The following is a 57,671-nucleotide window of genomic DNA, read 5'->3' as shown; positions in this document are numbered from 1 at the left end:
ATATAATGGCTAATATAAAAATGATAGAAAAGTTAAAGGCAAATTTATTATGCATAATAGGAGAGTTCTATCATTTACTTACTAAGGGAAGTAATGTAGCTCAGGATGCAATTCTAAATTGCATATCGGGTGCTATACTTGTATTATATGTATTAGCTCAAAAACTAGGTTATTCATGCCAAGATGTAGATGATGACATGAAGAAAAAGTTACAAGTTGGTATAGCAGAAGGTCATGAATATGAAAAAGATGGTAAGAGTTTAAGTAAACTTCAATTATATTTAAAGGAGCACCATTAATCTTATGATATGGAATGATTTAATTAAAAAAAGGCTTAAAACTATTATGGCTATAATTACACCACTGATGTTTGTAGGAGCTTGTATAGGATTTTATTATATAAAAAGTACTATTTTAGGAACCATATTACTTCTTATATTTATTATATTCAATATAAGTGAGTATATGATTAAGGGAAAAAATGAAGATCATATCGAAGAAATAAAGGAAAATATAAATAGAGATATAAGTAGTAATATACTAAATTTGATATTTCCAGTTGCTTTAATAAAAGAATCAGGAGAAATTTTTTGGTGTAATAAAGAATTTGAAAAGTTTATACCAAATGAGGATCCTATAGGATTAAATGTAGTAAGCATAGCAAGAGGATTAAATTTATCTAGACTACTAACCTGTGATAAAGATTTACATCAAAAAATAAAAATAGTAGATTATTTATATAAGGTTTATGCAAGTAAAATAGAAAATTATGATATAAATGAAGATTTATATATAGTTTATTTTAACGATATAAGCAATTTGAAAAATATAGATAATACTAAAGAGAGTATAATGCTTATAGAGGTGGATAATCTTTCAGAATCCTTAGAAACTACAATAGATAGCGATAGACCTATGTTAGTTGCAGAAATTGAAAAAACAATAAACCTATATGCACAAAGACTTAAAGCTATGATAACAAAATATGATTCTAATAAATATGTACTCTCAGTACAAGATAAGTACATAGATGAAGAAATAAATAATAAGTTTAGTATATTAGATGAGATATCTAATATTGATAGAGGAAATAAATTTGAAGTTACTTTAAGTATAGGAATTGGAAGAGGGGGCACTTGTCCTCTTGAAAATAATAATTTTGCAGTAACAGCAAAAGAGCTAGCCTTAGGTAGAGGTGGAGACCAAGTTGTTATTAAGAGTAATGAGAAAATAAAATTCTTTGGTGGTAATACAAGGGAAATAGAAAAAAGAACTAGAGTAAGAGCAAGAGTTATAGCACATGCATTAAAAGAATTAATATATGAAAGTAGCAATGTTTTTATTATAGGACATAAAAACCCTGATATGGATTGTTTTGGGTCATCAGTCGGTCTATCTTCTGTTGTAAAACAACTAGGTAAACCATGTAATATTATATTAGGTAATGAAACAACAGCAATCGATTATTTTATATCTAAATTAAAGAAAGATTCAAAATATGATAAATTGTTTATTTCACCAGAGGAAGCTTATGAACAAATTAATGAAAAGACACTTCTAATAATAGTTGATGTCCATAATAAGGGTTATATGCTAGATTTAGATATAGTAGAGAAGGCTCAAAGGAAAATAATAGTAGATCATCATAGAAGAAGTCCGGACATAGTAGAAGGTTCAATATTAAATTATATAGAAGTATATGCATCTTCTACATCTGAGATGGCAACAGAATTAATTCAATATATGGTTCAAAAGCCTAATTTATCAAGATTAGAAGCAGAAGGGTTACTAGCTGGAATATTTATGGATACAAAAGGTTTTTCAACTAAAGCTGGTGTCAGAACATTTGATGCTGCATCATTCTTAAGAGGATTGGGAGCAGATACAATTGAAGTTAAAAAGATGTTTATGGATGATCTTGATGATTACTTAATAATAGCAGATACTATAAGGTCAGCAGAAGTAACTAATGGATTAGCCATTGCAGTTGCACCTAAAAGAATGAAAAAGGGATTTATGGCAGCTAGGGCAGCAGATGAGCTTTTAAATATATCGGGCATAAATGTATGCTTTGTATTAGCAGAAATAAATGGAGATATAATTATAAGTGGAAGATCTATTGGAGAGGCCAATGTACAGGTAATATTAGAATCTATGGGTGGCGGTGGTCATATGAATATGGCAGGAGCGCAATTAAACAATATATCAATAGATAATGCTATAAAAATACTTAAAAAATCAATAGAAAAACATTTAAAGGTGGGTGAATAACATGAAAGTAATTTTATTACAAGATGTTAAAAAGTTAGGAAAAAAAGGCGATGTTTTAGAGATATCAGATGGATATGCAAGAAATTTCTTATTTCCAAGGAAATTAGCAGAAGAAGCAAATAATAATAATATGCACATATTAAATACTAAAAAGGAAAATGAAAGAAAGAAAAAGTTAGCTGAGATAGAAGCCGCACAAAAGTTAGCTTCAGAGTTAAAAGGAAAAGAAGTTAAAATTGAAGCTAAAAGTGGTGAAAGTGGAAGATTATTTGGAGCAATAACAAGTAAAGATGTAGCAGAATTAATAAATAAGCAATTTAATTTATCAATAGATAAGAAAAAAATAGTTATGGATACAATAAAGGTTGCAGGTGGTTATGATATAGAAATAAAACTATATCCAGAAGTATCAACTAAGATGAAGTTAATAATTGTACCGCAATCATAAGGAGGACTAAGTTTGAAGACTTATGACGAAACAAATATAGAAAGTATATTAGATAGTGAATTATCTTTAGATGCACAAGTAAATGTTATAAATCAAATATTAAAGAATGTATTAGATGAGGGTGCAGTAAGAGCAAGAACGGTTAGGTTTAAGCTTCAAAAGTATGCAAATTCTCCTAATATATGTGAAAGAGTATATGCTCTTAATGTAATAGCTTCAGATGGAAAAGGAATAAAGGCTGTTCCAAGTGAGAGTGAATTAAGAGGTGTATTAGAAGATACAATTTATTATATATCAGAAAATATAGCGAGAAAGTATGTTCAAAACAAGGTTGAAACCCAAGTTGAAAAGGCACTTCAAGAAAGACAAGACAAATTTATGGATGATATTAAATTATCTATAATAAAAAAACAAAAGGGGCCTGAAAGTGCTAAAACTACTAAGAAGCTAGAAAGATTAGAAGAGTTAGATTCAAAGAAGATTAATAAAAACGTAATGAGTCTTTTAAGACCAGAAAACTTTGAAGAAATAGTTGGGCAGGAAAGAGCTATAAAATCTCTAATATCAAAAATGTCATCACCATATCCACAACATATAATTTTATATGGACCACCTGGAGTTGGTAAGACTTCAGCAGCTAGATTAGCGTTAGAAGAAGCTAAAAAGTTAAATTTTACACCATTTGATAATGATTCAGAATTTGTTGAAGTTGATGGAACTACATTAAGATGGGATCCAAGAGAAATAACGAACCCATTATTAGGATCGGTTCATGACCCTATATATCAAGGTAGTAAAAAAGATTTAGCTGAGATTGGTGTTCCTGAGCCAAAAACAGGATTAGTAACAGAAGCTCATGGAGGAGTTCTATTTATAGATGAAATTGGTGAGTTAGACGAAATACTTCAAAATAAACTATTAAAAGTTTTAGAAGATAAAAGAGTTGAATATTCATCATCTTACTATGATCCAGATGATGAAAATACACCTCAATATATAAAATATCTTTTTGAAAAAGGAGCACCAGCCGATTTTGTTCTAATTGGTGCAACTACAAGGGAACCTGGTAAAATAAATCCAGCACTAAGATCAAGATGTACTGAGGTTTACTTTGAACCATTGTCAGCGAAAGATATTAAAGGCATAATAGAAAACGCAGCTAAGAAATTAAATGTTGAATTAGAAGATGGAATAGCTGAGTTTATTAGTAGATATACTATAGAAGGAAGAAAAGCAGTTAATATATTAGCTGATGCATATGGCTATTCATTATATAATTCAAAAGAAAATAAAAATAATACAATTACACTTAAAGATGTAGAAGAGGTTATTTCTATAGGAAGATATGTACCGTATGAAATAATAGAGGATATAGATAAATCTGAAATAGGCCATACGTATGGATTAGGAGTTAGTGGCTTTATAGGATCAACATTAGAAATAGAATCAGTTGTATTTGAATCTAAAAAGCCAGGAATGGGTACTGTGAAGTTTAATGATACAGCGGGATCTATGGCAAAGGATTCAGTTTTCAATGCTGCATCAGTTATTAGAAGAATAACTGATAAGGATATAAAAGATTACGATATACATGTAAATGTTGTTGGTGGTGGTAGAATAGACGGACCATCAGCTGGTGCTGCTATTACTATTTCAATAATAAGTGCATTATTAGAAAGACCTATAAGACAGGATATAGCAATAACAGGAGAAATATCTTTGAAAGGAAATATAAAGCCGGTAGGTGGAATATTTGAAAAGATATATGGAGCAAGAAGAAAAGGTATAAAACTAGTAGTAATTCCTAAGGCTAATGAAAAGGAAATACCATTAGAATTAAATGATATAGAAGTTAAAGCTATAAGTAATATAGAAGAATTAATGGATATAGTATTTGAAAAATAAACTAATTAATTAAGCTTCCTTTATTGGAAGCTTAATTTTATTTTATATAATCTAAAAGTTTGATATAATATATTATTATGAAGAGGAAGGAGGTTACATATGGAAGCACCAATAATGAGAAGTTTACCTCAAAGTTTAGAGGCAGAGCAATCAGTAATAGGATCTATGATAATAGATAAAAGTGCTATTGCAAAATCATTAGAAAAATTAAATGAAGATGACTTCTATAGAGATGGGCATAAGGTTATATTTAAAGCTATTAGAGAAATGTTTTCGCAAGATATGGCTGTTGACCTAGTAACCTTATTAGAATACTTAAAATCAACGGATAAGTTAGATAAGGCCGGCGGAGTTACATACATATCAGAAATAAGTTCATCTGTAATTACTACAGCAAATCTCGAAGCCTATATAAAAATAGTAGCAGACAAATCATTACTAAGAAAACTAATAAAATCATCTACAGCAATTATAGAAGAAAGCTATAACAAACAAGATAAAGTAGATGATGTGCTAGATTCTGCTCAAAAAAAGATTTTTGATTTAGCAGAAAAGCAAGGATCAAATGATTATGAACCTCTATCAAATGTATTAGAAAGAGGATTCTTAGAGATTGAAAGGCTATTTAATAATAAAGGATCTATAACTGGAGTTGGATCAGGAATAAGAGACTTAGATGCTAAAACATCAGGTTTTCAGAAGGGGGATATGGTTCTTATTGCAGCTAGACCTTCTATGGGGAAAACTACATTTTCACTAAATATAGCTGAAAATGCTGCATTAAGGGAAGGAAAAAGTGTAGTTGTATTTTCTCTGGAAATGTCTAAGGAGCAGTTAGCTTACAAATTGCTTTGTTCAGAGGCTAATGTAGATATGCTAAAGCTTAGAACAGGTAATTTAGATGATGAGGATTGGGAGAGAATAGCTAGAGCAACAGGACCTTTATCTAAAGCAAAGATATACATTGATGATACTGCAGGTCTAAGTGTAATGGAAATGAGATCTAAGTGTAGAAAAATAAAAATGGAACATGGCATAGATATGATACTTATAGACTATCTACAGCTTATGAGCGGTAGTTCAGGAAGTGAAAGTAGGCAACAAGAAGTTTCAGAAATATCTAGGTCTATAAAAGCATTAGCTAAAGAGATGGAATGTCCTGTAATAGCCCTATCACAGTTATCACGTGCTCCTGAACAAAGAGCTGACCATAGACCGATGCTTTCGGATTTAAGAGAATCAGGGTCAATAGAGCAGGATGCTGACGTTGTTATGTTCTTATATAGAGATGAATACTATAATAAAGAAACAGAAGAAAAAAATATAGGAGAATGTATTATAGCAAAACAGAGAAATGGTCCAGTAGGAACTGTTAAGATGGCATGGATAGGTGCTCATAGTAAGTTTGCTAATTTAGAGTTAGTTTATAAAGACTAAATAAAGCTATGCAAATGCATAGCTTTATTTTATAAATTTAATTTTAAATTTTTGGAATTTTAAAGTAAATTAAATTAGCGCAAACGATGTTTTTAATTTTGTCTATATCTACATTTTTCAAATAGAATACTCTTTTTAAATTTACTTTATTATTTTTATTTTTTAAGGAGAGATTTAATATAAGAAAATTATTTACATATTTTATTAAAATTTCTTCCTTAGTTAAATCTCTAAGATAAATATAGATATCATAAAACTTATCTTTATTGACTAATTTAATAATAGGTTTTACATTTTCCTCTAAAGGATTAAAGTTTAATAAGTTATCTATTTTACTTTCTAGATCAATAAGCAATAAATTATCTTTCATAACTAATCCCTCCTTACAAATAGTTTGTAACTATAATATAAAGCTATTCTATGAGTATAATGGGGGATTTTATAAATAATAATTAATTAAGAAAATTATTAACAATGATTTTAATAAGAAGGTGAATATATTGAATAAAAAAATAGGATTTATAGGCTGCGGAAACATGGGAAAAGCAATGCTTAAAGGGCTTTTAAGTTCAAACGAGATAAGCAGTAAAGATATAATTATTTCAACAAGAAGTGAAGAATCTAGGGATAAAATATTAAAGGAGTTTGAAGTAAAATGTACCCTTAGTAATATAGAAGTAGCAAAAGAGTCAGAAATATTATTTTTAGCTGTAAAGCCAAATATGTATAAGCAAGTCATAGAAGAAATTAAAAACTTTCTAAAGGATGATGTTATCATAATATCTATAGCAGCAGGAATAAGTATATCAGATATAGAAAATTTCTTAGATAAGGATTATAAAATTGTAAAAACTATGCCAAATACTCCAGCATTAGTAGGTGAAGGAATGTCTGCTATATGTCCAAATTCAAATTTAAGAAAAGAAGAACTTAAATATATATGCAATCTTTATGGAAATTTTGGGGAATATGAAATTTTAGAAGAAAAATATTTTGATGCATTTACAGCTTTATGCGGATCTTCGCCAGCCTATATATTTATGTTTATAGAAGCTATGGCTGATGCTGCTGTAAAGCTTGGGATACCAAGAAATAAGGCATATAAAATGGCTGAACAAAGTATATTAGGATCAGCAAAATTAGCATTAGAAACAGGAAAACATCCAGGTGAACTTAAGGATATGGTTTGCTCACCAGGAGGAACAACTATAGAAGCTGTAGCGGAATTAGAGAAAAGTGGATTTAGAAGTTCAGTAATAAAAGCTATGGAAGTATGTGCTGAAAAATATAACAATATGTGAGTTAAAGGGAGTAATTAGAATTACTCCCTTTAATTATAAAAAATTATATTTCGGAAAATTTATTTTTGTAGAATAATTAAATTCATTTTAATAGAAACTAAAGATTGATAGACAATTATACAAATATTAACACGAATTATATAAATAAAATACAATAAAATATTCGCAAAATGGTTGAAACTTTATTTTTACTTTGCTAATATGGTAGGTGGAAATTAATATTAATTAATTTATAAATAAAGGACTTATAGTCTTTTTATAAGGAGGCAATATAAATGTCAGCATTTGTTGTTCTAGGAGCTCAATGGGGAGATGAAGGTAAAGGTAAAATGACTGATTACTTAGCAGAAGAAGCAGAGGTAATAGTTAGGTTTCAAGGTGGAAATAATGCGGGGCACACTGTTGAAGTTGGAGAAAAGCAATATAAACTTCATTTAATCCCTTCAGGAATATTATATGATAATAAATTAAATATTATAGGAAATGGTGTTGTAGTAGATCCAAAAGCTTTATTTACAGAAATAGATTATTTAGAAGGTGAGGGAGTTAAAGTTACTCCAGAAAAGCTTATAATAAGTGATAGAGCACATGTTATAATGCCATATCACAAAGTTTTAGATAAATTAAAGGAAAAAGCAAGAGGACAAAATGATATAGGAACAACTGGTAAAGGTATAGGACCTTGTTATACAGATAAGTTTGAAAGATGTGGAATAAGAATTTGTGATCTTATAAATGAAAATATATTAAAAGAAAAATTAAAAGAAAATATAGAAATGAAGAATGAATACATAACGAAGGTTTTAGGTGGAGACGCTTTAAATTATGATGAGATTCTTTCAGAATATTTAGAGCTAGCAGAAAGACTAAGACCTTATGTACAAGACACATCTGTTAGATTATATGATGAAATAAAAGAAGATAAAACAGTACTATTTGAAGGAGCGCAAGGAATGCTTCTAGATATAGATTATGGTACATATCCATATGTAACATCATCAAATACTACTGCTTGTGGAGTTGCTAGTGGTTCAGGAATTGGGCCTACTATGGTAACAAATGCAGTTGGTATTGCAAAAGCATATACTACAAGAGTTGGTAAGGGACCATTCCCAACAGAATTAGATAATGAAATAGGGGAATGGATAAGAGAAAAAGGACATGAATATGGTGTCACTACAGGTAGATCAAGAAGATGTGGATGGTTAGATGCTGTTATATTAAAGACTACAATAAGAGTATCAGGGTTAACTTCTTTATGTGTAACTAAGATAGACACTTTAGCTGGATTAGAAAAACTAAAAATATGTGTTGGATATAAGTTTAATGATAAGGTTATAGACTATTTTCCAGCAAGCTTAGAAGATTTAGCTAAATGTGAACCAATCTATGAAGAGTTTGAAGGTTGGGGCGATGAAGTGGCTGAGGCTAGAAGTTATGAAGAGTTACCAGAAAATGCGAAGAAGTATTTATCTAGAATAGAGGAACTTACTAAGACTAAAATATCTATAGTTGGTGTAGGTCCAAGAAGAGATCAAACTATAAGAGTAACAAAAGAATTATAATATAGAAGAGATTACTATAAATTTTTTGTAGTAATCTCTTTATTTATACTTCAATAAAAGATAGCAAATAATTTGAAATAAACTATTAAGTATAATAAAATATAATGTATAAAAAAATATATTTATTTAAAATAATGTAAATAATTTTAGTCTAAGTTAATATATTAATATGGACTTATAAAAATATAAAAGAGGTGAAATGGTGGAAGAGAAAAGAAGTTATTTATCAGTTTCTGAAATACTATCAAAAGCTTTTGATATATCTAAAAATAATATTCTAGAAATTTTAAAAGTAATTGGAATATTTATTTTTCCTACAACAGTAATACTTATTGGAACAATAGTGGCTATTGCTGTATCAAGCTTTCTTAAAATATCTTATTTATATTCTTATTCATATTTTGATAGGGATATTCCTTTTATTGGGGGAGGAACTATTTTAATAATATTAATTTTAACTATTATAGCTAGCTTAATAATATTTTATGCGAATGGAGTTATTATTAAAATTTTAGATGATGCAAATAAAGGAAAAGAAGTAAGCTGGAGAAGTGCTAATATATATGTTTGGCAAAGAAAGTGGAGTGTAATAGGATTAAATATATTACTATATTTGATGATTTTTGTAGCAATGATAAGCTTGATTTTAGTTACAGTATTGTTAGCCTTTTTAACTATAGGTATTGGATTAATTATATTAATTCCATTATTTATTGCTATATTAGTTATAATGATACCAATTGTATATTTGTTTAATTCTATGCTAATAGTAAGGGATCTAACAATTACTGAAGCTATAGGAGAAACTTTCAGCTTATTTAAAAAGGGATACTTCTGGACAACTATAGGAAAATTGGCAGCAATATCAGGAATAACAATTGGAGTTGGAATAGTTTTAACAATTGTTAATATTATACCTATTTTAGGAATAATATTAGCCCTTATAGGTCAAATTTTAATTCAAGCATATACAATGGCATACTTAAATATATTAGTATGGGATAGAAATGAAGAGGTAGAGATTCTTATAGATCCTATATTATAAACAAAGGTTTTGAGAATTAAATAAACTTAAATAAACTCTGTAGAATTACAGAGTTTTAAATTTAAAATTAGGAGGAACAAAGTGGGGAAAACTTATAGTAAAGAATATGAATTACATTATTATGATGTAGATAGTAATTTAAAATGTTCTATAACAACAATATTAAATATCTTATCTGATATAGGTACGAAACAGTCAGAAGAATTAGGATCAGGAATGGCAGGACTATTAGAAAGTAATATGACTTGGGTATTTTATAATTATAATGTAAAAGTTAATAGATATCCTATGTATGGAGAAAAACTTCTAGTTAAAACGGAGCCAGTTGGATTTAAAAAGTTTTATGCTATAAGAAAGTATGAAATAAAAGATGAAAGTGGAAATTTAGTAGTAGAGGCTAATGCTATATTTTTACTTATTAATTTGGAAAAAAGAAGAACTATGAGAATACCTTCAGAACAATATGAAGTATATGGATTAAAGGGAGACATAGAAGGAGAAGTTAAAATACCTAAGTTAGAAAAGCTTAAAGATGTAATGTATGAAATAAATTTTAGCGTCAGATATACAGACATAGACTTTAATAAACATGTAAATAATACAAAGTATGTAGAGTGGGCTATAGAATCTTTGCCAGAAGATATAGTTAAAAACTATAAGTTAGAAGAAATTAAAGTTACTTTTGAAAAGGAATGTAAATATGGAGAAGAAATTAAGTCATTATCAAGTTTTACAAAGGAAGAGGATGATTCTTTAACTACTATACATAGGATAGAAACCTTAGATAATAAAGAATTAACTAAGTTAATAGCTCATTGGAGAAAATATTAAAAAGGTTAATAAACAGAAAAAATTCTGTTTATTAACCTTTAATTTTATATTAGGAATTTGCAATTGTTTTTGCAACAAAGCATCCTGAGCTCCAAGCCCATTGAAGATTAAAACCTCCGCAATCACCATCTACATCTAGGATTTCACCACAAAAATATAGATTTTCAACTAATATAGATTCTAATGTTTTAGAATTAACATCTTTAGTATCTACTCCACCTATAGTAACTTGAGCTTGATTAAATCCATTAGTATCGGTGCATTTAAACTTCCAATATTTCAATAAATTAATAAGCCTTTTTTTCTCATCCCAAGCTAAATCATAGCAAGGGGAATGTAAATTTAATATATTTGCTTCCTTTAAAAGCGCAGGAATTAATTTTTTATTAACGATTCCAATAAGAGCATCTATAATTGGCCTATGAGAGAACATAGCAAAGTGGCCTTCTATGAAATCCTCAACTTCACTAAGTGATTGATTAGGCATCATATCAACAACTATTTCAACTTTTTTTGTTTTTAGTAATGCCTTTGAAGCATGCCCTGAAAGTTGCAAAATTGGAGGTCCTGATATACCATAATCGGTAAATAGTATTTCTCCAAACTCTTTTCTTACAGGGTTACCATCAACTAGTAATAGTGCATATCCATCAAATTTTACTCCTGTTATTGATTTTAGATAAGGGTTATCTAATTTTAGTTGAACTATCCCAGGAATAGTTTTAATTATAGAGTGGCCAAGAGATTTAGCTAAATTATATCCAGAGCCATCAGAACCAGTTTTAATTGCAGATTTTCCTCCACAGGCTAAAATTAATTTATTACATGTGAATAACTTATTCTCTTCGTTGCTTGTGGATAATTTAAACATTTTCTTCTTGTGGATATCTTTTACTTTGCAGTTTGTGTATAAGGGAATATTCCTATCTTCTAACGCTAATTTTAATATATCTACAACTGATGAAGCTTGTAGTGACTTAGGATACACCTTACCATTTTGTAATTCTATTATTGGAAGACCTAATGATAAAAAGAAATTTTCTGTATCATTTATATTAAAATTAGATAATACATTAGAAAAAAATCCTGTATTTTCACTATGATAAGAAAGGAAAGGGAAAGAAATAGTTCTATTAGATATATTACATCTTCCATTTCCAGTAGTAAGAATTTTTTTGCCTATCCTATCAGTTCCTTCAACTATGGCGACGTCTAAGCCAAAATCTTTAGCTGTAATTGCAGCGACTAATCCAGAAGCACCACCACCAACTATAATTAAATCATGATGTATCATAATTAAAATCTCCTTAAAATAATATAATAAATATAATTTTATCATAGTAATATAACTTATCAAATATGGGATACTAAATTAGAAGGGTAGAATGTATATAAATACTTTAAATATAAGCAGTATATTTTTATTAATATAAAAGTGTCTAAAAAATCAAAATAAGCTAACAAAAGTCTTAAATTACTAGTATGAAAATATAGATAATCAAAGTATTTTAAAAATAAAAAAAAAAGTTGTTAAAAAGTGTTGACACTATATTAAAATTTAGGTATTATAGTTTATGTGCTCGCCGAGCGAATAGCGAGTAACAATAAGCTAAAAACAAACATGGCTCCTTGGTCAAGCGGTCAAGACACCACCCTTTCACGGTGGTAACAGGGGTTCGATTCCCCTAGGAGTCACCATTTATGGAAGCATAGCTCAGCTGGGAGAGCATCTGCCTTACAAGCAGAGGGTCACAGGTTCGATCCCTGTTGTTTCCACCATAATCTGGCTCAGTAGCTCAGTTGGTTAGAGTGCCGGCCTGTCACGCCGGAGGTCGAGGGTTCGAGCCCCTTCTGAGTCGCCACTTTAAAGTGACACAAAATAAATATGGCTCCTTGGTCAAGCGGTCAAGACACCACCCTTTCACGGTGGTAACAGGGGTTCGATTCCCCTAGGAGTCACCATTCATGGAAGCATAGCTCAGCTGGGAGAGCATCTGCCTTACAAGCAGAGGGTCACAGGTTCGATCCCTGTTGTTTCCACCATAATCTGGCTCAGTAGCTCAGTTGGTTAGAGTGCCGGCCTGTCACGCCGGAGGTCGAGGGTTCGAGCCCCTTCTGAGTCGCCACTTTAAAGTGATAAATATATAATAAATGCTGGCATGGCTCAACGGTAGAGCAGCTGACTTGTAATCAGCAGGTTGTAGGTTCGATTCCTATTGCCAGCTCCATTATATGGCTCCTTGGTCAAGCGGTCAAGACACCACCCTTTCACGGTGGTAACAGGGGTTCGATTCCCCTAGGAGTCACCATTCATGGAAGCATAGCTCAGCTGGGAGAGCATCTGCCTTACAAGCAGAGGGTCACAGGTTCGATCCCTGTTGTTTCCACCATAAATTTTGGCTCAGTAGCTCAGTTGGTTAGAGTGCCGGCCTGTCACGCCGGAGGTCGAGGGTTCGAGCCCCTTCTGAGTCGCCACTTTAAGTGATAAGAAATATATAATATGTGCTGGCATGGCTCAACGGTAGAGCAGCTGACTTGTAATCAGCAGGTTGTAGGTTCGATTCCTATTGCCAGCTCCAGAAGCTTTGGAATATTTTCCAAAGCTTTTTGTTTTGCAAAAAAATATTTTTGTAAGATAAATAAAAAATAAAAGAAGATGGGAATAGTAAATTCCTATCTTCTTTTTAAATTTAATTGAATTCTTATGTCTTCAGCGTAAAACTTATATAACTTAAAATTACCAAGTAATCTAGAAGAAATTCTTTCCGTATATGTTTTTCTAATATCAAATAGAGTTAAATTTGTTGATATTAGCATTTTCTTCTTCTTTAATAATTTTTTATTTAATAGATTAAAAAATTCAGTAGCTGAAAAATCAGTTATTTGCTCTGCACCTAAGTCATCTATAATTAATAAATCACAGTTAATTAAAAAATTTTCTAATTCCATATTACCATTAAATCGTATATCCCTTAGGTTTTTAATTAACTCATCTATAGTCCTGTAAACAACTAAATATCCTTCATCAAGAAGCTCCTTAGCTACACAGCAGCTTAAAAAAGTTTTTCCAGTTCCAGAATCACCATAAAATAGTATATTATCATTAGTATTATTAAAATTATGAATAAAATCTCCTTTTAAATATTGAATAATATTTTCAATATTTTTTCTAGGTGTAAATTTATCATCACTTATTTTATGATTAGAAAATAAAGAAATATCAAGAGCATTAAAGTTAATTTCTTTTAAGGTATCTTCTAAATCAGAGTCTTTATAGTATAATTCTATTAACTTTTTCTTATAACAAGAGCACTTGTTAATTCCAATATACCCTTCATCTTTACATTTTGGACATCTATAATAAAGACTTAAATATTCTTGACTATATCCTCTAGAGACTAAAGCTTCACATTTTTTAAATCTTAAATCTGTTATTTCTTCTTTAATTTTCTTTAAAGAATTCTCATCTAAGCCCTTTAATATAGACAAAGATAAATTTAAAGACTTCTTTTGAATTAAATTATCTAGCTGTAAAATCTCAGGATATTTTTCTTCTATTTCTTTTCGTCTATTATTTAAATTTTTTTGTTCCTCAATCTTTATATTTTCATATATTGAAGTTAAATCTTTTTCATATCCTTTAATCATCATTATCCCATCCTAACAGTTTCTTTTCTAAAGAATCATAATCATAGTCACGGCCTTTAAAATTATCAAATCTTAATTTAGGCTTGTTAAAATTATTTGAATTAGAATTAGCATAATTTTTCTTTGAAGATAGATTCTTATAAGAGACCTCTTTTTCTTCGATCTGCTTTAGGCTTCTTAAGTTATCTTTGTTCCAACTTGATAATATTCCATCTATATATTTAAAATCCGCTCTATTTAGCCTTTGAAAACAAATATCACAAGCTTTTTTTATTATATCTAATGAAAAACCATAATTTGTAGTCCATTTTTCTAACATATCTTCCTGAGGCTTCATTATATCTGTATTTCTAATTCCTAAAAATTTAAGTATTTCTCTGTAGGTTCCCCATTTATCTTCTGTTTTTCTTATATAATTTTGTGCATCATCAATAGTTTTTATTTTCATTTCGTTCCATGCTAGTGCTACTTTTTCTATATATCTATGGTTAGTTTTACCCTTAGAAACACAAAATTCAATTATTAGAAGGATTAATTCAGAAGAAAAATTAAAATCTTTTTTCCATCCTATATAAGTTGTAAACTCGCTAGGGGATAGAGGTCTACCCAGTAGTCTTTCTATATCCTTCAACATACCATTATTAGTTTCATCTGAAAGTTCTGCTAATAAGTTAATTTCACTTTTATCAACATTATTATCAGAAGATAGATCTATAAATTCTATATCAAAGTTTCCCATTTTATCAATTGGGATTAGCCTTATAACACCTTCATCATTCCAATAATTAAGTGCATTTATTATATCAGACTCTAATAGATTTAATGATGTAGCTAATATTGACGCATTAACTCCAATTTCACCAGTAAAATTATATTTAAGCATTAAAAGATATACTTTAATAAATTCTCCTCGAGCTTTAGGCATATATTTTTCAATAAATATATTACTTATAGGAGTAAATTTTAAAGGCTTTGATTTAAGCATGAAAGTGCTCATAATTACAACCACCTTTCTAACAGTAATATTGCAATAACATAATTATAACAAAGAGGAGTAATAGGCTCAACAAAACTATAGAATATATAAAAAGAATATTATTTCTAAAACTGGGAAAACTAATAGATGTGTTGCTTAACATTATTAAAATGAAAGGAGATTTTATGGATATAAAAGGAGACTCGATAAAGGTAGCTAAAAAGGCTACATTATCAATATTTGTTATAGGGCTTATTTTAAATATTAGTTTTACTAAGGTAAAGGCTCAAACAGATGAAAGCTTCAGCAATATAAATCTGAACAAGCAAACATATTCTATATCAAATAAAGTATCAAGTGGAAATAATATACTTGATAATCTAATTGTGGCTTTAACAGGAAGAATAAACGGATATGAAGTAAGGTTAGATGATAAGATTATAGGATATACTTCAATAGAGAATGATATTAGTAATATAACAAATTTAGTTTTGGAAAAATATATAAGCGAAAAGAAGATTAAAGGAAGTTCAATAGTATCTTTTCAAATAAATGGAGATATAAAACTACAAGAAAATAAATTTGATGTAGCTTTATTACAAACAAATGAAGAACTGACTAGTGCTATATATGATTTATCAAAAGAAAATTCAAGTAACTTAAAGCTAAGTATAAAATATGTAAATGAAGATAATATAAAAATACAACCTAACACAATAATAATACCAAGTGATTCTATGTATTTAGGAGAAACAAAGGTTGAAGATGGAGAAGTAGGTCTGAAAAAGCAAGTAAAAGAAGTTACATATGAAAATGATAAACTTATAAGCACTAAAATAGTTAAGGAGGAAAAGATAAAAGAAGCAATAAGCAAAAAAGTTTATAGAGGAACTAAAAATCCATATAATTATGGAATCGCTTTTTTAAAAAGTCCAACTAGAGGAGGAGATATGACATCCGGATATGGCGAGAGATGGAACTCTTTCCATAAAGGAATAGATATTGCAGGGAACACAGGAGATGATGTTTTAGTTGCAATGGATGGGGAAGTTATATATGCTCAATATAATGATGGTGGCTATGGTAATTTAATAATGGTTAAGCACGAAGATAATATGATTACATATTATGGACACTTAGATGGATTTTATGTTAAGGTAGGAGATAAAGTTAAAAAGGGAGCTGTAATTGGAGCAATAGGAAACACTGGATTTAGCACTGGACCGCATTTACATTTTGAACTTAGAGTAAATAATGAACCAGTAGATCCAACTAATTATATAGTTCAATAAAATATATATTAAAGAGATATAAAATGAAAGGTGCTTTTATTAGTACCTTTCATTTTATTATAGAGTTAATATTTATTTTACCATCGCCTTGACAGTTTCTAGGAATATCTAGTAACTCACATGATACCTTTAAAAGAGATGATATATCTTTGGGGGTTAAATCCGGATTGCTTTCATAAATTAAAGCACATACGCCTGATACATAAGCTGCAGCTAGAGAAGTACCACTAAAGGTTTTATATGAACTATCTAGCTTTGAAGGATATAACTTAATTCCATCTCTTTCAGAAATATAACTGGTATTAGAGTTTAAAGAAACTATATCAACGCAGGCAGCACATAAATTAGGTTTTGAGTCCTTTTTTAATGTACCAACTGATGAATAAGTATAAGGTTTAATTTTTGATGTAGAGTCATAACCTGAAACGGTTATACAATCATTGCATAAAGCAATTCCTGTAATTGACCCTTCTAAATTTTTATTACTACCACTTGGGACTATACAAGTTATGTTTTTACTATTTGCTGATGATACCATTAAATTGAAACACTTTTGGAAAAATACATTATAATGTAATAATTCAAATGGTAAACATAAGATTTTTATATTATGCTTTTCATTTTCTTCAATAATCATCTCTATTGCATTAAGTACATCAGATATAAACCCCTTTCCACTTTTATCAAAGGCTTTATAGCAATGAATATTACATTCAGGAGCAATTCCACTATACATTCCATTGGATTTTCCTCCGCTTCCAGCAATTATTCCGGCGGTACAAGTTCCATGTCCATTATCATCATAAGGATATTTTAATCCATTTATTAAATCTATAAATGTAATTATTCTATTATAAGGAGTAATTAAATCAGGATGGGGATAAACGCCAGTATCTATAATTGCAACACTAACATTTTTACCTTTAACTTTGGTTTTACTAGATATTCTAATTTTATTTGCAGTACTAACGCTCATACCACATAAAGAGAAGTATTCGTCAAAGCAAATATAATCAACCTCTGGATATTCTAGTAATCTTTGAATACCATTAGAATTTAGTCTGGCACATATTAATTGACAATGCTTTATATTACTTATAAATTCACCTTTATAAGAGGGAATTTTTTTTATTAAGCTATCATGAAATTTTTTATATTTAATAAGTACTCTATAATTATTATAGGGTTTTGATAACATACAATTTTTTAAGTTTGAATCTAATTTTTTATTAAGTGAAAACATACTATACTCCTAAAATTGATCACAATATATAGTATATTAAAAGTATGATTTTTGTTAATAGTATAATTTCCTAAAGAGTAAAAAAGAAGAGAGCTTACACTCTCCACTTAAATATAATAATTCCTAATATCATTATAGCTATTCCAATAAACTCTCTAAGATGAAAAGATATTTTTTCAACACCAAATAAACCAAAAGCATCAACAGCTCCAGCAGAAGCAAGTTGTGCAACTAAAATTATAGCAATACCACATGTAGCACCCATTGCGCCAATACTTCTCATAACAGTAAAAATAATTATTACGCCAAGGACTCCACCTAGTAAATAGATTTTATTTACATCTTTTACATTCTTGAAACTTCCTTTGCCAAAAAACATTACAATAATTAATGTTACAATAAGTGCGGTTCCTTGTACTATAACGTTTGTTTCCCAGGTTCCAACTTTTTCTTCTAATTTAGTATTAAAAACACCTTGAAGTGTCATAGATATCCCCGAGATTATTGCATATAAAATTGCTAACATATAAAATCACCTCTAGGATAGTATTACACTTATTATAAAGAAATATTAAAAAACCTCCTAGAAATCTAGAAGGTTTTTTATTATCTACTAATAAATGATTCTTTAATTTTAGATTCTGAATAGCCTAAAGTAATTCCTAGACTTATAAAATCTTCAATAAGAGTCATGTAATGATCATCAGAAGGTGATATTATTAAGTCATTTAAATCTATAAAAAGATTTAAAAATTGATCACTTAAGCAATAATCATTTGGCTTTATAACAACTTCCTTAATATGATCATAGTGCCTATCAATTCCAATATTAATGATATGGGCAAAGCAATCTAAGTATTTTTTGAACAATACTGATTTATTTATTGGATTATCATTGTCTATCCAATATTTATAACACTTAGTTTCATCAGCTAATGAGCTAAGTTTTGTATGTAGTTCTAGATGTTTTCTAGCCCAAATTTTATATTCACTTAGAGTACTATCAATAATGATTTGTTTGTTTTTTTCTCTTTGTGATTCAAAGAAAGCTATAATTTCCATAAATATCCCCCTGTTTTTAAGGATTTACTATAATATATTTTACAAAAAGATTTCATAAATGAAAAGTGTGGTAAACGAATACAAAAAAATAAATTTTTTATATATTATGAAAATATAAAAAAGTGCTTAAAAAATTAAGCACTTTTCAATATTAAAGATATAAATTCTTTTTTAAAGGATAACTTTTTACTAAGGTTTCTCTTTTATTAGTAGAAAATTTCCATATTTCAATTCTATCAACTTTAAGAGTTTCACAATTAGATTTAAAGTTAACTTCACCATCAAACTTTTTCATATCTTTTGGAATATAATTAAGACTAGCTAAGGATATATGCATTGATGGCTCACTACTATAATTTTGTGTGTTAAATCCATATAGCTTTAAGGTATCGCTCATTAGTCTAGTAAGTCTTTTTATATACCCAACATCCTCTATTCTCATATTTAGAGTTTTGTTAGTTTCTGAAATTGAAACTTCAGTAGATAATTGAACCTTAAAATTCTTATAAGGCTTCACTATTTTATCTATAACAACATCTAATTTCTCTATATTAGGATTTTCAATTACTTCTAAAGGAATATATGGTGTGGGAGAGCTCCTATTAGCTCTAAATCTTTTAGAAAGATTTTTTTGAATAGGATTTAAATTTTTATAAGATTCATCATCAAATAATGCTACTAAGTAATATTTCATAGATTTAGCCTCTCATATTAAATTAATTTATATGTATTTAAAATTACATATAAACGTTTTTATAAATTATAACATATTACAAAAAATTAAAAAAGATATATAAAGAAAAGTTTGAATATTATAGAGGTAGTAAAAAAGGTTATTAAAAAAGAGTTTTGGAAGAAAAAACTCTATTTCCTTAAATTATTTTTATGTTATAATGAGTATTGTAAGTTTTTAAGAAAACTAAATTATTACAGAATAATGATGGATAATAGTTGAAATATTAGGAAAGATTAATAGATATATATAAATTATGATAAGGGTGAAATGGATGGAAAAGTTAGTTATAAATGGAGGAAAAGTTTTAAATGGTTCGGTTGATATAAATGGTGCTAAAAATTCAGCTGTAGCTATATTACCAGCAGCAATAATGGCTAGTGAAGGAAAGTGTTTAATAGATAATGTACCAGATATAGAAGATGTTCATTGTCTTGAAAGAATTTTAGTTAGCCTTGGATGCTCAGTAAACAAAATAGATAATAACACTTTAGAAATAGATGCAAGTGATGTAATAAGTGTAGAGGCATGTACTGATGATGTAAGAAGAATGAGAGCATCATATTATTTTATAGGAGCTTTATTATCAAGATTTAAAAAAGCAAGAGTAGAACTTCCAGGGGGATGCCCTATAGGAGTTAGACCAATAGACCAACATATAAAAGGATTTGAAGCATTAGGTGCAAAAGTAAGTATAGAGCATGGAGCTGTTACTGTAGAAGCTGAACACTTACATGGAGCAAATATATTCTTTGATGTTGTTACGGTTGGAGCAACTATAAATGTTATGATAGCAGCGACTTTGGCAGAAGGAACAACTATACTTGAAAATGTTGCAAAAGAACCTCATGTAGTAGACGTTGCAAACTTCTTAAACTCTATGGGTGCAGATATAAAAGGTGCAGGAACGGATGTAATTAGAGTAAAGGGTGTTGAAAAGTTATCAGGATGCAATTATAGTGTTATACCAGATCAAATAGAAGCAGGGACTTTTATGATTGCAGCAGCGGCAACAAAAGGTGATGTTACTATAAAAAATGTTATACCAAAGCACTTAGAATCAATTGCAGCAAAACTTACTGAAATGGGAGCAATAGTTGAAGAGGGCGATGATAGTGTTAGGGTTTATGTTGAAGGAGATTTAAAGGGAGTTAATGTAAAAACAGCTCCATATCCAGGGTTTCCAACAGATGTACAGCAACCAATGTCAGCTTTATTAAGTGTTGTTCCAGGAAAAAGTTTAATAGCTGAAAGTATTTGGGAAAGTAGACATAAGCATATAGATGAATTAAAGAAAATGGGTGCGACTATAAAGGTAGAAGGTAGAACTGCTATAGTAGAGGGAATTGATAAATTAGTAGGATCTAAAGTTATAGCGACAGATCTAAGAGCTGGAGCTGCTATGGTTATAGCAGGATTAATTGCAGAAGGTGTAACCGAAATATTAGAAATAGAGCATATAGATAGAGGATATCCGCATATTGAAAATAAATTTACTGCTTTAGGAGCAGATATAGTAAGAGTAGTAGAATAGTATCTACGTGAGGGATGGAAAAATGAAGTTTTGCTCATTATATAGTGGGAGCAGTGGCAATAGCATGTTTATAGCTTCGGAAAATGCTAAGATATTAATAGATGCGGGGTTACCAGGAAAAAAAATAGATGATGCCTTAAAGAGTATAGGAGAAAATCCTAATGAGATAGATGGAATATTTGTAACTCATGAGCACTCAGATCACATAAAAGGAATAGGTGTATTATCACGTAAATATGATATTCCTATATATAGCAATGCAGATACGTGGGCGGTTATGGAAGGGAATATAGGAAAAATAAAAGAACATAATATAAGGATAATGGATAGAAGATCTACCTTATCAATAAAGGATTTAGATGTAATATCATTCAATATACCTCATGATGCAGCTGCACCAGTTGGATACACTATGCATTCTAAAGGGAAAAAAATTAGTGTTACAACGGACTTTGGAATATATACAGAAGAAATAAGAGAGAATATAAGAGACTCAGAAATTATTTTGTTAGAAAGTAATCATGATGTAAATATGTTGAAATTTGGGCCATATCCATATAACTTAAAAAGAAGAATATTAAGCGAAGTTGGTCATTTATCTAATGAGGATTGTGGCAAAGCAATTGTTGATCTAGTTAGATATAAATTACATAAAAAGATAATATTAGGTCATTTAAGTGGAACTAATAATCATCCTGATTTAGCTTTACAAACAGTTAATTCAGTACTTTATGAAAATAATATAGTCCAGCAAGAAGATATTTTCTTAACTATGGCAAGCAGGCATGCTCCAAGCAACTTAATAGAAATTTAGTTATAAGGAAGAAGATGAATTATAATGGATAGTAAAAAAATATATGCATGTGAAGTTCATATTGATGATGCAATGGATGATTTAATTAATTACGAAGAAACATTTCCTATTATAGAAGAATTAAAAGGGAATAAGTGTAGTTATTGCAATGAAGAAGCATCTTATATTGTTAAGACTAATGAATAAAAATTTATTATAATTAATATAAAAAACCGTTTAAGAAGGAGAATGAGATATGAGTTTATATAAGCAATGGACAGATATGGTAGTTGAATATGTTAAGACAAAAGGGGAACAAGCTTTTTGGGATGAGTATATGGAAATAGAAAAAGCCTTATACAAAGAGTTATTAGCAAAGCATAAGGAGAAGTTTACTTTTACAATAGATGAACTAGCTAATAATAATAATACAACTCCAGAATTTATTATGGGATTTATTGATGGAATAAATGATAGTCTAAAAAATACACTTGATTTAGAAGCTGTAACAGCTACTGATGAAATATCATTAGAAGTAGATTTGGAAAATTTATACTTTAATATGTTAGATGCCAAGGCAGAATATCTATACACATTACCACAATGGGAAGGAATATTCTCACCAGAAAAGAGAAAAGAAATTCAAAAGAGATATAGAGACTCTGCTATGGTAAGAAATGATAACAAAATAGGAAGAAATGACCCTTGCACATGTGGAAGTGGAAAAAAATATAAGAAGTGTTGTGGAAAATAATTTTACAAGGACCTATTAAATATAGGTCTTTTTTTATTCTTTAGGAAATCATATTTCTAATTTAATTGTAGATAATTTAATCACTTTCTTTAATTAAAGCTTATGGGCCTAAAGAATAAAAAATAGAATATAGTGCGCGTGCAAGATTTTCCTCAGGCAAGCTTCGCAAATGCACATGCGCTAAAAAAAGTCGACGGCTCCACAGTTGCCTTGGCGACTTTTTTATTACAAAAATGAAAGGTTAATGTAATTGTTATAAATATGAGTTTATGAATAAAGCATATATAATTTATTTAAAGTAAATTTTAAGGAGAGTAATAATATGAAAAAAGCAATAGGAATTGTTATTTTTATACTAATTTTAAGTGGTGTTTTATTATTGATAAATTCTAATAAGTTAATTACATTAGGCTCAACAAAGTATTATATTAAAACAGTAAATGAATATGAGGATATAACAACTGATCCAAGATACAAAACATATGAATATAAAATAAATGGGTACGATAAGAATGGCAACGAAAAGCTAGTTACATTTACAGCAAATAAAGTTTTAAAGAGTGACAGATATCTAATGATATATGTAAAAGATGATAAAGCAAAAAGCTATGAAGAGGTAGAAACTAGCAAGTTGCCAACAAAGGTAAAAGAAATATATAATGAAAAATAAAAGTGAGTAATTTAATTATTCACTTTTATTAATATATTTAAAATTTATAAGAAAAAGTTTTATATTTACAAAAGCTTTTAAAGTCAAAGTTAATTTATTATAATAAGACTATTATATAATTAATGGAGGAGCTTATATGGATAGTAATCTTAATTTGGTTAATGAGCAAAGGATAATTAAAACAATAGAAGCATTAAAATCTAATAATATGAATGGTTATTTAGTAAAAACAAAGGAAGAGTTAATATCAAAAATAGAGGAATTAGTTCCGGATAAATCTACAGTATCTTGCGGAGGATCTATGTCCTTATTTGAGTATGGAGTTATAGATCACTTAAGAAGTGGAAGGTATAAATTCTTAGATAGATATGAAGAGGGATTAACTCAAGAAAAAATCACACAAATATTTAAAGAAAGCTTTTTTGCAGATGCATATTTTGCTAGCAGTAATGCGGTAACAGAGGATGGAAAATTATATAATGTTGATGGTAATGGAAATAGAGTTGCAGCTATGCTATATGGTCCAGAAAAAGTTATTCTTTTAGTTGGAGTAAATAAGATAGTTAAGAATATAGATGAAGCTATTAAAAGAATTAGAGAAGTGGCAGCACCAGCGAATGCTAAGCGATTAAATAAACATACTCCATGTGCTAAAGTCGGATATTGTATGGATTGTAAGAGCAAAGAAAAAATATGTAGAGAGTTTACTGTTATTGCAAGCCAAAGTAAAAAAGATAGGATTCATGTAATTTTTATAAACGATAATATAGGTTATTAGATTAATTAAGCTAGTAAATTTGTAGAACACTTGAATTTACTAGCTATTTTTTGTGTCAAAAATTCTTATATAAAATAATTATATTATATAAGAATTTATAAGGCAGGAGATAAAAAATGTTTGAAATGTTCCCTTTTTTAATAAATAATATGATGAGTGGGATGTTTAGTGGAAGCATGAATAATAACAATAATAATATTGATTACAATCAGAAAAGTTTTAGTAGTGGAAATGATATAATTAGTATATTTGGTGGAACATTTAATAGTGTATTTAATCAGGTTTTCACAACATTAATCACAAATGAAGAGCTAATGAATAATATAGTAGATACAGTTTTAAATAGTGATGTTGTAGGTTCTGTTCTGGATAGCATTGAAGATGAATCAAACTTAGACTTTATAGATTATGGTGATAGATATCTAATAGAAGGAAAGCTAATAGGAATAAATAAGAAGGATATAGATATAGACTATGAAGAGGATCATATAACAATTAAAGTTAAAAAAAATCAAGTTTTTAGTAATGAAAATTCAATGGTTGCAGTTTTTCAAGAGGGATCAAGTTTTCAAAAGAGTTTCTATGTACCAAATATAGAATCAAATAGAATAAAGGCTGTATATAACGCTGACGTACTTAGAATATATTTAAAGAAAAGGCCTCTAGTTGAAAAAGGAACAACAATAATTGATGTAGATAACTTTACAAATGCAGATAGCTTCATAGAAGTAGGTAATTTTAATGAGATATCTGATATGGATAAATCTACTGAATTATATAATCAAAGATATATAGAATAAAGCAATATAACTTAGAACATATGAGGAGAGAATAATATGAATATAACAATAATTTCTGTAGGAAAGCTAAAAGAAAAATATTTAAAGCAAGCAATAGATGAATACTCTAAAAGGTTAAGTAGATACTGTAAACTAGAGATAATAGAACTTCCAGACGAGAAGACTCCAGATAATGCATCAGAAAAAGAAGAACTACAAATAAAAGATAAAGAAGGAGATCTTATATTATCAAAAATAAAAGATAATATGTTTGTGGTGGCAATGGACTTAAAGGGAGAAAATTTAACATCAGAGAAGTTTGCAGGTTTCATAGAGAACTGTGGAGTGATGGGTAATTCTAATATAGCATTTATAATTGGGGGAAGTTTGGGATTATCACAAAGTGTTATTAAAAGAGCAAATTACAAGCTTTGTTTTTCAAAAATGACTTTCCCCCATCAACTATTTAGAGTTATGCTTTTAGAGCAAATTTATAGAGCATTTAGGATAATGAAGAATGAGCCATATCATAAGTAAATGAAAAAATTAGCCTTAACCACTGAAACTAATTGGTTAAGGCTGCTTTTACAAGTTGAAACACTATATCATAAGTGAAAATATAATGTCAGTAAATGTTGTAGAATATAATGCCGGAATAGAATCATTAAATTCTTCAATTTAACTTATAGATTTAGCGCATAGTTTGACTAATATAAAAAAGCTTTCACAAAAATATGGGAGAATAATTTCTCTAAGAAAAAGTGCTAATCTTGCAAGGATGGAGCACTTTTTTTGGTTACTTTTAACCATTATATCAATACCAATAAATTTTTCATTCTATATAATTTAATACAATATCTGTATAAAAAACATACCACTTACAAAGAATAACTAACCACTTACTGTTGTTATATTTACAAGGGGAAAAACAGTTAATATAATAGAAAATATGGGGAGTGGAAATATGAAAATACGAATTGAAGTAGATAATAAAATTAAAGAAAATGAAGTTATTATTAGATGCAGTGAACTAAGTGAAGATGTTAAAAATATTCAAATTATGCTTGACGATATGTTGTCATACAAAAAACAGATAACTTTTTACAGAGGTGATACTGAGTATTATCTTTCCTTGGAAGAAGTCTTGTTTTTTGAAACTGAGGAAAATGGAATTTGTGCACATACCATTGAGAATATATATAATGTGAAGTATAAGCTTTATGAACTTGAAGAATTTTTACCAGGATACTTTATGAGAGTTTCAAAATCAACAATTCTAAATACAAATCATATTTACTCCATAACACGTAGCATATCATCATCAAGTAAGGTTGAATTTCAAGATACTCATAAACAGGTGTATGTTTCAAGATATTATTATAAACCATTAAAAATTAAATTATTAGAAAAGAGGAAATGAGATGAAAAAAGAGAGAATTTTTTGGGGACTCGCATTTATATTAGTAGGAGTTTTCTTGATTGTAAGTAAGCTTGGATACTTTCCTGATGTAAATGTATTTAGTTTACTGTTAACAGTTTTTTTAGTAGTAGTTATTGTGAAAAGTTTTATTCGTATTAACTTTGCAGGTATTTTATTCCCTATTGCATTTCTTTGTATAATATATGATAAACAATTAGGGATTACAAATATTACACCTTGGACTGTATTGATTGCAGCACTACTTGGTAGTATTGGTCTTTCTATGATTTTTCATAAGCCTACTAAATGGATTAACACAAAATATAATTATGAAGATTATAAATTTGAGAAGATTGATGTAGAAGACGAAAGTAATATTAGATTTAAAAATTCATTTGGCGCTAGTATAAAATATATAAATACAGATAATTTTGAGCAAGCAGATTTTAATTGTTCTTTTGGAGCTATGAAATTGTATTTTGATAATGCAATTATGCGTAAGGATAATGCTATAGTTAGGATTAATGCTTCTTTTTCAGGAATAGAATTATATGTACCAAAAACTTGGAATATTGATGATAAAACTAATGTATTTTTAGGTGGTATTAGTGAAAAAAATAAAAATGATAAAGTAATAACTAATACCTTAACATTAGTTGGTGATATTAATTTTTCAGGAGTAGAAATAATTTATATATAATTAAAAATAAAGAAAAGAGAAAAACCTCACTAGCAAGTGATATGGAGAACAATATCATAAATAAATGAGGAAAGTAGCCTTAACCATTGATATTATTTGGTTAAGGCTATTTCTTATTATGAGGAACAAGGATTAATAAAGTCTAAAAAGAATAGCGATGAATATAGGGGATAGAATTTATAATTAATTATGCAAATCATAGAATAAACTTAATAACAACATATCCTTTTAATTTATTGGAAGTTTAATTTTTAATTATTAACATAACTTTTTTCTTAATACTGGAATTAGAAATTTTAATATAATTCTAGCTAATTAAAATACTAAATGTTGACAAGAAACCTATTGTAAACGTATAATATTAATATAGAAAATTATAAACCGGTTTACTAAACTTAATTTCTTTAAATATTATAAGATAAGGTAGGTATTTTATGAAAAAGAGTAAAGAGTCAACAAAAAGATTAATTGCATTAGCTTTAGCAGGAAGTGTAATTATTACTACAGCTTTAGGTACAACTGTAAATGCAGTAACAAATCAAGATAACACAAATAGTATCGTTGCCAATGCTAATGGAGATATAGACAAGTTAATAGAATCTCTTAGACTAAAATGGAAAGAAGATTTAACTGGAGGAGCATCAATTGATGTAACCAATCCAACTATAGCAAAAAAAATAGAGGGATATGCAAAACAAGCTAAGATATATTCAGAATCTATGAATTTAGATGAAAGTAAAAATTATCTATGGGCAGACTTACAAGATTATAAAGCTAACCCTGCAAGAATAACATCAATGTTTAATAACATTGTATCTATGACTATGGCTTATAGCTTACCTAATAATACTTACTACAAAAATGAAGACTTGAAAAACAAAATAATTTATGCATTAGAGTGGATAAATAAGAATGCTTATAATGAAAGTATAGAACAATATGGTAACTGGTGGGATTGGATGATTGGAATACCTGCTAGATTAAACAATGTTGTTATATTAATGTATGATGACTTAACTCAAGAACAAGTAACAAAATATATGAATGCAATACAAAAATTCTTACCAAGTATTGAGCCAGGAAGTAAATATCATACAGGAGCTAATTTAGCAGATGTATGTGTAAATAAGCTACTTCAAGGTGTTAACTTAAAAGATCCTGATAAAATAAAAGAAGCATCAGAAGATATAGGGGATGTCTTTAAGTATGTAACGAGTGGAGATGGTTTCTATCCAGATGGATCTTATGTTCAACATGGAATAGTTGCTTATACTGGATCATACGGAAATGTGCTTATAGATAAAATTTCTAATATAATGTTCTTATTAGAAGGAACTCCATGGGAGCTTAGTTCAGATTACAAAAATAATGCATACAATTGGATATTTGAAAGCTTTGACCCTGTAATATATAAAGGATATGTTATGGACATGGTCAGAGGAAGATCTATATCTAGATTCGATGGAAACGGATACATGCAAGCGGCGGGTATAATAGAGGGAATGCTTAAAATATCTCTGATTTCAGATGAAGCTACAGCTAGTAAAATACAAGCATTAGTAAAGCAGTGGTCTACAGAAGCAAGTAGTGTACTAGACTTTGGAACAAAGTTTAAATCAATAAATGTAACAAACAAGTTCTATGCAATTATGAAAGACCCAACTATCGCTACGGCGGAGCAAGGAGATGCACATTATGCCTTAAATATGATGGATAAAACTATTCATGAAAGACAAGATTATGGACTAGCTATTGCAAGAAGCTCAAATAGAATAAGTAAATATGAATTCATGAATAAAGAAAACTTAAAGCCTTGGTTCCAAGGAGATGGTATGCTTTATCTTCATAATAGTGATTTAACTCAATTCTCAGATGATTTCTGGCCAACGATAGATCCATATAGAATGCCAGGAACAACTATAGATAAGAGATTAAGAAGTGATAAAGGTATTCTTCCAGGAGTAGATCCAGGTTCTCCACTACAAGATGAAGTTTACTATGAATTAGGAAACAGCAACTGGTCTGGTGGAGCTAAGCTAGGGGTATATGGTGCTGCAGGAATGCAAATAGACAACAAGTATGACTCTTTAAAGGCAAATAAATCATGGTTTATGTTTGATAATGAAATTGTTGCTTTAGGTTCAGGTATCACTAATCCAGAAGATTTTAGCACAGAAACAATAATTGAAAATAGAAAGATAAGAAAAGATGGTTCAAATAAATTTATTGTTGATGGAGCTGAAAAGGTACAAGCTTTAGGAGATAAAGATAGTGCTAATGAAGCTAAGTGGGCTTATTTAGAAGGAAATGTAGAGAGAGCAAATATAGGATACTATTTTCCAAATGGAGCTAACATTAATCTATTAAGAGAAAATAGAGAAGGAAATTGGTTTGATATAAATGCTTCTAAACCAGCAGGAAATAAAATTATTACAAACAACTATTTAACTATGTATATAGATCATGGAAAAAATATAAAGGATCAATCATATAGCTATGTATTATTACCAAATAAATCTTCACAACAAGTAGCAGAATATGCTAATAATCCAAATATTGAAATTGTAAGAAATGATGAAATAGCTCATGGAGTTAAACACACAACTTTAAATATGGAAGGAGCTAACTTCTGGGTAGATGGAAAAAATACATCAGGAAGTATAACATCATCAGGAAAAGCATCAGTTATGATAAAGGAAAATGTCGATAATACATTAACAATATCTGTTTCTGATCCTACTTTCCAAGGAGAAAATATATCAATAGAAGTTGCGAAATCAGCAACTAAATTAGTAAAAGCAGATGATCAAATCTCAAATGTGAACTTAAAAGATGGAAAGATAGCCTTTGATGTAAATACTTCAAATGCTATGGGAGCAAGCTTTGAATTAGTAGTTGAGTTAGGTAATGCAGAAGTTACAAATGAAGCTCCAGTAATTAATGGTGAAGATATAAAATTATATGTTGGAGATAAGTGGGATAAAGATATTCATAAATTAGTTGCATCAGATAAAGAAGATGGAGATTTAACTAACAATATAAATATAAAATCTAACAATATTAAATTAGACTCTAATTCTGTTGTTACTGAAAAGGGAGAATACAGTGTAGTATTTGAAGTTTCTGATAGTAAAGGTGTTAAAACAGAAAAAGAACTTAAGGTAGTAGTAGAAGAAAAAGCAGAAACTTCTAGTGATAAAAATTCTAATGACAAAGAATCTATCAATAAAGATAAGTTACCTAATACAGGGGCTGTAGTAGGAGGAACTGCTATAGCTGGAATTGGTGGAGCATTAACTTTATTAGGATTAAAAATGTTTAGGAGAAAGAAAAATTAATTATTAGTTTTATAGAAAAGTACAAACTAAGTATTTTATACTATACTTAGTTTGCTTTTTTATTTAATAATATATTGTTTTTATATATTGACATTAACGCAACGTAATCCTTTATTATAAAATTGTCAGGAGGTAATGCTATGGAATATACAATTAAAAAGCTAGCTGAATTGGCAGGAACAAGTTTAAGAACACTTAGATATTATGATGAAATAGGGTTATTAAAGCCTTGTAGAATTAACTCTTCTGGATATCGTATTTATGGAGAAAAAGAAGTAGATTTATTACAACAAATATTACTTTATAGATCAATGGATATGAAATTAGAAGATATACAAAATATAATCTCTAAGCCTAATTTTGATATCTGCCAATCTTTAATTGAGCATCATCAAAGACTTATTTCTAGGAGAAATCAACTTGATCAATTGATTTCAACTGTTGAAAAAACATTGGAGCATAATAAAGGAGAGAGGGAAATGTCAAATAAAGAGAAGTTTGAAGGATTTAAAAAAGAAAAAATATCAGAAAATGAAGCTAAATACGGAAAAGAGATTAGAGAAAAGTATGGTAATGAAACAGTTGAAGCATCTAATAAAAAGTTTATGAGTATGAGTGAAGATGACTTTAATAAAATGCAAAATACTGAAAATGAAATGTTTGAAGCTTTAGCAGAAGTTATAAGAACAAAGGATTTAGAATCAGAAACAGCGAAAAGTGTTTATGAAAATCATAAAGCTTGGCTAAATTTCTCATGGCCAAGTTATTCAGCACAAGCTCATATAGGATTAGCAGAAATGTACGTTGCAGATGAAAGATTTGCTAAGTATTACAATGATAGATTAGGACTAGAAACAGCTACAACACTAAGAGATATTGTTGTTAAATATGCAAAATAAAATATAAATTTATGTTAGTATATATAAAGAACTTAAAGCCGTGACTCTAGTAAGAGATATGGCTTTAAGTTCTTTATAGATATTTTTAAACATAACGGTATCTTTTCAAGCCTAATATGTTTAGCGTTGTAAAAATAACTGAAAATATTAATAAAATGAATAAGTCAAATTGTATTTGACCAAAGTTATTACCCATAATTATAACCTTTTTTAATGCATCGCTTGCATAGTATAGAGGCATTAATTTAGCGATACCTTGAATCCAATTAGCCATTGATTCTAATGGAATAATACCTGAAAATAATATTTGAGGTAATACTATAATCGGTATGAACTGTATCATCTGAAATTCTGAATTTGCAAATGTTGAAAGAAATATTCCTAAGGATAAGGCAACGAAGGCCAACATAATGTTAGTTAATAATAAAAGGGATATGCTTCCGACTATTTCGATTTTTAATACATAAATTGAAAATAAAACTACTATAAAGGTTTGAATAACAGCAAATATTCCATATCCAATTAGATAACCAAATACTAAATGACTTCTTTTAATTGGTGTAGCTAATAACTTGTTTAATGTTCCGCTAGTCCTCTCTTTTAGTAATGATATTCCTGAAATCAAAAATACAAAGAAAAAAACAAAGAAGCCAATGAGTATTGGTGTTATACTATCAAATATATTAGTATCCTCATTCCCATATATATAATCACGTTCTATTTCATTTGAAATAGTACTAAGTGACTCATTTGAGATCATGTTATTGTTTATATTTTGATTAATAAATTGACTTTGAAAATTAATAATTTCTTGTTGCTTTTTAGTAATATCAAGGAGATTTTTAAGTTGAATTTTAGTGATAGATGATTGAATAATAGCACCTATTTGTTTAGTTTTAGTTGGATCGCTATTTTCGTAAGTAATATATAGCTTATCATTATTTATAGAAATAAATGCATTTAACTTATTTTCTTTTATTTTATTAGATATATCATTATTATCACTAAATTCATATATATCTATATCACTTTCTTTAAGATTATCTATGATGTTAGTATTTATATTATAAGCACCAATTTTTATGTTGGATGCACTAGTTGTATTAAATAGTAAGTTCATTAAAGTTAAAATTATTAAAGGCGCTATCATCATTAAGGCTAAGGTACGTTTATCATGAACCATTTGCAAAAGAATCCTTTTAACTAAGGCTATTATTCTCATAAATTTCACCTCCTGATAGCAGAAATACTTCTTCAATCGTTGAAACCTTAAATTCTTCTTTTAAGCTTAAGGGAGAACCACTTGCAATTATCTTTCCATCTCTAATTAATTTAAGATGATCGCATTTTTCGGCTTCATCCATTACATGGGTAGTAACAATTATTGATTTTCCTTCATTTTTTAGATTAACGAGTTCTTTCCATATACTTATACGTAGTACAGGATCTATACCTACAGTGGGTTCATCTAAAATTAACAAATTGGGGTTTTGAATCAAAGCTAGTGCTAGAGAAAGACGTCTCTTCATGCCTCCAGAATAATTTTTCACTTTTTTATTAAGTTCATTTCCCAAGCCAACTAATTTTGATAAGTAGTCTATTCTATCAATTATTTCATTTTTACTAAGAGAAAATAAATTAGCAAAGAAAATAAGGTTATCTCTTGCAGATAAATCTTCATATAATGCATCGCTTTGAGCCATGTACCCTACATTTTGTAGAATTTTTCTATTAGGCATTTCAGTGTTAAAAACAGTTACAGTGCCATTATCAGGCTCTTCCATTCCTATAATAGTTTTTACTAATGTAGTTTTTCCGGAGCCAGATGGACCAATAAGCCCGATTATTTGTCCTTTTTCTATATTTAAGCTAATATCAGTTAAAACTTTATGTTTTCCAAAGGACTTTGATATATTTTTTAATTCAAGAATGGGCATTCTATTACACCTCTTTATCTTTTATAAGTTACTAATATAATTATATCACCTTATATTAAACTTTAAGAGGGGATATATTTTCTTTAATTAATTTCATAAAAGTATCTGGAGTAACAATTTTTACTTTAGGATTATCATTTAATTTATTAACTACATATTCAACGTTGTCCATAGTTTTACTCCATACATGAACATAAACAAAAGTATATGAATTTGGATTTGTAATATCTGTATAAGCTGACTCAATTCTAGAATTAATATTTTTAATTAGTTCTTCTTCATTTTCTAGGCTATTCCAAAGTAAATCGCGACAAGATACTATAGGTTTATTATTTGACCAAATTATTTTACCGTCATATTCATTGTTCTTTTTATAGTTAAGGTAAAATAGACCGTTTATATTGGAGCAATCAGTATATTTATCCCATAACTCTTTTTTATAAAAAGCATCATCATCAAGGATTAGAACATAGTTTTGATCTACTTTTTTCATATATTCATTCAGTCTTTTTGTGTAATTATCTAGTTTATTTATAGGAAATTTACTAGGATATATATAACCATTTCCAGAGGGAGAAACTAAATAGTTATCAGCATATTGAGAAGAACTAGCACTTTTATAGTAGTAATTAAAAACTGTAGGAGCTAAATAATATAGAGATGGGCTTATAGACCAACCTAAATTAAAGGTTCCTCTATAAGGAGAACCATACCAATTTTTAGAACTATAGTTACTGCCTAAAAACCATTGCTGATTATCACCATCAGACATAATAAAGGTTACATAATGAACGTTATCATCATTAGTAAATTCATTATTAGAATTTTGAGTTTGTACAATAGTTGGATATGAACTTAATACAGATAGATTATAAGACCAATCAGCAGCAATCATATCTACTCCACACCTAGAAGTTATACTTACATTAGTATGCTCATCAGGTCCCCAACCTAAACAACGAGAAGTATCATCCATAGAATTAAAAATTTTTTCTCTTAAAGAGGTATCATTTATATCATCTTCATAAAATATTAGTGACTTTGACATTATGGCATAATCTCTTAAAGCCATGGTTTTTTCAGGTGATAATTCTATAACAGTAGAATGATTTAATCCTGAATTCCAAAGGTTATTATATGCCCAATATTTATCTGTATTTCTACAGTCTTCAATTAAATTAGTTATTCCATAACTTTTAACCTTAGATTCTAAAGATTCATCAATAACTATTGAATCTTTTAATGAAGCAAGAGAGCAAGCGTTATTTATAGATGACAAATTAGAGTTACTATATAATATATATCCATTTATATAAGATTTGAATTTATTTAATAATAACCAAGGATCTTTTACAGTTTTATATTTAACATTGTAATTACTATTTAAATCTTGGAGCCAGACTTTATAGTCTGGCTCCATTGAAGTAAGAATATAAATTTGTTGATCTGATTTATTTGAAACAGTTCCTTGAAGAGCAGAAATCATAGTCTGCTCTTCTTTACTCATGTCATTTTCTGATATTACATATAGACACTTAGGAATTATAGAGTTTTTGATATATAAATCATTAGAAGTGGAGATATCATTTTTAAAACTTTGAGAAGAGGTTTCATAGCCTCCACTTTTATATTTATTATAAAAATCATTTAAAAATCTAAAGTGCTCTCCATTATAAAAGTCTTGTGCAGATTTCTCACTCATGTTTGATAAAAGCACTTGACGTGTAATAATATCATTTAAGCTTACTTCATTATAGTTTTTCATAATGTCATACATTATCATAAATGTAGTAGTTCTGCCTATACCAGCTTTGCAATGAAAATGAAGCCAGCTATTAGCAGGCTGATTCTTAACAATATCTATAAAGTAATCTACCATGTCATCTGTAGGTAACTGACCATCTGTTACAGGAATACGAATATAGGATAAGCCATTATTTTTAGCAAGAGTCTCTTCATTTTCAACTACTTTAGGGATTATTGATTTATTAGTATTATATAAAGTTATAGGTTCATTAAGTGGTATAGAATCTAATTTTTTGTTTTCATCAAGGATAACTTCGTCTTTACTTAAACCGGCATTTGCATTATTTTTTGAATTCTTCCAACTAACTGGTATACCATTTATAAAACCATGAGATTCTTGCCTTAAATCAATATCTATTATAGAAAAACCATTAGGTATAGATTCTTTTATTAAAGAAAGTCCAGTTTCAGAAAATTGATTGCTACCTGAAATATTTAGCTTATCTAGACCCTGCAAATTTACCTTTTGATTTTTACTAAGGGTTATTTTATCAGTAGTTTTACGAAAATGAGATGATAACTTGTTAACTTTACCAGAATCTTGTACAAGATTTACATCTGAAATAGCCTTTGGGCAAGATACTATGAGAATACAGGAGAAAAAAATAGTTAAAAATATAAGAGAATAAAATTTAGCTGGTTTTTTCATAATTTATACCTCACAGAGAATTATTTAAATTTCTCGGGAAATTGTTTGATTATACCATTGGAAATAACATCAGCAAACTTAATCATATGCTCTTGTCCTTTATCATATGCTTCTATGTCAGCTTTCCAATCTTTATTTAATCTAGCAACAGCTTGAGCTGTAACAAATTCTAGGTGTTTGTGTAACATATCCTTTAGCATTTTATTAGAGTACTTAGGATTAGCAGAACTTAAAAAATCAGCCATTTTATCAGCATTTTCATACCACAATTTATTATATTTTTCTAGGTCTTCTTTATTTCCACTTTTAGCTGCATCAACAACTTGACCTGCAAGTGATATATGTTCTCTTAATAACTTAGCAAGGTTATTCCCAGCTTCTTCTCCATAATAAGGTTTAATTGAGTTTCCAATGTCATCTTGATTTTTTAGAAGTCTTTGTAATACAGCATCCTTATCTTCAAGAGAAGCTATATCACTTACAATAAAGTTTCTCGTCCATAAAACATGTTCAATCCAAAGCTGTCTTTCTTTCATAATTAAATCACAGGCAGATTTATTAGCAGCATCTCCTTTGCAACAATTATCACCAATAGCTTGAACCTTAATAGGCATTAAAACTAAAGTAAATAAAAATAATGTTAATAAAGAATTTTTTAAAATTTTATTCATTAGTATATACTCCTTTTACAATTAGAATTTCATTTTATTTTGTTCAAATAGATAGATATATATACTAAAAATTAAACATTTATGCTTTATTTTGCTTATGGTAATTTATGCATTATAAAGATATAAATATTGATTAAGTAAAGCAATAATATAAGCAATTGAAGTTGAGGTTAATTATGTAATTTGATAAGATTATAGTATAAAGCTTAAAGGAGAGAAGAGTATTATGAGATTAATTATAAATGCTGATGATTTTGGGTTAAGTAGAGGAGTAAATTATGGTATAATTGATGCCCACAAAAATGGAGTAATTAAAAGTACTTCTATTATGGCTGGAATGCCAGGTTTTGACCATGCAGTTGAGCTTTTAAAAGACTGTCCGGAACTTGGGTGTGGAGTACATTTAACATTATCTGCATATAAGCCAGTTTTAAAAACACATAAAACTATTGTAGATGAGAATGGATATTTTTATAAAAGAATATATAATAAAAGAGTAGAAAATTTCGATCTTAATGAAATATATAATGAGTTTTGTGCACAAATTGAAAAAGTTAAAGAAGCTGGAATTAAAATAACTCACTTAGATTCACATCATCATATACATATGTCAGAATTTTTAAAGCCTGTAATAGAAAAAATATTAGAAAAGTATAGCTTTCCTATAAGAGGTGGACTGAGATATGATTTAAATTACAATAAAATAGTACCTTATGAAGGTATATTTTATGATAATACAGTTTCTATTGATACCTTTAAAAGTTTAAAAGATAAGATAGGGGAATATGAAATCCTAGAAACAATGAGTCATCCAGCTTATATTGATAGCTTTATAATGGAGACAAGCTCCTATAATTTAAAACGAGTAGAGGAATTAAAAATACTTACATCTAAAGAACTTAAAAATTTTTTTGAGGAAAATAAAATAGAAATCTGTAATTATAGAGATATATTTTAAGAATAAAATAATTAATAATAAAGCCGTATCATTTATTTTGATGCGGTTTTTTGTATTAAAAAATAGATTATATTTTTATATAAAGTAGATACTATATTTAAATTAAAGAATAGAATAATATAGGATATAAAAACGTGAAAAAAATTTTATAAAAAATAGTTGAATAAAAATTATTTTCATGATAGTATGTAAATGTATTCAGATAAAATTTTTTTTATAAAAGAGAAGTTATAAAAATTATTTTCAAATTAAGGGGGTACTAAAATGTTTAAACAACTACAAAAGATTGGTAAATCCTTTATGTTACCAATTGCTATATTACCAGCAGCTGGGTTACTGCTTGGTATAGGAGGAGCTCTATCAAATCCTAATACTGTACAAGCTTATCCATTTTTAAATATTTCTTGGTTACAAGGAATTTTTTCGATTATGTCATCTGCAGGAGAAGTAGTATTTGCAAATTTAGCACTTATTATGTGTATAGGACTTTCTGTAGGACTTGCCAAAAAAGATAAGGGTACTGCAGGTTTGGCTGGTGCAGTATCATTCTTAGTTATGAATGCTTCAATAAAAGGCATGATAACTGCATTTAATCCAGCAGTTAAGTCAATAGATACTGGTGTTGTTGGAGCTATAGTAATTGGATTAACGGTATCATATCTTCATAATAAATATGGAAATATTCAATTACCAGCTGTTTTAGGATTCTTTGGTGGATCAAGATTTGTTCCAATAGTTTCTTCATTCTCAGCAATTTTTATTGGAGCTATATTCTTTTTAATATGGCCAACGTTCCAAGGATGGTTAGTTTCAGCAGGTAATGCAATAGCTGGACTAGGAGCAATAGGAACTTTCTTATATGGATTCTTATTAAGATTAACTGGAGCAGTGGGATTACATCATATGATTTATCCATTATTCTGGTACACAGAGCTAGGTGGAGTTGCAACTGTTGCTGGTCAAACTGTTACAGGAGCTCAAAATATATTCTTTGCAGAATTAGCTGATCCAAATCATGTTGGATTATTTACAGAGGGTACAAGATTCTTTGCAGGACGTTTTGCTACAATGATGTTTGGATTACCAGCAGCATGTTTAGCTATGTATCATTGTGTACCTAAAGAAAAGAGAAAATTAGTTGGTGGATTATTCTTAGGAGCAGCAATAACATCATTTATTACTGGTATTACTGAGCCAATTGAATTTATGTTCTTATTTGTTGCACCTTGGTTATATGTAGTTCATGCTGTATTTGATGGATTATCATTCTTTATAGCAGATATATTAAATATATCAATAGGTAATACTTTTTCAGGTGGATTAATAGACTTTACTTTATTTGGTGTACTTCAAGGAAATGCTAAAACAAATTGGATATTAGTATTAGCAGTAGGAGCAATTTGGGCAGCTTTATATTACTTTACATTTAGATTCTTAATAACTAAATTTAATGTTATGACTCCTGGTAGAGAACCAGAAGGTGAAGAAGTTAAAGTTGTTACAAAAGATAGCATGAATGAAACTGCAGTTCAAGTTTTAGAAGCCTTAGGTGGAAAAGATAATCTAGATGATGTAGATGCATGCATAACAAGATTAAGAGTTGCTGTTAAAGATGTAAGCAAAGTTGATAAGGTTAAAATTAAAGCTTTAGGTGCTACAGCTGTATTAGAAGTTAAAGGCGGCGTGCAAGCCATATTTGGAGCAAAAGCTGATCCATTAAAACAAAAAATAAATGAAATTATAGGGAGAGAGTAATAAGGGTGAAAATAATAAACAGAGGATTAATCGTATCATGTCAAGCACTAGAAAATGAACCACTACACAGCTCTTATATAATGAGTAGAATGGCTGTAGCAGCTAAAGAAGGTGGAGCTATAGGAATAAGAGCTAATAGTGTCGATGATATTATTGCAATAAAAAAAGAAGTTGATTTACCTATAATAGGAATAGTAAAAATAGACTATCCAAATATGAAGTCATATATAACCCCAACTATGAAGGAAGTAGATGAACTTGTTGAAGCAGGAGCAGATATAATAGCTTTAGATGCCACAATAGATCAAGATGAGGAATTTTTAAAGAGTATATTTAAAAAATATCCTACACAAAAGTTTATGGCAGATATATCTACAATAGAAGAGGGGTTAAGAGCTGATAAATTAGGGTTCCATTATGTTGGAACAACTTTAATAGGATATACAGAGCATTCTAAGGGAATGAATAATTTTGAGGTTTTGGAAGCTTTAATAAAGAATTGCAAAGCAAAAGTAATTGCTGAAGGAAACTTTGATACTCCAGAAAAGGCTAGAATGGCTTTAGAAAAAGGAGCATATGCTGTTGTTGTTGGAAGTGCAATAACTAGGCCTCAATTGATAACTAAAAAATTTAATGATGAGGTTCTAAAAGTATTATAACACTTTTAAGAGGTAGGGATTTAAATCCCTACCTCTTTTATTTCAATGAGTTTAATGCTATTCTATTATATGTAAATTAATAGTTATATTAAATTTATAGAGCATATATGGAGGATATTAAGTGGATATTTTATGTGAAATACAAAGAAAATATAATGACTTTTCTGATAAAGAGAAATCTATAGCAGATTATATTATGCAATATGGAGATGAAATAAAAAATATAAATATTACTGATTTAGCAAAGGAAATAGGTACATCAGGAGCCACAATAACAAGATTTGCTAAAAAAATTGGTTGCGATAGCTTTGTAGATATGAAAATAAAACTCGGATCAAATAAAGTAGAAGCTCATGTAAATGATGAAGATGGTATATTTTCATATGCTTATCAATATTATAATGAAGTTATAGAAAGAACTAAAATGTTAATTGATAAAGAGTCTATATTCAAAATTGTTAATGAAATAAAAAAATCAAGAAATATATACATATATGGTGTTGGAAGCTCTGGATTAACTGGAGAAGAAATGATGCAAAGGCTATTAAGAATGGGGTTTAATGTTCATTGCATTTCAGATTCCCATATGATGATAATTAATAGTTCAATTGTATCAGAGCATGATTTAGTTATAGGGATTTCTATATCAGGAGAAACTGAAGAAGTTATACACGCATTAAAAATATCAAGGGAGAATGGAGCTAAAATAGTTTCAATAACAAGTTTTGAAGGAAGCTCTATAAGCAAATATTCAGATATAAAGTTTATAGTATATAATCCTAATTTTGTTGATAGAAGAAGGTTTATAAATACTCAATTTTCAGCAATGTATCTTCTTGATTTAATATCTATGGTTTTATTAAATGATGCTAATTTAAGTAATAAAATGCAAACAACTATTAATGCTATTATTAATAATAATTAATAGATAAAATTATAATAATATGTTAAGAATATTTTCTTGTACAAATAGAATTAGTACATAATTTACTGTAAAAGTTTCATATGTATATTTAAGATAATAAACTTGATATTGATGGCCTTTTAATAGATATTACACATAAATAAGTATGGTATATGATATAATTATAGATGTATTCTAATAAATTATGAAATGAGGAATATATCTATGATTGAAGCTTCTCAGCTAGACTTTTCTAATATAAGTAAAGAACTTTTAGAGATTACTTTCGATGGGGTTGTCATGGTTGACAAGAAAGGTATTATAATTTATATAAGCAAAAGATATTGTGAGTTTTTATCTATAGATTTAAAAAACGCGTTAGGTAAACATGTTTCAGATGTAATAGAAAACACAAGGATGCATATAGTAGTTAACAATGGGAAAGCGGAACTCGCTAAGCTTCAAAGGATAAAAGAAAATTACATGGTAGCAAATAGAATTCCTATTATCGAGAGTGGAGAGGTAATTGGAGCAATAGGAACTGTTATGTTTAAAAATATAGAGGATATTAATACTCTTCATAAAAAATTGAACAGTATGAAAAGAGAGCTAGATAAATATAAAGGAAGATTAAGGCAAGAAAATAGTACAAAATACTCTTTCGATGACATAAAGGGAAAAAGCAAATCCATAGAGATGTGTAAGATATTTGCCAATAAAGCAGCATGCACAGATTCAAGTGTATTATTAATAGGGGAAAGTGGTACTGGGAAGGAACTTTTTGCACATGCAATTCATAGAAGTTCTAATAGATGTCATGCTCCTTTTGTAAAGGTTAACTGTGCAGCTATTCCAAGTGAGTTATTAGAATCAGAGCTTTTTGGATATGAGGGAGGAGCTTTTACCGGAGCAAAAAGAGAAGGGAAAATGGGGAAGTTTGAGTTGGCAAATGGAGGTACTATATTTTTAGATGAAATTGGGGATATGCCTCTTTATATGCAAGCAAAACTTCTTAGAGTAATTCAAGAGAAAGAAGTTGAACGTATAGGAGCAAATAAATTTATAAAATTAGATTTAAGAATAGTTGCTGCCACAAATAAAGAGTTAGAGTCAATGGTCAAAAACAGAAGCTTCAGAGGTGATTTATACTATCGATTAAATGTTATGAAGATAGAGATACCTCCTTTAAGAGAGAGGAATGGAGATGTAGAACTTCTTTCAAAATATTTTATTGATAAGTTATCTAAGCAATGTGGGAAGAATGTAAGAGGAGTTTCAACAAGCGCAATAAGGTCATTGAATCAATATGAATGGCATGGAAATATAAGAGAGCTTAGAAATGTAATCGAAAGGGCTATAAACCTAGTAGATTATGGAGAAATAATAGAAAAACAACATTTACCAAATGAAATAGAAGAGTGCTCTTATAAAGAAGAAATTAAGCCTCTTTTAAAAACAATAGAAGAAGCAGAAGTATATGCCTTAAAAGATGCTTTAATTTTTAGTAAAGGAAATAAATCTAAAGCAGCAAAACTACTAGGAATAAGTAGAGTTACTTTATATGAAAAACTTGAAAAATATAGTATTTTAATAAAATAATAATTTAGATAAGGTATGTATATATATAACAAAAAGTGTAGATAAACTCTACACTTTTTATTATATAAAAACTTAATGTAAGGTTTTATATACAATATTAATAAAGTTATAGGTAAACTTGTAAAGATAGGCTTACAAAAAAATATAGAAACTGTTGATGCTGTAAGTAAATGTTTACAAAAATGGATAAATCTTTTTGTGTGAGGTTATTTATAATAAAATATCATTTAGAAAATAAATAGCTTTAGAGTAAATCTGCAAGTATGTATTATTAAAACATTGTGTTGTCATGAAGGTATATTTTTAAATTAACTTATGGCACAATAATTGCTTTTTAGTTATTAAGAAAGAGCTAAAGGGGGATTTAGAATGTGTAAAGTTATAAATGTAGAACAGTTGGGGGGATTGATCCCTAATAATGCAACCATGGCTATTGGAGGATTCATAGGTAGTGGTCATCCAGAAGAAATTAGTTCTTATATAGAAAAATATTACTTAGAGAAGGGAGCACCAAGAAATCTTACTTTAGTTTATGCAGCAGGACAAGGAGATTCTAAGAATAAGGGGTTAAATCATTTCGGACACGAAGGATTAGTGAAAAGGGTAATAGGAGGTCATTGGGGACTAGCACCGAAGCTTCAAAAGCTTGCTATTGACAACAAGATTGAGGCATATAACCTTCCTCAAGGGGTAGTAAGTCATCTATACAGAGACATTGCAGCAGGAAAGCCAGGAACAATAACAACTGTGGGGCTAAAGACTTTTGTAGACCCTAGAGTTGATGGTGGAAAATTAAATGAGTTAACTAAGGAGGATATAGTATCTTTAATAAATATAGAGGGAAAGGAGTATTTGTTTTACAAAGCTTTTCCTATAAATATTAGTATCCTTAGAGGAACATATTCAGACGAAGATGGAAATATTTCTTTAGAAAAGGAAGCTGTAGTTTTAGACTCACTAGCTATGGCACAAGCTACAAAAAACTCTGGTGGAAAGGTAATAGTTCAAGTAAAAAAGGTTGTAAAGAAAGGATCAATACATCCGCATAAAGTTAAAATACCAGGAATATTAGTAGATTATATTATAGTAACAGAAAATCCAGAAAATCATATGCAAACTTTTGGAGAGGTATATAACGAAAGCTATACTGGAGAAGCTAGAATTCCTTTAGAAAAAATATCAAGTATGGAGTTAGATGAAAGAAAGATAATAGCTAGAAGAGCTGCTATGGAGCTTATACCAAATGCTGTAACCAATTTAGGAATAGGAATGCCAGAAGGGGTTTCAGTAGTGGCAAATGAAGAAGGCATGGGAGATATGATGAAGCTTACTGTTGAATCAGGACCTATAGGGGGAGTTCCAGTAGGAGGACTTAGCTTTGGAGCATCTATAAATCCAGAATGCATAGTAGAGCAAAGTGCTCAGTTTGATTTTTATGATGGTGGAGGATTAGATATAGCATTTTTAGGACTTGCTCAATGTGATGAGAAAGGAAATATAAATGTTAGTAAATTCGGACCTAAAATTGCTGGGTGTGGTGGATTTATAAATATAACTCAAAATGCTAAAAAGGTAGTTTATTGTGGAACATTTACTGCAGGAGGATTGAAGTTAGCTGTAGAGGATGGAAGACTAAATATATTAAGGGAAGGGAAAAATAAGAAATTTATAAAAAATGTTGAGCAAATAACATTTAGTGGAGAATATGCTTTAGAAAAAAATCAGCCAGTACTATATATAACAGAAAGGGCTGTGTTTGAGTTAAGAAAAGAGGGAGTAGTTATTACAGAAATAGCACCAGGTGTTGACTTGGAAAGAGATATTTTATCTCTTATGGATTTTTCGCCTATAGTAGCTAAAGAAATAAAGATTATGGATGAGAGAATTTTTAAAGAAGAAAATATGGGAATCAGAATTTAAAAGGGGGAAAGTTATATGTTAGGGGTTATAGGTATTATATTATCATTAGCACTTCTTATGTATCTTGCTTATAAAGGAGTAAGCGTAATTATATTAACACCGATACTTGCACTTCTTGCTGTACTTTTAAGTGGAAGCTTTGGTTTATTACCTGTTTATACAGAAACTTATATGATGAGTTTAGCTAATTATGTTAAGCAGTATTTTCCTATATTCTTACTTGGAGCCATATTTGGTAAGGTTATGGACAATACTGGTGCTGCCAACTCAATATCTAATTCTGTAGCAAAATGGCTTGGAAAGGAGAAGGCGATTTTAGCTGTAGTGGTATCTTGTGCAATACTTACTTATGGTGGAGTATCACTATTTGTAGTAGCCTTCGCTGTTTATCCAATCGCAGTTTCTTTATATAGAGCAGCTGGTATTCCAAAGAGATTAATACCTGGGTCAATAGCACTTGGGTCATTTACTTTTACAATGACAGCACTTCCAGGTACCCCTCAAATACAAAATGCTATACCAATGCCGTTTTTTGGCACTAATACCTGGGCAGCTCCTATAATGGGGATAGTGGCATCTCTTGTAATGTTTGGTTGTGGAAGTTTATGGCTTATGTATAGAGCTAGAAAAGGAATGCAAAGTGGAGAAGGCTTTGGTAGTACCAAAGAAAAGGATGTTAAAATGCAAACTGAAAACTTACCTTCATTTGGAGTCTCTATATTACCAATAATATTAGTATTAGTTTTAAACTTTGTTCTCTCAAATTATGTTTTTGTAGAAGGAAGATTTGATTGGGCATGGCTAGAAGGTTTTAACACTACAATTGCTAAATCGGGTGGGTCTTGGTCTTTAATAGTAGCGTTACTTATAGCTATTATTACTACGTTGATTTTAAACTATAAACGAATAAATGATAAGCTTAAGATAGTGAACGAGGGTGCAGCAGGTTCGCTACCAGCTATATTAAATACTGCTACTGCTGTTGGATATGGAAATGTAATTTCTTCTCTTGCAGGCTTTGCAATAATAAAGAATGGACTTCTTGGAATATCATCTAATCCATTAATCACTGAAGGGATATCTGTATCAGTTTTAGCTGGTATTACAGGATCAGCCTCTGGAGGAATGAGTATTGCTTTAGGAGCTTTAGGGGATACTTTAACTAATATGGCAATGACATATGGTATAAGTCCTGAAGCACTTCATAGAGTTGCTACCGTAGCTTGCGGGGGACTAGATACTTTACCTCATAATGGTGCAGTAATAACATTACTTACAGTTTGTGGGCTTACACATAAAGATTCTTATCTAGATATATTTATGGTTTCAGTTGCTATACCGACCTTGGCATTAATAGTAAGTATAATATTAGGAACCATAGGTATAGTATAAAAGCATAAGTTCTTAATTTTATGGAGCCATAGCGAATATTATAAAAGTATATAAAAGGTTGCCTTAATAAGGGCAGCCTTTTAATAATAATTTATATTAATATAGTAATTTTTTTAAATTAAAATTATAAGGCACAGTATTAGCTAAGTCGTAAATTGATTAGTCTTACCCATAATATATGCAAGCTTTATTATAGCTTTTTCTTCATCAGACATTTCTCTATTATACATTTTTTCAAATTGTTCAATTAATGCTTTATTGTCAACTTGACTGTTAGGAGTGATATTTCTTCTCTCGGAGGTAAAATTACAAATTTTAGGTGGTGTGCTATATTTATAAATACCTTTATAAACTTCTAAAGTATAGTAAGCATCATAATAGGCATCATGAAAATTATCTTCAAATTTTATATTTAGAAGTTCCACAGAAGTTTTTAATCCTATCTTTGATCCCTTTGGAATTTTAAAATAACTTGAGGCGTACATTTGCACATCAATATATCTTTTAGGTATTGACGATATAGGTAAATTATGAAATTTTGCATTTCTAATAAGTTCTTTTATATCAGTTTTTCCCCACACACAAAGTATTATTTCACTATCACTAATAAATTCTATAAAGTCATGATATACCTTAGGAAATGTCTCACACAAAGCCAGTTTAGCAGTAGTTATGTTAGTTAAACTCTCTACATACGGATGAACTGTATTGTGTACCGTAGGTTTTATCAACCTATTAAAATTATCTATTATATTAAAGTTTTCATCAAATTTTAGTGCTCCAATTTGAATTATTTCAAATGGTAGTTTTAATATATCTTTATTATTAGAACTATTTAAAGATTTTTGATTAAATTCTAAATCGTATACTATATAGTTAATTATTTTCACCCACTTTTTTATAATATATAAAATTAGTATAACCTATTTATTTAATATGTATATAAGATAAAAGGACTTTAATAATACTTTGGTATATATTTATATAAAATCAATAAAATTTAATGAAAATTTAGTATAAAATCAGCAAAATTTAGCATGAAAGTATAAGTGTATATAATAGTGTGTAATTTCTTATAATAAAAAATTTAGAAAATAACAATATAATATACAAAATTATGAAAAAATACATATAAATATATATTAATTCATAAAAAATGATAAAATTTGAAATTTTATTTCAAAAACATAGACTTGTTAACGATATCAATGTATTATATAAGTGTATAATAGATGTATTAATTTAGAAATTCTTACAAAATTATCGAAAATAAATATGAAATAGGGTGATACAAATGCTAAGAAGCTTATTAAGTTTAGGACTATATTTAATTTTATTTATAGGAATTGTAATTGTTCCAGTTAAATTAACACATTACCTTTGTAAAGTAAAAAAAATAAAAATAAATCGTTGGGTAATAGGGTGCGTAGGACCATTAATACTAATAATACCTAAACTACTATTTGCACAAATGCCTGACTTCATTTGGAAGATATTAATATTTATTTTTATTACTTCTGTAATTATGTTTTTTGAATTATCAAGGATGATGATAGAGAATAAAGAGATGAAGGGCTTAATAGATTACTCTAAATATATAAAACCTAATAAACGTAAAGTTAAATAGTAAAGTATGTAGACAAGGCGGTAAAAATGTTAAAGCATGAATTAGTTTATGAAGTTATAAAAGATGAATGTAGAAAACAATATGTTTTAGGAGAAATAAAAGGAATTGATGCTAAAACTGTAGCTACACAATTAAATATGCATAGATCAAATGTTGTGAAGCATTTTAAGAAGCTTATGGATATGAAGTTAATATATAAAAGAGAAGGAAGACCAGTATTATATTATGTAGACTTAAGCACTATAGAATACGAAGTTAGTAGTTTAAAAGATAAGGAAAGTATATACAATAATATAGATAAATTTCTTGAAATTAAAGCTGAAAACTTAATAACTAAGGGATTTGATGGAGAAGAAATACAAAGTAAAGTAACAAATGAATTAAAAACCTATATAAAAAATTATTTTAAGGTAATAGAAAGTAGAAATAGAATGAGAAAAATAGTAGACGAGTTAGTCAACGTTGAATATGTTATTGGAGTTGATGGAGGAGGAAGTAAAACAGAAGCAATAGCGTATGATCTTAGAGGAAATAAGATTGCAGAAGGAATAGCTGGTTTTGGAAACATTGTAGTTAATAAGGAAGAAGGACTTAAAAATATTGAAATATCGATACTTAAATGCTTAAAAAATTTAGATGAAAGCAAGTGTATTCATATTTATGCTGGCCTTGCAGGGGCTGATACTGGGAATAATAAGGAAGTAATAAAATCTTATATTGAAGAAAGATTTCCTATAAGTGTTACAGTTGTCAGTGATGCTGATCTTGCAATAAATGCTATGTTAAAGGGTAAGGATGGGATTTTAACTATATCAGGAACAGGATCAATAAGTTATGCAAAAAGAGGAAATGAAAACTTAAGAGTTGGAGGATGGGGAAATATACTTGGTGATGAAGGCAGTGGATATTTTATTGCAGTAGAAGCCTTAAAGAAAATAGTAAATGATAAGGATGATGGAAAAGAATTCAGTTATTTATCAAAAAAAATTTTAGAAGATATTAATGTAAAAGACATACCAAGCTTAGTAAAATTTGTTTACTCATCTAACAAAGGTGATATAGCAGCCTTAGTGCCAAACATAGTTAAAGCAGCTAAATTAGGAGATGAAGATGGGATTGAGATTCTGAAAAAGGCAGGATTTCATTTAGCTAGAAATACATATAAAGCGTATAAACTTCTTAACTTAGATAAAAAAGTTGATATAGCAATAAAGGGAAGTATTATTACAAAAATAGATTTTGTTAAAGAAAGCTTTATAAATGAACTTAATAATTTAATAAAGGATTATAACTTAGTTGATGAGGATGTTTCTTCGACTAAAGGGGCATATTATATGCACCTTAAAAGGCAATAAACAATGTTAAATAGCCCATTATATTATGAGGGTTAAGGTAAATATATATTATTTAAATTTTATAAAGCTAGATTAGGAGTGATTTAAAATGATTAGACAAAAACTTATTATAACAGGAAATATAGCTGATGGAGGAATAAGGTATTTTGCACAAATGAGTGCTTCTTCATTAAAGCTTACTGGACTATCTAAAAGGGGAGAAGCTGGAGCAATTCATATAGAAGTACAAGGAAAAGAAGATAGCATAGAAAAATTTATAGAAAAACTTAAAGTAGGAAACGGATTCTTTAAAGTTGAAAATATAGAGAGAGAAACACTAGATGTAATTTCAGATGAAAAAACATTTTTAATTAGATAAGTAATAAAAGTTTAATTATAAACTTAAATATAAATTTTAAGAAGAAAGGAGAGAAATTAACATTCTAATGGTTTGTTTAATTTGAAAATTTTCACACCGTTAGAATTTGTAAGATTATTAAACATATTTAAATTAAATAAAAATTATTATTTTAGGGGGAAATCTATTTTATGGAAAAACTTATGAAGTTTATGGAAGAAAAAATGATGCCGCCAATGGCAAGGATGTCTGAGCAAAAGCACTTAAGAGCAATTAGAGATGGAATTATATCAACACTTTCTTTAATACTTGTTGGATGTTTCTTTTTATTAGTTATCAATATACCAATACCAGCATGGAAAGAATTTATAGCACCACATGCCGGAAATATAGTTTTACCATTTAGAATTACAATGGGATTAATGTCTTTATATGCAAGTTATGGAATGGGATACGCACTTGCAAAATCCTATAAATTAGATGGTATATCAGGTGGAGTTCTTTCAATGGCAGCTTTATTAAGCTTAAATATTCCACTAAATGTTACAGATAAAGCTACAGACACAGCTTTAGGTTGGGTTCTTAAGATGGAATACCTAGGCGGAGCAGGAATGTTCACTGCAATTTTAAGTATGATTGTGGCAGTAGAAATATTAAGATTCTGTAAGACTAAAAATGTTACAATTAAAATGCCAGATCAAGTTCCACCATCTGTTGCAAGAAGCTTTGAAGCTTTAATTCCAGCAGCGATAGTAATAACTTCACTATGGTTTGTAAGAGTAATGCTTGGATTTGATATAAATGTTTTATTAGCTAAATTATTTAGTCCATTAGTAAATGTTGCAGGTAACAGTTATTTAGGAGTATTACTACCAACATTATTTATATGTTTATTATGGGCATCAGGAGTTCACGGAGTATCAGTTATAGGATCACTTTTAAGACCAATATGGTTAGTTTTACTTGATGAAAATATGGCGGCAGCAGCAGCAGGAAATGTTGCACAAAACATAGGTACAGAAGGATTCTTTGACCTATTTGTATGGATAGGTGGATCAGGTGGTACATTAGCACTTTGTATATTATTCATGTTTTCTAAGTCAGCTTATTTAAAGCAAGTTGGTAAGTTCTCAATCATACCGGGAATATTTAATATAAATGAGCCAATTATGTTTGGTGCTCCAATAGTTCTTAATCCAATATTAGCAATACCATTTGTAGTAGGACCAGTTATAAACTGTACAATAACTTATATAGCTATGAGTTTAAATCTTGTAAGTAAAGTTTCAGTAATGGCACCATGGGTATTACCGTCACCAATTAAAGCTGCTATGGCTACAAATGACTGGAGAGCGGCCGTTCTTGTTATAATTAACTTTACTATATCATTAGTTATATTCTATCCATTCTTCAAAATGTATGAAAAGAACTTATTAAAAGAAGAAGCAGAACAATTAGCAGAATCACAAGCACATTCAATGTAATTTATTAAAAATTTATATAAAAATTAAAAACTATAGGGTGACTCTAAGAGTCGCCCTTGATTTTTAGTATTATATCTAAATTTAAAAGGAGTGATTTTATATGAAACATAAAATTTTTAATGGTATAGATAATTTAGAAGAAATTAAAAATATTGTAGGAAATAATAAGGTTGGACTTATAACATCTCCTAGTGGAATAAATAAAAACTTTCAATATACAATAGATGTATTTAATGAAAAGTTTAATTTAGTATCTTTATTTTCCCCAGAACATGGAATAAGAGGAGATCTTCAAGCAGGAGAAGAGGTAAGTAGTTATGTAGATGAAAAAACAGGAGTAAAAGTCTATAGCCTTTATGGTGATAATAAAAAACCTTCAAAAGAGATGTTAGAAAATATAGATGTACTAGTATTTGATATAGGTGATGTTGGATCAAGATTTTATACTTATATATACACAATGGCTTATTGTTTAGACGCTTGCAAGGAGAATAATAAAAAGTTTTTAGTATTAGATAGAGCAAATATATTAGGAGGAGAAAAAGTTGAGGGTAATATACTAGAAGAAGGCTTTAAGACATTTGTTGGCATGTATCCAATTCCAGTGAGATATGGTTTAACTATAGGTGAGCTTGCATATTATTTTAATAATGAGCTTAACATAGGTTGTGATTTAGAGGTTATTAAAATAAAAGGATGGGAAAGATGGATGCTTCATAGTGATACAGATTTACCATGGATAAGTCCTTCTCCTAATATGCCAAGCCTTTCTACAGCAATATTATATAATGGAACTTGTCTTTTAGAGGGTACTAATATATCTGAAGGGAGAGGAACGACAAAGCCTTTTGAAATAGTTGGTGCACCATGGATAGATGGTTATGAATTAGCAAAGAGGATGGAAGAAAAAAATATTAATGGTGTTAAATTTAGGCCATTATACTATACACCTACCTTTTCAAAGCATGAAGGTAAGATGTGTGGGGGAGTTCAAATACATTTAACAGATATAAGAGAAGTAAATGCAGTAGAGGTTGGAGTGCATCTACTTGAAACTATAATAAAAATGGATAAGGGAAATCTTGAGTTTATATATACTGAAGGATATGGAATGTTTTTAGATGCTCTTTCAGGTACTAAAGATTTAAGAGAAAAGCTAGGAAAAGAATTAAATGCTGATTATTTATTAAAGAAGTGGGAAGAAGAAGCTGAAGGTTTTAAAAATAAAGCATCTAAATACTATTTGTACAATTAAAATTTTAAATTAATATATTATTAATAAGAGGCTGTAGATAATTTATTATATGTTATCTACAGCCTACATTTTATTCTTGCATGATATAATATACATAAGTTTATACTAAAGGTTAGAGTTGTAGTATAGGGGGATATAGATATGGATAAAAATGTTGAATGGTATATTGAAAAACAAGTTGAAAGAACTATAAAAAATTTAAATAGCCACAATATGGAAGGGTATTATGTTAAAAGTAGAGAAGAGCTAATTAAAAAGTTAGAAGAACTTATAGAAGAAGGATCTATTATTGGAGTTGGAGATTCTATGACTCTTTTTGAAACTGGTGTAATAGACTTTATAAGAAGTGGAAAATTTAACTTTTTAGACAAATATGAAGAAAACATAAATAGAGTTGAAAAAAGAGAGATATATATTAAGAATTTTTCAGCAGATACTTTTCTTTGTAGTACAAATGCATTAACTGAGAGTGGAGAATTATATAACATAGATGGGAACGGAAGCAGAGTTGCTCCAATGATATATGGACCAGAGCAGGTTATTATTATAGCTGGAACAAATAAAATTGTTAAAGATATAGAAGAAGCCGAGAGGCGAGTGAGGAATTATGCAGCTCCTATTGATGCAAAAAGATTAAATAAAGATACACCATGTACAAAACTTGGAAGCTGTGTTGATTGTAAAAGCCCAAATAGGATTTGCAATGATTTCGTAGTAATTAGAGGTCAATTTATTAAAGGAAGAATTAAAGTATTAATTTTAAATGAGAATTTAGGATATTAAAATTATATTAGTATATCAAAAATGCTTAAGTAAAATATTATAAATTATAAGTAAGCATTAAAGGATTAAAAATGTACACAAAGGGAGATTTTCATATTCACTCAACAAAATCAGATGGGGAGTTAAAACCAGGTGAAATAGTTTTATTAGCTAAAGAAAGAAATTTAGATATAATCGCTTTAACAGACCATAATACTATAAATGGTAATAAAGAAGCTGTAAAAGCAGGGAAAATTCATGGAATTAAAGTTATACCGGGAATAGAGCTTTCTACAAGGTTTAAAGGAAAGAAAGTTCATATACTAGGGTATTTTACAGATGATAAATATGAAAGTGATGAATTTAAGATGATTTTAAATAATATATGTAGCGGTAAATTTAAGGCTTGCCAAATTTATTTTAAAGGAAAATTGAGTTTCAAATCTCAAGGCGGTAAAATATTAACTTCAGCAGGAATAGAGTTTTTGCATAATTATAACGCTAAAGTAGTTTTAGCTCATCCAACGTTACTTAGTAGAGATATATTTGAAGATATAATCAGCTTGAATTTTGATGGAATAGAAGCAAAATACTATAGAAATAAGGATGAAGATACAGATTACTTTATAAATGTAGCCAAGGAAAAAGGCATAATATATACAGCTGGATCCGATTTTCATTCTTTAAAAAAGGTAGATTTAAAACATGGAACCTTAGGTCAAATATACTTAGAAAAAGAGGAAATAGATGATTTTATAAGTATATTAGGTTTAAATGGTTTATAAAGTGTAAAGAATAGCTTCATAATAAAAAACTCCCTATATAATGGGAGTTTTTTATTATTATATATCAATTACATTTCTAGGTTTGGTTGCATATTATATTGTATCTTAAAATCAATTATTCAAACTTTAGAGGAGAGGATGATATGCAATCAATAAACACTGGAAAATACAAAGGAATAGATATATCAAGTTGGCAAGGAGAAGTTGACTTTAGAAAGATTAGTGAAAGTGGAGTTCAAATTGTATATATAAAAGCGACGGAAGGTAATTATTATGTAAATCCAAGGTTAGGGGAATATTATTTAGGTTCAAAGAACAATAATATGTTGATAGGATTCTACCATTTCTTTAGAGCAAGAGTAGATGCAAAAGCACAAGCCCATTATTTTGCAAGTTATGTAAATGGAAAAGATTCAAACTGTAGGTTGGCTTTAGATATTGAATTAACAGATTGGTATGAAGCAGAGGAATTATCTAATATGTGTATAACTTTCTTAGAAGAAGTAAAAAGACTTACAGGAAAGGAGGTTGTAGTATACACATATACAAACTTTGCAAAAACAAGTCTTACAAAGGACTTATCAAAGTATCCACTATGGGTAGCTGATTATGATGTTACTACACCTGAAGACAATCATATATGGAATAGCTGGATAGGGTTTCAATATTTAGAAGCTGGAAATGTTTCGGGGATAAGTGGCTATTGTCCTTTAGATGTATTTACAGAGGAAATATTGTTAGATAAAATATAAGATTAATAAATTTAGTTTTACTTGATTAAAGAGAGTTTAAATATAAAGTACATTGGTTTCAATAAATGAACAAGCAGCTTCAATGAATAAACTTGCAGAACTATCGAATAATTTAGATAAATTAATAGATAAATTTAAAGTATAATTAATAAAAGGGAACATCTTTAACTATAAAAGATAAAGATGTTCCCTTTTTACATTATTTATATAAATATATAAAGCATCTATTGAAGATTTTGAATATAGTAATATATCATAGCCTAAATTAGGGAAATAAAAATAATTATTAAAGTAATATATAAATTTTATAGATCTTTAATTAACAACTAAAAGCTTTATAAAAGTAAAAGTTAAGATATTGTTAATTAATATAGTAATAAATTTAAAGATTGTTAATTGGGATAGGGATAAGTTATAGTGTATAATTAAATTATAAAAAAATATTTTTAAGGAGGTAATATGATTGAATTAATGATTATATGTGGATTAATACTATTAATTTGCATAACATCCAGTAAAATTTTATACAAGTTTGGAGTTCCTATGCTTTTAATTTTTATAGTATTAGGAATGTTATTTGGCTCTGATGGGATTGTAGGAATATATTTTGATAATTATGATTTAACCAGTAAAATATGCTCATTAGGATTAGTATTTATAATGTTCTATGGTGGTTTTGGAACCAATTGGAAGACCGCTAGAAAGTCAGCTGTTCCATCTATATTAATGTCTACCTTAGGGGTTATAATTACAGCTGGGTTAACGGGATTATTTTGTTACTTTGTACTAGGCACTAGTTTGTTAGAGGGGCTACTTATTGGGTCTGTAGTAGGATCAACTGATGCTGCATCTGTGTTTTCAATATTACGTTCCCAGAAACTTAACTTAAAAGGCTCTTTAGCACCATTATTAGAAATAGAAAGTGGTAGTAATGACCCTATTGCGTATATGTTAACACTTATAGTTTTAACTCTTATGTCTAATTCAGGTGTAGAATCAATAGTTCCAATGATAATAAAACAAATATTGTTTGGAATATTAGTAGGAAGTGTATTAGCAAAAGCAACTGTTTATATAATAAGGCGTGCTAATTTTGAAGTAGAAGGATTTTATACTATATTTATAACAGCTATTGCTATATTGTCATATGCAGTTACTGAATGGCTTGGTGGAAATGGGTATCTAAGCGTATATATGGCAGGTATAATAATAGGTAATAGTAAAATACCACATAAGAAGAGTTTATTCCATTTCTTTGATGGAGTATCATGGATAATGCAAATAGGTTTATTCTTTATGTTAGGCTTATTATCATTCCCATCTGAATTACCAAGTGTAATTGGTATATCTATAGCAATATCGATATTTATGATAGTAATAGCAAGACCTCTTGCTACATTTATTATATTAAGCAAATTTGATTATTCTGTAAAAGAAAAAATATTTATTTCATGGGTAGGATTAAGAGGGGCAGCCTCAATAGTTTTTGCAATATACGCAGTAACCTATGGAGTAAATATACAAAATGATATATTTCATATAATGTTCTTTATAGCTTTATTCTCTGTTGCAATTCAAGGAACATTAATACCAAAGGTTGCTCAAAAGCTAGATTTAGTAGATGATAGTACTCCTGTTTTAAGAACCTTTAATGACTATAAAGAAGATAAAAGCACAAAACTTATGGAAGTTAATATATTAGAAGATAGTAAATGGGCTGATAAGAGTATTATGGACTCAGATATTCCTGAAGATATATTAATAGTAATGATAAAACGTAATGATGAAGTTATAGTACCTAAGGGATCTACAATTGTAAAAAGCGGAGATGTATTAGTGTTAAGTGCTAATAGCTTTGATAATTTAGTTTATTAATTTAGTGTATACTTGTAATATAATATTATATATTGAAAATTGGAGATAATGCTTATGGGTAGAAAAGAAAAAGTAATAAAAGAAAATATAATAGATGAAACATATATAGATAAAAGAAAAATAGGATATTATTCAACTCCAAATTTTATAAGTAATTATATTGCAAGACGAGTATTAGGAATAAATAGTAGTGGTAAAAGTGTACTTGATCCTTGTTGTGGAAGAGAGGAAATGCTTAAACCATTTGAGAGTTTTAATATAGATACTTATGGTATAGATATTATTAAGTATAAAAAAGAATATAACTGTAAATTTAAAAATACAGATTTTATAAAATATTATTATAAGAATATTGATGGAAATAAAAAGAATAAAGAGTTAAATCATGATTACTATGTATTAAATCCACCTTATAATTGTCATGAAGTAGAATATATAAGGGAAAATAAAAAGGAGCTAAAAAGATATTTTGGAGATGTAGGAACTTATAATATGTATGGGATATTTATATCAGCAATAATAGATTTAGCAAAGGATGGAGCAGCGATAGGAATAATAACTCATGATTCCTTCTTAACATCTAAAAGCTATGAGGGACTTAGGAAAAAAATCTTAAAGACCTGTTCTATACATGAAATAACAATGTGTTCAACAGATTTGTTTTCTGAGCAAGGTGCGGATGTTAGAACAAGCATAGTTATATTACAAAAGGGGCTAGATTTCCAAGGAAATATAATTATAAATAATAGATGTACAAATAAAAATGAATTAATAAAAACATTAAACTCTAATAAAAATAAATATAAAGTAAATTCTTTAAAAAACATTATATTGAACAATAAATATGATAATAGTGAATTCTTAATAGAATGTCCTGAAGATATTAAGATATTATTTAATAATGATAGATTAAAAGATAAGTTTAATTGTATAACTGGAATTTCAACTGGAAATGATAAGCTATATTTATCAACGGAAAAAGTAGAACCATATACAGTTCCATTTTATAAAAATCCAGGAAAAGATAAGTTCTATACAGATAAGGTCATGTATATTAATAAGGATTTTATTAATATTTCAAGAGGGATTTCTAACTTTATAGTAAGAAACAAAGAGCTTTTATATAAATCAGGAATAATTTGTTCATCTATGGGGGTTCAATTTACTGCTTGCAAGTTACCTAAAGAAAGTACCTTCGGTGTAAACACATGCATTATATGTAATGATGAAGACAGCTTTTGGCTTTTATCTTATTTAAATTCTACTTTAGTAACTTATATTGTAAGAGGAATTTTAAATAGAAGTAACATGATAACTTCTGGATATGTCTCTAGAATACCCTTAATTAATTTTAATGATAATATAAAAAGTGATTTATGTAATTTAGGAAAGTTAGCATATGAAAAGTCTAAAAATAAAGAAGATATTAAAGATATATTAATTGATATTGATAATATTATTAATAAAGAAGCTAATTTATGCAGTGAAACAATTTCATATATAAACGAGTTTAAAATTAACTTAGTTAAAAGAACCTAAAAAACAGTCTTTATGACTGTTTTTTAGGTTAAGTTACTCGTCTAATGGATCAAATTCATCTTTTGAAGCTCCGCAAACTGGGCAAACCCAATCATCTGGTAGATCTTCGAACGCTGTATCAGGATCTATTCCGTTTTCAGGATCTCCATATTCTGGATCATAGATATAGGTACAAGGTACGCAAATATATTGCTGCATTAATATAAACCTCCTAAAATTCCTTTATAT

53 protein-coding genes and 11 tRNA genes (1 of these 64 only partly in view) are annotated in these 57,671 nt (G+C 28.7%); 50 read left to right on the top strand and 14 right to left on the bottom strand.

The window, feature by feature from the left end; all coding sequences use genetic code 11:
* The 5 genes from ACZJV1_RS18635 to ACZJV1_RS18615 all read left to right on the top strand — a co-directional run.
* Window positions 1-299 carry the 3' portion of a MazG-like family protein gene (locus tag ACZJV1_RS18635; RefSeq protein WP_322545412.1) on the top strand. The gene continues 19 nt to the left of window position 1, outside the view, so only the last 299 of its 318 coding nucleotides appear in the window; its start codon lies off the left edge, out of view; it ends in the stop codon at window positions 297-299.
* Between the two features lie 4 nt (window positions 300-303).
* Window positions 304-2,271, top strand: a complete 1,968-nt coding sequence (locus tag ACZJV1_RS18630) for a DHH family phosphoesterase (RefSeq protein ID WP_463651028.1) — start codon at window positions 304-306, stop codon at window positions 2,269-2,271.
* A 1-nt stretch (window position 2,272) separates the two neighbouring features.
* On the top strand, window positions 2,273-2,719 hold the full coding sequence (gene rplI / locus ACZJV1_RS18625; RefSeq protein WP_411169305.1) for a 50S ribosomal protein L9: 447 nt from the start codon (window positions 2,273-2,275) through the stop codon (window positions 2,717-2,719).
* Window positions 2,720-2,731: 12 nt separating this feature from the next.
* Window positions 2,732-4,624, top strand: coding sequence for a Lon family ATP-dependent protease (gene lonC, locus ACZJV1_RS18620; protein ID WP_463651027.1), 1,893 nt, complete (start codon window positions 2,732-2,734; stop codon window positions 4,622-4,624).
* A 99-nt stretch (window positions 4,625-4,723) separates the two neighbouring features.
* Entirely contained in the window at window positions 4,724-6,061 is a 1,338-nt protein-coding gene (locus ACZJV1_RS18615; RefSeq protein ID WP_411169303.1) for a replicative DNA helicase, read from the top strand.
* 43 nt (window positions 6,062-6,104) lie between these two features.
* Here the strand turns inward: ACZJV1_RS18615 and ACZJV1_RS18610 are convergent, their stop codons facing one another.
* Window positions 6,105-6,431 carry a hypothetical protein gene (locus ACZJV1_RS18610; protein ID WP_460289104.1) on the bottom strand — a complete coding sequence of 109 codons (327 nt, stop codon included), beginning with the start codon at window positions 6,429-6,431 and terminating at the stop codon, window positions 6,105-6,107.
* Window positions 6,432-6,561: 130 nt separating this feature from the next.
* Between ACZJV1_RS18610 and proC the strand changes: the two genes are divergently transcribed.
* From proC to ACZJV1_RS18590, 4 genes are all read left to right on the top strand, one after another.
* Entirely contained in the window at window positions 6,562-7,362 is an 801-nt protein-coding gene (gene proC, locus ACZJV1_RS18605; RefSeq protein ID WP_463651026.1) for a pyrroline-5-carboxylate reductase, read from the top strand.
* 275 nt (window positions 7,363-7,637) lie between these two features.
* Window positions 7,638-8,927, top strand: a complete 1,290-nt coding sequence (locus ACZJV1_RS18600; RefSeq protein ID WP_463651025.1) for an adenylosuccinate synthase — start codon at window positions 7,638-7,640, stop codon at window positions 8,925-8,927.
* Window positions 8,928-9,129: 202 nt separating this feature from the next.
* The gene (locus tag ACZJV1_RS18595) at window positions 9,130-9,972 is read left to right on the top strand and encodes a hypothetical protein (RefSeq protein ID WP_463651024.1); all 843 of its coding nucleotides are present in this window, start codon (window positions 9,130-9,132) and stop codon (window positions 9,970-9,972) included.
* A gap of 81 nt (window positions 9,973-10,053) precedes the next feature.
* Window positions 10,054-10,803: an acyl-[acyl-carrier-protein] thioesterase gene (locus ACZJV1_RS18590; RefSeq protein ID WP_463651023.1), complete on the top strand. Its 750-nt coding sequence runs from the start codon at window positions 10,054-10,056 to the stop codon at window positions 10,801-10,803.
* A 49-nt stretch (window positions 10,804-10,852) separates the two neighbouring features.
* On the opposite strand, the gene ACZJV1_RS18585 is transcribed toward ACZJV1_RS18590, so the two are convergent.
* Complete coding sequence (locus tag ACZJV1_RS18585) at window positions 10,853-12,097, bottom strand: BaiN/RdsA family NAD(P)/FAD-dependent oxidoreductase (RefSeq protein ID WP_463651022.1); 1,245 nt, start codon at window positions 12,095-12,097, stop codon at window positions 10,853-10,855.
* 329 nt (window positions 12,098-12,426) lie between these two features.
* Between ACZJV1_RS18585 and ACZJV1_RS18580 the strand changes: the two genes are divergently transcribed.
* The 11 genes from ACZJV1_RS18580 to ACZJV1_RS18530 all read left to right on the top strand — a co-directional run bounded on the left by ACZJV1_RS18580 (window position 12,427) and on the right by ACZJV1_RS18530 (window position 13,382).
* Window positions 12,427-12,501, top strand: a tRNA-Glu gene (locus ACZJV1_RS18580).
* 5 nt (window positions 12,502-12,506) lie between these two features.
* A tRNA-Val gene (locus ACZJV1_RS18575) sits at window positions 12,507-12,582 on the top strand.
* 6 nt (window positions 12,583-12,588) lie between these two features.
* Window positions 12,589-12,665, top strand: a tRNA-Asp gene (locus tag ACZJV1_RS18570).
* A gap of 25 nt (window positions 12,666-12,690) precedes the next feature.
* Window positions 12,691-12,765 (top strand) — tRNA-Glu (locus ACZJV1_RS18565).
* Between the two features lie 5 nt (window positions 12,766-12,770).
* Window positions 12,771-12,846, top strand: a tRNA-Val gene (locus tag ACZJV1_RS18560).
* A 6-nt stretch (window positions 12,847-12,852) separates the two neighbouring features.
* A tRNA-Asp gene (locus tag ACZJV1_RS18555) sits at window positions 12,853-12,929 on the top strand.
* A gap of 27 nt (window positions 12,930-12,956) precedes the next feature.
* Window positions 12,957-13,031, top strand: a tRNA-Thr gene (locus ACZJV1_RS18550).
* A 6-nt stretch (window positions 13,032-13,037) separates the two neighbouring features.
* A tRNA-Glu gene (locus ACZJV1_RS18545) sits at window positions 13,038-13,112 on the top strand.
* Window positions 13,113-13,117: 5 nt separating this feature from the next.
* Window positions 13,118-13,193 (top strand) — tRNA-Val (locus ACZJV1_RS18540).
* 8 nt (window positions 13,194-13,201) lie between these two features.
* Window positions 13,202-13,278, top strand: a tRNA-Asp gene (locus ACZJV1_RS18535).
* Between the two features lie 29 nt (window positions 13,279-13,307).
* A tRNA-Thr gene (locus tag ACZJV1_RS18530) sits at window positions 13,308-13,382 on the top strand.
* 94 nt (window positions 13,383-13,476) lie between these two features.
* Here ACZJV1_RS18530 and ACZJV1_RS18525 read toward each other — a convergent pair.
* Complete coding sequence (locus tag ACZJV1_RS18525; RefSeq protein WP_463652178.1) at window positions 13,477-14,451, bottom strand: ATP-binding protein; 975 nt, start codon at window positions 14,449-14,451, stop codon at window positions 13,477-13,479.
* Entirely contained in the window at window positions 14,444-15,448 is a 1,005-nt protein-coding gene (locus tag ACZJV1_RS18520; protein ID WP_411169296.1) for a DnaD domain protein, read from the bottom strand. Before ACZJV1_RS18520 ends, ACZJV1_RS18525 begins: the two co-directional genes overlap by 8 nt.
* Window positions 15,449-15,612: 164 nt before the next feature.
* Between ACZJV1_RS18520 and ACZJV1_RS18515 the strand changes: the two genes are divergently transcribed.
* On the top strand, window positions 15,613-16,719 hold the full coding sequence (locus tag ACZJV1_RS18515) for a peptidoglycan DD-metalloendopeptidase family protein (protein ID WP_411169295.1): 1,107 nt from the start codon (window positions 15,613-15,615) through the stop codon (window positions 16,717-16,719).
* Window positions 16,720-16,768: 49 nt separating this feature from the next.
* Here ACZJV1_RS18515 and ACZJV1_RS18510 read toward each other — a convergent pair whose 3' ends face one another.
* The 4 genes from ACZJV1_RS18510 to ACZJV1_RS18495 all read right to left on the bottom strand — a co-directional run bounded on the left by ACZJV1_RS18510 (window position 16,769) and on the right by ACZJV1_RS18495 (window position 19,718).
* Window positions 16,769-17,962, bottom strand: coding sequence for a S8 family serine peptidase (locus ACZJV1_RS18510; protein WP_460289111.1), 1,194 nt, complete (start codon window positions 17,960-17,962; stop codon window positions 16,769-16,771).
* Window positions 17,963-18,056: 94 nt separating this feature from the next.
* Entirely contained in the window at window positions 18,057-18,488 is a 432-nt protein-coding gene (locus ACZJV1_RS18505) for a DMT family transporter (protein WP_460289112.1), read from the bottom strand.
* 80 nt (window positions 18,489-18,568) lie between these two features.
* Window positions 18,569-19,024: a dUTP diphosphatase gene (locus ACZJV1_RS18500; RefSeq protein ID WP_460289113.1), complete on the bottom strand. Its 456-nt coding sequence runs from the start codon at window positions 19,022-19,024 to the stop codon at window positions 18,569-18,571.
* A gap of 151 nt (window positions 19,025-19,175) precedes the next feature.
* On the bottom strand, window positions 19,176-19,718 hold the full coding sequence (locus tag ACZJV1_RS18495; protein ID WP_411169292.1) for a hypothetical protein: 543 nt from the start codon (window positions 19,716-19,718) through the stop codon (window positions 19,176-19,178).
* Between the two features lie 313 nt (window positions 19,719-20,031).
* Here ACZJV1_RS18495 and ACZJV1_RS18490 point away from each other — a divergent pair, with 313 nt between their 5' ends.
* The 12 genes from ACZJV1_RS18490 (at window position 20,032) to ACZJV1_RS18435 (ending at window position 31,422) form a co-directional block, all read left to right on the top strand.
* Window positions 20,032-21,291, top strand: coding sequence for a UDP-N-acetylglucosamine 1-carboxyvinyltransferase (locus ACZJV1_RS18490; protein ID WP_411169291.1), 1,260 nt, complete (start codon window positions 20,032-20,034; stop codon window positions 21,289-21,291).
* A gap of 22 nt (window positions 21,292-21,313) precedes the next feature.
* Window positions 21,314-22,105, top strand: coding sequence for an MBL fold metallo-hydrolase (locus tag ACZJV1_RS18485; RefSeq protein WP_460289114.1), 792 nt, complete (start codon window positions 21,314-21,316; stop codon window positions 22,103-22,105).
* Between the two features lie 24 nt (window positions 22,106-22,129).
* Window positions 22,130-22,291 (top strand): CxxH/CxxC protein, encoded by a 162-nt coding sequence (locus ACZJV1_RS18480; protein WP_411169289.1) that lies wholly within the window; start codon window positions 22,130-22,132, stop codon window positions 22,289-22,291.
* Window positions 22,292-22,340: 49 nt separating this feature from the next.
* Window positions 22,341-22,838, top strand: coding sequence for an SEC-C metal-binding domain-containing protein (locus tag ACZJV1_RS18475; protein ID WP_460289115.1), 498 nt, complete (start codon window positions 22,341-22,343; stop codon window positions 22,836-22,838).
* Window positions 22,839-23,160: 322 nt separating this feature from the next.
* Entirely contained in the window at window positions 23,161-23,508 is a 348-nt protein-coding gene (locus tag ACZJV1_RS18470) for a YxeA family protein (RefSeq protein WP_460289116.1), read from the top strand.
* A gap of 136 nt (window positions 23,509-23,644) precedes the next feature.
* Window positions 23,645-24,286: a lactate utilization protein gene (locus tag ACZJV1_RS18465; RefSeq protein WP_460289117.1), complete on the top strand. Its 642-nt coding sequence runs from the start codon at window positions 23,645-23,647 to the stop codon at window positions 24,284-24,286.
* Between the two features lie 116 nt (window positions 24,287-24,402).
* A complete protein-coding gene (locus ACZJV1_RS18460) occupies window positions 24,403-25,086 on the top strand; it encodes an Hsp20 family protein (RefSeq protein WP_463651021.1) in 684 nt (227 codons plus the stop codon).
* A gap of 36 nt (window positions 25,087-25,122) precedes the next feature.
* Window positions 25,123-25,602 carry a 23S rRNA (pseudouridine(1915)-N(3))-methyltransferase RlmH gene (gene rlmH / locus ACZJV1_RS18455; protein ID WP_411169284.1) on the top strand — a complete coding sequence of 160 codons (480 nt, stop codon included), beginning with the start codon at window positions 25,123-25,125 and terminating at the stop codon, window positions 25,600-25,602.
* 427 nt (window positions 25,603-26,029) lie between these two features.
* Window positions 26,030-26,485 (top strand): LytTR family DNA-binding domain-containing protein, encoded by a 456-nt coding sequence (locus ACZJV1_RS18450; RefSeq protein ID WP_463651020.1) that lies wholly within the window; start codon window positions 26,030-26,032, stop codon window positions 26,483-26,485.
* Between the two features lies 1 nt (window position 26,486).
* A complete protein-coding gene (locus tag ACZJV1_RS18445; RefSeq protein WP_463651019.1) occupies window positions 26,487-27,185 on the top strand; it encodes a LiaF transmembrane domain-containing protein in 699 nt (232 codons plus the stop codon).
* A 434-nt stretch (window positions 27,186-27,619) separates the two neighbouring features.
* Window positions 27,620-30,523, top strand: coding sequence for a polysaccharide lyase 8 family protein (locus ACZJV1_RS18440; protein ID WP_463651018.1), 2,904 nt, complete (start codon window positions 27,620-27,622; stop codon window positions 30,521-30,523).
* 140 nt (window positions 30,524-30,663) lie between these two features.
* The gene (locus tag ACZJV1_RS18435; RefSeq protein WP_463651017.1) at window positions 30,664-31,422 is read left to right on the top strand and encodes a MerR family transcriptional regulator; all 759 of its coding nucleotides are present in this window, start codon (window positions 30,664-30,666) and stop codon (window positions 31,420-31,422) included.
* Window positions 31,423-31,507: 85 nt separating this feature from the next.
* Here ACZJV1_RS18435 and ACZJV1_RS18430 read toward each other — a convergent pair whose 3' ends face one another.
* The 4 genes from ACZJV1_RS18430 to ACZJV1_RS18415 are packed head-to-tail and all read right to left on the bottom strand — an operon-like array spanning window position 31,508 to window position 36,485.
* Complete coding sequence (locus ACZJV1_RS18430; protein WP_463651016.1) at window positions 31,508-32,644, bottom strand: ABC transporter permease; 1,137 nt, start codon at window positions 32,642-32,644, stop codon at window positions 31,508-31,510.
* On the bottom strand, window positions 32,622-33,359 hold the full coding sequence (locus ACZJV1_RS18425; protein WP_463651015.1) for an ABC transporter ATP-binding protein: 738 nt from the start codon (window positions 33,357-33,359) through the stop codon (window positions 32,622-32,624). Before ACZJV1_RS18425 ends, ACZJV1_RS18430 begins: the two co-directional genes overlap by 23 nt.
* 55 nt (window positions 33,360-33,414) lie before the next feature.
* Complete coding sequence (locus tag ACZJV1_RS18420; protein WP_463651014.1) at window positions 33,415-35,814, bottom strand: GxGYxYP domain-containing protein; 2,400 nt, start codon at window positions 35,812-35,814, stop codon at window positions 33,415-33,417.
* Between the two features lie 20 nt (window positions 35,815-35,834).
* On the bottom strand, window positions 35,835-36,485 hold the full coding sequence (locus tag ACZJV1_RS18415; protein ID WP_411169252.1) for a glycosyltransferase: 651 nt from the start codon (window positions 36,483-36,485) through the stop codon (window positions 35,835-35,837).
* Window positions 36,486-36,711: 226 nt separating this feature from the next.
* Here ACZJV1_RS18415 and chbG point away from each other — a divergent pair, with 226 nt between their 5' ends.
* From chbG to ACZJV1_RS18380, 7 genes are all read left to right on the top strand, one after another.
* Window positions 36,712-37,443, top strand: a complete 732-nt coding sequence (chbG, locus tag ACZJV1_RS18410; protein ID WP_463651013.1) for a chitin disaccharide deacetylase — start codon at window positions 36,712-36,714, stop codon at window positions 37,441-37,443.
* A 264-nt stretch (window positions 37,444-37,707) separates the two neighbouring features.
* Window positions 37,708-39,198 carry a PTS transporter subunit EIIC gene (locus ACZJV1_RS18405; RefSeq protein ID WP_411169250.1) on the top strand — a complete coding sequence of 497 codons (1,491 nt, stop codon included), beginning with the start codon at window positions 37,708-37,710 and terminating at the stop codon, window positions 39,196-39,198.
* Between the two features lie 5 nt (window positions 39,199-39,203).
* The gene (locus tag ACZJV1_RS18400; protein WP_460289127.1) at window positions 39,204-39,857 is read left to right on the top strand and encodes an N-acetylmannosamine-6-phosphate 2-epimerase; all 654 of its coding nucleotides are present in this window, start codon (window positions 39,204-39,206) and stop codon (window positions 39,855-39,857) included.
* A 121-nt stretch (window positions 39,858-39,978) separates the two neighbouring features.
* The gene (locus tag ACZJV1_RS18395; protein WP_463651012.1) at window positions 39,979-40,782 is read left to right on the top strand and encodes a MurR/RpiR family transcriptional regulator; all 804 of its coding nucleotides are present in this window, start codon (window positions 39,979-39,981) and stop codon (window positions 40,780-40,782) included.
* A gap of 204 nt (window positions 40,783-40,986) precedes the next feature.
* On the top strand, window positions 40,987-42,360 hold the full coding sequence (locus ACZJV1_RS18390; RefSeq protein WP_460289130.1) for a sigma-54 interaction domain-containing protein: 1,374 nt from the start codon (window positions 40,987-40,989) through the stop codon (window positions 42,358-42,360).
* Window positions 42,361-42,729: 369 nt separating this feature from the next.
* Complete coding sequence (locus tag ACZJV1_RS18385) at window positions 42,730-44,280, top strand: acyl CoA:acetate/3-ketoacid CoA transferase (RefSeq protein ID WP_463651011.1); 1,551 nt, start codon at window positions 42,730-42,732, stop codon at window positions 44,278-44,280.
* Between the two features lie 15 nt (window positions 44,281-44,295).
* Complete coding sequence (locus ACZJV1_RS18380; protein WP_411169245.1) at window positions 44,296-45,672, top strand: GntP family permease; 1,377 nt, start codon at window positions 44,296-44,298, stop codon at window positions 45,670-45,672.
* A 143-nt stretch (window positions 45,673-45,815) separates the two neighbouring features.
* Here the strand turns inward: ACZJV1_RS18380 and ACZJV1_RS18375 are convergent, their stop codons facing one another.
* On the bottom strand, window positions 45,816-46,562 hold the full coding sequence (locus tag ACZJV1_RS18375) for a 3'-5' exonuclease (protein ID WP_463651010.1): 747 nt from the start codon (window positions 46,560-46,562) through the stop codon (window positions 45,816-45,818).
* A 404-nt stretch (window positions 46,563-46,966) separates the two neighbouring features.
* Here ACZJV1_RS18375 and ACZJV1_RS18370 point away from each other — a divergent pair, with 404 nt between their 5' ends.
* From ACZJV1_RS18370 to ACZJV1_RS18325, 10 genes are all read left to right on the top strand, one after another.
* On the top strand, window positions 46,967-47,299 hold the full coding sequence (locus ACZJV1_RS18370) for a hypothetical protein (protein WP_463651009.1): 333 nt from the start codon (window positions 46,967-46,969) through the stop codon (window positions 47,297-47,299).
* 26 nt (window positions 47,300-47,325) lie between these two features.
* Complete coding sequence (locus ACZJV1_RS18365) at window positions 47,326-48,654, top strand: N-acetylglucosamine kinase (protein WP_463651008.1); 1,329 nt, start codon at window positions 47,326-47,328, stop codon at window positions 48,652-48,654.
* Between the two features lie 88 nt (window positions 48,655-48,742).
* Window positions 48,743-49,012 (top strand): acylphosphatase, encoded by a 270-nt coding sequence (locus tag ACZJV1_RS18360; RefSeq protein ID WP_460289135.1) that lies wholly within the window; start codon window positions 48,743-48,745, stop codon window positions 49,010-49,012.
* 170 nt (window positions 49,013-49,182) lie between these two features.
* Window positions 49,183-50,475: a PTS sugar transporter subunit IIC gene (locus ACZJV1_RS18355; protein WP_460289136.1), complete on the top strand. Its 1,293-nt coding sequence runs from the start codon at window positions 49,183-49,185 to the stop codon at window positions 50,473-50,475.
* Window positions 50,476-50,575: 100 nt separating this feature from the next.
* Window positions 50,576-51,730 (top strand): exo-beta-N-acetylmuramidase NamZ family protein, encoded by a 1,155-nt coding sequence (locus ACZJV1_RS18350; RefSeq protein WP_463651007.1) that lies wholly within the window; start codon window positions 50,576-50,578, stop codon window positions 51,728-51,730.
* Window positions 51,731-51,871: 141 nt separating this feature from the next.
* Window positions 51,872-52,513 carry a lactate utilization protein gene (locus ACZJV1_RS18345; protein WP_460289138.1) on the top strand — a complete coding sequence of 214 codons (642 nt, stop codon included), beginning with the start codon at window positions 51,872-51,874 and terminating at the stop codon, window positions 52,511-52,513.
* Between the two features lie 71 nt (window positions 52,514-52,584).
* Complete coding sequence (locus ACZJV1_RS18340; protein ID WP_463651006.1) at window positions 52,585-53,277, top strand: PHP domain-containing protein; 693 nt, start codon at window positions 52,585-52,587, stop codon at window positions 53,275-53,277.
* A gap of 143 nt (window positions 53,278-53,420) precedes the next feature.
* Window positions 53,421-54,029: a GH25 family lysozyme gene (locus ACZJV1_RS18335; RefSeq protein WP_460289140.1), complete on the top strand. Its 609-nt coding sequence runs from the start codon at window positions 53,421-53,423 to the stop codon at window positions 54,027-54,029.
* 459 nt (window positions 54,030-54,488) lie between these two features.
* Window positions 54,489-55,904, top strand: coding sequence for a potassium/proton antiporter (locus ACZJV1_RS18330; RefSeq protein WP_411169235.1), 1,416 nt, complete (start codon window positions 54,489-54,491; stop codon window positions 55,902-55,904).
* A gap of 54 nt (window positions 55,905-55,958) precedes the next feature.
* Window positions 55,959-57,443, top strand: a complete 1,485-nt coding sequence (locus ACZJV1_RS18325; RefSeq protein ID WP_463651005.1) for an N-6 DNA methylase — start codon at window positions 55,959-55,961, stop codon at window positions 57,441-57,443.
* A 33-nt stretch (window positions 57,444-57,476) separates the two neighbouring features.
* Here the strand turns inward: ACZJV1_RS18325 and rd are convergent, their stop codons facing one another.
* A complete protein-coding gene (gene rd / locus ACZJV1_RS18320) occupies window positions 57,477-57,641 on the bottom strand; it encodes a rubredoxin (protein WP_460289143.1) in 165 nt (54 codons plus the stop codon).
* Window positions 57,642-57,671 lie beyond the last annotated feature (30 nt).

This window comes from Clostridium sp. LS3 (genome assembly GCF_055330225.1).
This window is presented reverse-complemented; position numbering and strand designations above follow the sequence as displayed.

Excerpts from the sequence above, each read along its gene's own strand:
- ACZJV1_RS18630 (WP_463651028.1), top strand. The coding sequence starts at position 304 with ATGATATGGAATGATTTAATTAAAAAAAGGCTTAAAACTATTATGGCT.
- rplI (WP_411169305.1), top strand. The coding sequence starts at position 2,273 with ATGAAAGTAATTTTATTACAAGATGTTAAAAAGTTAGGAAAAAAAGGC.
- ACZJV1_RS18615 (WP_411169303.1), top strand. The coding sequence starts at position 4,724 with ATGGAAGCACCAATAATGAGAAGTTTACCTCAAAGTTTAGAGGCAGAG.
- ACZJV1_RS18610 (WP_460289104.1), bottom strand. The coding sequence starts at position 6,431 with ATGAAAGATAATTTATTGCTTATTGATCTAGAAAGTAAAATAGATAAC.
- ACZJV1_RS18600 (WP_463651025.1), top strand. The coding sequence starts at position 7,638 with ATGTCAGCATTTGTTGTTCTAGGAGCTCAATGGGGAGATGAAGGTAAA.
- ACZJV1_RS18585 (WP_463651022.1), bottom strand. The coding sequence starts at position 12,097 with ATGATACATCATGATTTAATTATAGTTGGTGGTGGTGCTTCTGGATTA.
- ACZJV1_RS18525 (WP_463652178.1), bottom strand. The coding sequence starts at position 14,451 with ATGATTAAAGGATATGAAAAAGATTTAACTTCAATATATGAAAATATA.
- ACZJV1_RS18520 (WP_411169296.1), bottom strand. The coding sequence starts at position 15,448 with ATGAGCACTTTCATGCTTAAATCAAAGCCTTTAAAATTTACTCCTATA.
- ACZJV1_RS18515 (WP_411169295.1), top strand. The coding sequence starts at position 15,613 with ATGGATATAAAAGGAGACTCGATAAAGGTAGCTAAAAAGGCTACATTA.
- ACZJV1_RS18510 (WP_460289111.1), bottom strand. The coding sequence starts at position 17,962 with ATGTTTTCACTTAATAAAAAATTAGATTCAAACTTAAAAAATTGTATG.
- ACZJV1_RS18505 (WP_460289112.1), bottom strand. The coding sequence starts at position 18,488 with ATGTTAGCAATTTTATATGCAATAATCTCGGGGATATCTATGACACTT.
- ACZJV1_RS18500 (WP_460289113.1), bottom strand. The coding sequence starts at position 19,024 with ATGGAAATTATAGCTTTCTTTGAATCACAAAGAGAAAAAAACAAACAA.
- ACZJV1_RS18495 (WP_411169292.1), bottom strand. The coding sequence starts at position 19,718 with ATGAAATATTACTTAGTAGCATTATTTGATGATGAATCTTATAAAAAT.
- ACZJV1_RS18490 (WP_411169291.1), top strand. The coding sequence starts at position 20,032 with ATGGAAAAGTTAGTTATAAATGGAGGAAAAGTTTTAAATGGTTCGGTT.
- ACZJV1_RS18485 (WP_460289114.1), top strand. The coding sequence starts at position 21,314 with ATGAAGTTTTGCTCATTATATAGTGGGAGCAGTGGCAATAGCATGTTT.
- ACZJV1_RS18480 (WP_411169289.1), top strand. The coding sequence starts at position 22,130 with ATGGATAGTAAAAAAATATATGCATGTGAAGTTCATATTGATGATGCA.
- ACZJV1_RS18475 (WP_460289115.1), top strand. The coding sequence starts at position 22,341 with ATGAGTTTATATAAGCAATGGACAGATATGGTAGTTGAATATGTTAAG.
- ACZJV1_RS18470 (WP_460289116.1), top strand. The coding sequence starts at position 23,161 with ATGAAAAAAGCAATAGGAATTGTTATTTTTATACTAATTTTAAGTGGT.
- ACZJV1_RS18465 (WP_460289117.1), top strand. The coding sequence starts at position 23,645 with ATGGATAGTAATCTTAATTTGGTTAATGAGCAAAGGATAATTAAAACA.
- ACZJV1_RS18460 (WP_463651021.1), top strand. The coding sequence starts at position 24,403 with ATGTTTGAAATGTTCCCTTTTTTAATAAATAATATGATGAGTGGGATG.
- rlmH (WP_411169284.1), top strand. The coding sequence starts at position 25,123 with ATGAATATAACAATAATTTCTGTAGGAAAGCTAAAAGAAAAATATTTA.
- ACZJV1_RS18450 (WP_463651020.1), top strand. The coding sequence starts at position 26,030 with ATGAAAATACGAATTGAAGTAGATAATAAAATTAAAGAAAATGAAGTT.
- ACZJV1_RS18445 (WP_463651019.1), top strand. The coding sequence starts at position 26,487 with ATGAAAAAAGAGAGAATTTTTTGGGGACTCGCATTTATATTAGTAGGA.
- ACZJV1_RS18440 (WP_463651018.1), top strand. The coding sequence starts at position 27,620 with ATGAAAAAGAGTAAAGAGTCAACAAAAAGATTAATTGCATTAGCTTTA.
- ACZJV1_RS18435 (WP_463651017.1), top strand. The coding sequence starts at position 30,664 with ATGGAATATACAATTAAAAAGCTAGCTGAATTGGCAGGAACAAGTTTA.
- ACZJV1_RS18430 (WP_463651016.1), bottom strand. The coding sequence starts at position 32,644 with ATGAGAATAATAGCCTTAGTTAAAAGGATTCTTTTGCAAATGGTTCAT.
- ACZJV1_RS18425 (WP_463651015.1), bottom strand. The coding sequence starts at position 33,359 with ATGCCCATTCTTGAATTAAAAAATATATCAAAGTCCTTTGGAAAACAT.
- ACZJV1_RS18420 (WP_463651014.1), bottom strand. The coding sequence starts at position 35,814 with ATGAAAAAACCAGCTAAATTTTATTCTCTTATATTTTTAACTATTTTT.
- ACZJV1_RS18415 (WP_411169252.1), bottom strand. The coding sequence starts at position 36,485 with ATGAATAAAATTTTAAAAAATTCTTTATTAACATTATTTTTATTTACT.
- chbG (WP_463651013.1), top strand. The coding sequence starts at position 36,712 with ATGAGATTAATTATAAATGCTGATGATTTTGGGTTAAGTAGAGGAGTA.
- ACZJV1_RS18405 (WP_411169250.1), top strand. The coding sequence starts at position 37,708 with ATGTTTAAACAACTACAAAAGATTGGTAAATCCTTTATGTTACCAATT.
- ACZJV1_RS18390 (WP_460289130.1), top strand. The coding sequence starts at position 40,987 with ATGATTGAAGCTTCTCAGCTAGACTTTTCTAATATAAGTAAAGAACTT.
- ACZJV1_RS18385 (WP_463651011.1), top strand. The coding sequence starts at position 42,730 with ATGTGTAAAGTTATAAATGTAGAACAGTTGGGGGGATTGATCCCTAAT.
- ACZJV1_RS18380 (WP_411169245.1), top strand. The coding sequence starts at position 44,296 with ATGTTAGGGGTTATAGGTATTATATTATCATTAGCACTTCTTATGTAT.
- ACZJV1_RS18370 (WP_463651009.1), top strand. The coding sequence starts at position 46,967 with ATGCTAAGAAGCTTATTAAGTTTAGGACTATATTTAATTTTATTTATA.
- ACZJV1_RS18365 (WP_463651008.1), top strand. The coding sequence starts at position 47,326 with ATGTTAAAGCATGAATTAGTTTATGAAGTTATAAAAGATGAATGTAGA.
- ACZJV1_RS18360 (WP_460289135.1), top strand. The coding sequence starts at position 48,743 with ATGATTAGACAAAAACTTATTATAACAGGAAATATAGCTGATGGAGGA.
- ACZJV1_RS18355 (WP_460289136.1), top strand. The coding sequence starts at position 49,183 with ATGGAAAAACTTATGAAGTTTATGGAAGAAAAAATGATGCCGCCAATG.
- ACZJV1_RS18350 (WP_463651007.1), top strand. The coding sequence starts at position 50,576 with ATGAAACATAAAATTTTTAATGGTATAGATAATTTAGAAGAAATTAAA.
- ACZJV1_RS18345 (WP_460289138.1), top strand. The coding sequence starts at position 51,872 with ATGGATAAAAATGTTGAATGGTATATTGAAAAACAAGTTGAAAGAACT.
- ACZJV1_RS18340 (WP_463651006.1), top strand. The coding sequence starts at position 52,585 with ATGTACACAAAGGGAGATTTTCATATTCACTCAACAAAATCAGATGGG.
- ACZJV1_RS18335 (WP_460289140.1), top strand. The coding sequence starts at position 53,421 with ATGCAATCAATAAACACTGGAAAATACAAAGGAATAGATATATCAAGT.
- ACZJV1_RS18330 (WP_411169235.1), top strand. The coding sequence starts at position 54,489 with ATGATTGAATTAATGATTATATGTGGATTAATACTATTAATTTGCATA.
- ACZJV1_RS18325 (WP_463651005.1), top strand. The coding sequence starts at position 55,959 with ATGGGTAGAAAAGAAAAAGTAATAAAAGAAAATATAATAGATGAAACA.
- rd (WP_460289143.1), bottom strand. The coding sequence starts at position 57,641 with ATGCAGCAATATATTTGCGTACCTTGTACCTATATCTATGATCCAGAA.